Origin of the sequence: Shewanella frigidimarina, from assembly GCF_003797125.1 — a bacterium.
Lineage (GTDB): Bacteria > Pseudomonadota > Gammaproteobacteria > Enterobacterales > Shewanellaceae > Shewanella > Shewanella frigidimarina.
In genome coordinates, this window is record NZ_RKKE01000004.1 from 57,672 (window position 1) to 115,342 (window position 57,671).

Below are 57,671 nucleotides of genomic sequence, written 5' to 3' on the forward strand. Positions count from 1 at the left end.
TATTTGGATAAAAAGTTGTCTGTCTTGATATTCATAGGGACGATAAAATTGATGGCCACAGCTAAAATAATCAAATGGTGACGTCACGGCTAAGCAACCGATAGGCAATGATTGTAAAATCGTTATCTGCTGTTGCTGCCTTAACAACTCTTGCCATTGGTGCTGTTGTAATACAAGATCGCGTACAGCAAAAGCATCAAAAGGCGTTGATGACTGGCGCACCACAACGGTGCCAGCATGGCTCGTCGCACTCAATAACAAAGATCCCATTAATAAATTTATCAGTGCTGGTTTCATCATTACCTCGTCACAAATTTCATCTTATAGTGTATACCGTTAAGCTAGCACATCCTTCATTATTTACCTCAAGTAAGTCGATAATAATGTTATTAATCCATAAAAAAACAGAACCTAAAGGTTCTGTTTTCAATGTTAGCTAATTAACTCATTAACCCGCGGTTTTAACACTCACAAACTCAGGGTAAGCATCTACTCCACAGTCAGAAGCATCCATACCGTTGTACTCTTCTTCTTCGGTCACACGGATACCCATAGTCATTTTTAATACAAACCATACCAATAACGATGTGGTAAATACCCAAATGAAGATTACTGCTGCACCGTATAACTGACTACCAAAACTAGCATCAGCATTTGATAATGGCACTAACATTAGTCCAAGGAACCCTGCAACACCGTGCACTGAAATGGCACCTACTGGGTCATCAATTTTAATTCGGTCAAATGCAATCACAGAAAAAATAACAACTGCACCAGCAACCAAACCAATCACACCGGCCATTAACAACGAAGGTGATAAAGGATCAGCAGTAATCGCGACTAACCCCGCTAACGCACCGTTTAAAATCATGGTTAAATCCGCTTTACCCCAAACAACTTTACACACAATAAGCGCTGAGATTGCCCCAAATGCGGCGGCAGAGTTAGTGTTTACAAAGATTTTAGCGACAGCACTGGCGTTTTCAGCATCAGAAACCAACAGTTGTGAACCACCGTTGAAGCCAAACCAACCCATCCATAAAATGAACATACCTAAGGTAGCCATTGGTAAGTTAGAGCCAGGAATAGGATGAACTTGGCCATTTTCACCATATTTACCTTTACGAGCACCAAGAAGCAGCACACCAGATATTGCAGCAGCAGCACCAGCCATGTGTACAATGCCACTACCAGCAAAGTCAACAAAACCAGCTTCAGAGAGGAATCCGCCGCCCCAAGTCCAGTAGCCTTCAATAGGATAAATGACAGCTGTCATGACGACTGAAAAAGCTAAGAAAGACCATAACTTCATTCGCTCAGCCACAGCACCAGATACTATCGACATTGCCGTAGCAACAAACACGACTTGGAAGAAAAAGTCTGATTCCAAAGCATGGTCTGCACCATCAGCTTGCGAACCGATTAACGAACCAAAAGAAGGGATGAAACCACCTTCAACATTGTCGACATACATGATGTTGTAACCGACAAGCAAAAACATGACACATGCAATTGAGTATAAACACACGTTTTTGGTTAAAATTTCAGTGGTGTTTTTTGAGCGAACTAAGCCAGCTTCTAACATGGCAAAACCAGCAGCCATCCACATGACTAACGCACCTGAAATGAGGAAATAGAACGTATCTAATGCAAAACGTAGTTCAGTTACCGTCAGGCCTAATTGAGTTAATTCTTCCATGCCAGCCTCCTTATAATGCTTCGTTATCAAGTTCACCCGTACGGATACGGATAGCTTGTTCTAAATCAGTCACAAAAATTTTTCCATCACCTATTTTGCCGGTATGTGCCGCACTGGTAATCGCTTCAATAAGCATGTCCAAATTTTCATCTTTGGTGGCAATTTCTAATTTTACTTTAGGAAGAAAGTCCACTTGATACTCAGCCCCACGATAAAGTTCAGTGTGACCTTTCTGACGTCCAAAGCCTTTTACCTCAGTAACAGTCATACCTTCAATGCCCATGCCTGCAATGGCTTCACGGACATCATCCAATTTAAATGGCTTAATGATAGCGCTGACGAGTTTCATCCCGACCTCCAAAAGTGTGAAAAAATGTAGTTGTTATTAATTTGTTGAATGAGTTAATTCAATCATTAGGCCACTTTCTCAACACACTGTTATATATGGATTTTATTTTACCCACCCTTTTATTCATTAACATTAAGGCACCAATCGAGTGCACAAGAAACATGAGCGCATCGTTTTGGTGCAGTAAATCATCTACCTTTTATGTTACCTAGTAGCCAAAAGTTACGTCACTATTTCTGTATAACGCACATAAAAAAACAGCCCTCAAATGAGGGCTGTTTGTTAGATTTTTCAGGTTTGCACCTGAGGAGAGTTTTTATGCTACTAAGTACAACTTATTTGTAAGTCGCTTCACGCTTTTTAGCTTCTTCTTTCCACTTAGGTACAAGTGTTTTCTTAAACTCAGCTTTTTCAGCATTCATGGTTTTCATGTTCATGCCTAAAGCGGCTTGTGCTTTTGCTTTAGTTGAAGTGTCAGGATATGCAATTGGTTGCTTAACACCTTTAGCACCTAATAGCTGAGCCAATTTAACACGAGCATCAGCAGCTTTATCCAATGAAGTTCCTAGAATACGTAATACTTCAGCAGGAGCATGTGATGATGCACCATGAGATGCAGTCGCATAATCCCAACGCCATTGTGAGTGACGAATATCCATTAAGATTGGCTTCATTTCAACTTCAGTTGCGCCAGCATCCCACGCAGCTTTAGCTTCAAAGTGAGCTTTAACTAATTGAGTTTCAACACGTGCTTTTAAGTCTTGTGCTTTCTGCTTGCTTTCATCAACTAGATTAACCATAAACTCTTTGCTTTGGCTGTGACAAGTTGCACAGGTTTCTTCAAAGCGATCAAACGGGTTACCCACTTTATGGTCAGTAAATTTACGGCCTTTGTCGTTAGTCACTTTAGGCATATGACAATCAACACAGCTCACGTTATTTTGACCGTGAACACCCAACTTCCAAGTTTCATAACCAGGGTGTTGTGCTTTTAGCATAGGTGTTTTAGACACTGCGTGAGTCCAATCAGAGAACTCCATGCTGTCGTAATACACTTCCATTTGCTCAACAGTGGTACCCATATCCCAAGGGAATTTAACAAAACCAGGACGTTCTGCTGTTTTCTCGAAATAGTATTCAACGTGACATTGAGCACACACCATTGACTGCTTGTCTTTACGAGAAGCTTTATCAAATGGAGTATTCAATGTTGTCATGGCGCGTTCAGCAAACGGACGTGACATACGTAACTTAGATGAGCCTTTTTCATGACAATCGGCACAACCAAGAACATTAACGATTTCAGGTCCGCCTTTAGCCCACTTACCGCTAAAGTAACCATCTTCACCTTGCTCTTCAATCACGCGAGGTACGTCAGGGCTTTTACAGCTCCAACATGCCATAGGCATTGGACCGTCTTCAGCATTTTTTGGTGCACCAGTACGCAATGTATTCGTTACGTCAGTTACCGCATACATATGACCACGTGGAGCATTGTAATCTTTAGCAAAACCGTAACCAGCCCATAAAACAACTAGGCTAGGTACTTTTTCTAACATATCGACAACTTCTTTGCTTTCATCAGTAGCATGCCAGCTGTCGTACTGTTTAGAGAATTTATCCTTATAAACTTCATTACGAGGTTCGGTTTTCTCACTCGCCATTGCGCCAGCGGCTAAAAAACTGGTTGCAATCACTGCACTCAGTGCAATTGATTTTACATTCATCTTCATCACCCTTTATCTCCGTGTTACATTATATTTAATTTAATAATCACGACATCTCCATCGTCAAAGTTAGCGATTTAACACCGCTTTAAATATACCCCTTATGGGGTATAGCGATGAAAGTTTGCGCCAGATCAACATGTAAACAGGATGTATCTCACAGTTTTGTAAACTTGTTAATGTTATCAACACATACCTAATGTAGAACACACTATTGGACATCATATAAAACAGTAACTTTGACTTATTTTTAATCACTAATCGATATCAACTGCAGGATCTTATGTTTACTCGTGGCAGCCTTACTTCCACCATTTTAAGTTTAATGCTCATTCTAATTTTGTTGTCATCAAGCTTAGCGGTATTTTCTATCGTCAATTTAACCTTCAGCTTAGGCGATGCCAAAGGCATCAACGCCTCTGGTTCACTGCGGATGCAAAGTTATAGATTGTTGCTGTATACCAATGCCGGTAGTAACAATACCGATAAAAAAATTATTGAATTCGAAAATACGCTTAATTCAGAAGCGCTTAAACGTTCTCTTCAATGGTACAGCCCCAAAGAGTTGCGCGACCAATATTTATTGGTTATCGACAAATGGCAAGTGATGAGAGTGTATATTGGAGAAGGGAATACGCGACTGTACTCAGCCTCGTTAACTGATTTTGTCGACACCATTGATACCTTGGTATTAAAGATGGAATTGTTCGCGGCCTTTAAACTAAAACTATTGGTTATTGGACAGATTATCGGTTTATCAATTTTACTTGTTATCGCCTTCTTTGCCGTAGTATTCACACGTAAACGAGTTGTTAAACCATTACAATTATTGATGGATAGTGCAGCAACAATCTCCAAAGGTAACTTCAAAGTTGAAATGCCTAAAACGGGTTATATTGAACTGACCGCTCTGGGTAATGCATTGCAAAAAACGGCAGCAGAATTAGCCAATTTATATGAAGATTTAGAAAACCAAGTAAACGAAAAAACCTTGGCATTAACACGAGCAAACAACGAGCTAAAATTTTTATACGACAACCTAGTTATGTTACATGCTGATAAACTCGACTATAAAGCACTGCAATCTGCAATCAATCAGCTGAAATATTATGAAGACTTAACCTTTCTTCGATTAGTTGTTGAGCATGAGGATGGATCTAAAGACGTCATTAAAGCTGAAGGCGGTTGGCCTGACGATTTATCCACTGAATCGGTACAGTTTCCGTTATTGATAGAAATGACGCAAATGGGCTATTTAGAAGTAATATCTAATAAGCCATTGAATAATCAATTGTTTGAAAACTTTGCCATGATGTTAACCCGTTCTATTACCATCCATAATGCCTCGGAACAACGTCAACAGCTGGCGTTACTGGAAGAGCGTGCCGTCATCGCTAGAGAATTACATGATTCAATTGGGCAGTTATTATCCTTTCTAAAAATTCAAGTCAGTTTATTACGTAAAAGCCTTGATCACAGTTGCCGTAGTCCTGAAGTGGAAGGTCAATTGACCGAGATCAATGAAGGTGTGAGTACTGCTTATGTACAATTACGTGAACTGTTATCTACATTTAGATTAACCATAAAAGAACCTAATTTAAGTCAAGCTATCGAAGTCATGTTGGATCAATTACGTCATCAAAGCAATATCGATATCCAATTAAACTACAAACTTTCAGCACATTTACTGGAAGCTAAACAGCACATTCATATTTTACAATTAATTCGTGAAGCGACAATAAATGCAATTAAACACGCTAACCCTGCCCATATAGTGGTAAATTGTCAGTTAACTGGCAATGGCATGATTACTATTTCAATTTGTGATGATGGCATTGGTGTGACACATATAGCTGAACGAGACCAACATTTCGGCATTGGCATCATGCATGAGCGTGCCAACAAACTTAATGGTACCGTCTCGTTCAATAGTAATCACCTCGGCGGCACGACAGTAACGCTGAGTTTTCCACCTCAACAGGAGCCTTTAAATGGGTAAGCCGTATTCCGTACTTGTTGTCGATGATCATCCATTATTACGTCGTGGTATTTGCCAATTAATCACCTCCGACGGTGACTTTTCACTTTTTGGTGAAACGGGCACGGGACTAGAAGCTCTTACCGCGGTAGCCGAAGATGAACCCGATATTATTCTGCTCGATTTGAATATGAAAGGCATGTCTGGGCTTGATACTCTTAACGCTATGCGTCAAGAGGGAGTAACAGCAAGAATTGTGATTTTAACCGTTTCAGACGCTAAACAAGATGTCGTTAGACTACTGCGGGCTGGTGCTGACGGCTATTTACTCAAAGACACTGAGCCTGATTTATTGTTAGAGCAACTCAAAAAAGCCATGCTGGGTCACAGAGTGATTAGTGATGAAGTAGAAGCTTATCTTTATGAGTTGAAAAACACGATTGACGACAACAGCTGGATAGAGAATTTAACCCCGCGTGAATTGCAAATATTGCAAGAGCTAGCTGAAGGCAAAAGTAACCGAATGATCGCCGAAGATTTACACATCAGCGAAGGTACTGTTAAAGTTCATGTGAAGAATTTACTGCGTAAAGCAAATGCTAAATCTCGCACTGAAATGGCGGTACGCTACCTTAACAATTAGCCCGCGCCAAAGTTCAAACCACACTTAACAACAAGGCCACATAAACGTGGTTTTGTTGTTATTTAACTCCCGCTAGAAATAAGAAATGGCTATTTATCGTTAATAAATGCTAACCAGCTTTGCAGCACCGACTCAAAGTCTTCTAGTCCACAATAAGACTCAGATTCCGCATCATAGAGGCTCATAGAGTCTTCTAATAAATGTTCTTCCTCTGAGTCAATCACGCTGGCAAACACTCTCACTTGCTCAGAGTCGATATCGATGGTTAAATCTCCACCAACATCACGCAAATGGTTAAGCGCCCCAGATTTGATTAACACTATCTGGGTGAGAATATGATTCGCTTTGCTCTTGTCGTCACCAAGCTCTTCAGCAAACCATCTGCCTAATACTTCATGACCCATGCTAAATTCAGCAAAGACTGAGCCTTCGAGGCGGTTTCGACGAAATTGATATTCCATACTAGTACTCTTTTTTTAGCATTTTTTCTATTTTAACCGATGAATGGCCACTCTGCAGTTGGTTAGTTCATCAAATTTTGCGCTTGATGGTTAAATGCTCGATAAATAAAGAATTTCATTTTATAAGGTCGTTTTAAACTTGGGCAAGATTAAAAAGTAGCGTAAATTATTGCAATAGTGATCACATGGAATTTCTGATAATGAATAATGGTTTTATATACAGCTTGTTGCTTACTGGACCAAATGCAGGCCAGTCACTTTCCGCTGAACAAATAGCACTATGGCAGCCTACTGATGGGCTTTTATGGCTACATCTTCGCTATCGTGAACCTAAAGCACGTAAATGGATCCTCAACTCTGGTTTACAAAGGGTTGAGATGGATACACTGTTGGCCACCGATACTCGCCCACGAGTATTAAGTTCCGACAAAGGAATTTTACTGGCGTTACGAGGGGTTAATTTAAACCCCAATTCAGATCCAGAAGACATGGTAGCAGTGCGGATCTACGCTGAAGAGCACAAAATCATTTCAACTTGCGAGCGCCAACTACAATCGGTGATCGATGTTGCTGATGCGATAAAGCAAGGCAAAGGCCCAGTTGATAGTGCAGCCTTTATCATGGCCATTTGTGAGCGTCTTACACAACGTAAAGTGGAGTTTATTGGCAAGCTTGAAGAGCAGCTCGATGAGTTAGAAGAACGCGTAGTCACTCAAGTAAACAAAACCTTGCGTACCGACATTGCCGAACTGCGCAGACAAACCGTGGTATTACGCCGTTATCTCGCGCCACAACGAGAAGCATTTTCTCGTATGTTACAAGAAGCCAGCGAACTGTTTGACGATAACGATAAAGTCCGCTTACGTGAAATACATGAAACCCTTATTCGAGTGATAGAAGATCTTGATGCGATACGCGATCGTGCCAGCGTCACACAAGAAGAACTCCAATCACAACAGTCAGAACAAGTGAATCAACGATTGTATTTCTTATCGCTAATTTCAGCGGTATTTTTACCATTAGGTTTTTTAACAGGCTTATTGGGCGTCAATATTGGCGGGATACCGGGTGCTGAATCCAACTGGGCTTTTGCCGCATTCTGTGGCGGATTGTTTGCACTGATTGGCTTGCAGATGTACTTATTCTACCGTTTGAAATGGCTATAATCCGCCACTAGAATTAATACTATGCATGATGGTCATTGCTAGGCTATATAATACTTGTAGTCTAGAACTAGGCGATTATCTAAATGAATAAGGCTGTGAGTGACAATGACCTTTTCGCACGATCAACCAAGTGCAGAAATAACCTAGCATTAGGAAGGACAAAAGGACACTGAAGCATAATGCCGATAAGTTAGCCGTTAAAATTAAGAAACTCAACCGTTAACTTGACCGTTCTTTTTAACCTACAACAATCCGATAATCTTAGTTATCGGATTTTTATGCAGCCTTTAGAAGACCTTTATTGTACATACATCAATTGCGGCGCTGAGTTTTGTGTATCTGTAATGTTCTAATGAAACTGTAACTCTCTTAAGAGCCGATAATATACAATGATATCTTGAGCCTAACGATATCACTACACTAAGTTGATAAACTAAGGTGATAAAAAAATGCATCTTATAAATATCGAGTAGGTAAGTATTCCTGTAATTCGCATTGAACGTGTTTGCCAGCAAACCTATCAGTGAAATATATCAAATTCGATTGTAACATTGACTTAATATTAATAAATTACAGGCACAGATAATGATAAAGTTAACCTTGTAAATTACATCATCAGCATTGTAATTTAACAATACTGATATCAACATCCTTGCCTCAAGATGCAAAAATTACCTTTTACATTTCTAAGAATAAGCAATAACTAAATATCAAAAAACTAAATATCCTCTGTTATATTGAAAATACAAAAATCAGTATAACTTTTTATCATTAGGCAATTATGCAAATCTTCATATTAGCTAGTTTTATATTAAATAAGCTCATGGGTTAACTCACGAATTTGTTGTTTTAACCATGCAGTATCTCCATTATCAGCACTAGGATGAGTGACTAAGACCAACTTTAATGGCTCTACCACCTCAAAAAGACGATTACATTCGTATTCAGATAACTGGCAAGCATGTAAACCTGAGTCTTCATCTAACATGTCATACACCGCCTTGTAGGGCGTTATAGCTAGTGATTGACAGTCTGAAAGGTAATCAAATAAAGAAGACACGCTGGTAATGGTCATCTCAGTATTAAGAGTCAAATCCTTAGATTGGCAATACTCCTGAAATGGATTAAGTATCGGTGCTTGAATGCCAATAAGTGTATTGATATATGGGTATGTCGAAATGGTTTCTAAAGAGATGTCCTGCTTTAATATGGGATGTTTTCTGCAACTGAGTAAGTATTGTCGATTCATTGTCGCAAGCACTTCAACCTGTAGTTTTTGGTCAAAACAAAGAATTTCTTCAGGACCTTTACAACAACACATCACAATGCAGTGTGGATCGCTAGTGACACTCTCCAAAGAATGGCTACTCCAACTGCTCACATTAATATGAATATTTTTATTGTGCTCTTTAATCGCTTTCATCAATGCTCGCGGATAAGCATAAGCAATCATGCCAGGGATAACCAATTCAAAGTACCGATTATGCGACTGCTCAGCACTATTAAGTCGATTGAAATGCTTAGCGCACTCCACTATCTCCTTAGCAATGGGATAAATTTTCCCTGCATAATCATTTGGTACTAATCCGTATTTCCGTCTAATAAACAACTCATCGCCGAATATTAGTCTTGCAGTGTGCAAACAACGGCTAATCTTTGAAGCTGGCACGTCTAATATTCTAGAAACATGTGTCGCTGATTTATTTTCATAAAGACTCACTAATATAGATAATGTTAATAAATCTAATTTATCTAAGTCAATTGGCTTCATCTTAGATACTCCCTTTTAGGTATGCAGCCTAGTATTCTAACGCTTTTAAAACGAGTTCATAACGTTATTTTAAGTATTCAATGATTACTTATTCCAGATCATAAAAATGAATTTTTTAACACTGCATATTTCGCATAGAATGCTTGAAGCGATTGATGCTCAGCTTGGTAAAAGCTAATTTCATATATTGTAATATCAAATTAAACAACTAGAATTTTGATAAAGTAGATATTCACATATTGATTTATTAACTTTTAATAAATCAATATTAAAAATAACCAAATTACAACTTTACAATTGTCACTCTCACTTTATTCACTCTATATATACACCAATTAAAAATGCAAAAAAAAGCAATCAGACCTGAATCATAACTACGATCAAATAAATTAAAACCACCTCAACTAATTGATTACGATCAATTTAAAACCAAAATATAAGGATAATATTAATCGTACGTCAACGACGTATTTTTAATTCATAAAACAATAAATTAAAAATGATTCTTTGGAGGATAATATGATTACTTCAGTCTTTTTAAGTTATGCGTTTGTGTACTCTGTGTTGTTTATTGTTGTTCCTTTTATATTAGTTATTTTCATTATGACTTGTATAAAGTTCTTCAAAACCGATACTGAAGAGCACGCAATTAAGTTCAAAAAAATGCTTTTTGATACTCAGAGCTTTAACTTTTTAAAATCACTAAAAGCGATGGTGGGCGTCAAATATGACGTTTGTTGCAACGTTCCAATCGACACAGTGTTTGAAATGGATGCCCAAACTGCAGCAGAAAATCATACACGACTCGATTATGTTGTAATTGATCATGACTCGTCGGAAGTGAAATTGGTTATCTCTGATTTCAGTCAACAAGATGATGCTAACGCAAAAAGTTTGTTTGAAGAATTCAACATTAAATTAGTTGAAATTGTTCGAGGCAAACCTTACGACATGCAAATGTTAAAGCTATCCCTACCGGTATGAAGACCCTGTCGGGTGAAGGCAATCTGTTTTCACCCGCTATTTTTTGATAATCCATTATTGTAGAGAGGACTGATTATGTCCCGGAATAACTGGCTACTGATGTTAAGTGTAGGCGTATTGTCGTTTGCCCTTATGAGTCAGGGAGCAAATAGCGCTGACTCTACTGAGCAAATTAACAATGACTCATGTATGAAATGCCATAAACGCAATGGGGCAATGCAAGGTCACCATGCTCAAGAACAGTTAAAAATGAGTTGTAGTTCATGCCATGGTGAACAAGGCAATCACCCTAAGAAACCCAATGACCTGATGGTATTCTCTGTGGAAAACGACATGACAATCGATACTAAAAATGGCGTGTGTTTGAAATGCCATTCACCTAAAAAGATAGCTCAAGCGGAGTGGACTCACAACGTACACGCACAAAAAGTGAGTTGTACATCTTGCCATAAACTGCATCCTGAATCAGACCCAATAATGGGCTTAGGAGCAAAAGATAGCAGTAATGTGTGCCGAAATTGCCACACAGTGCAGAGGTAACTAATCATGGAAAACTCAAGAAGACATTTCCTTAAAAGCACCTGTGCATTGGTTGCCGGCGTGTCGGTATATCCACTCAGTCGCGATCAAGCCAATGCCGATACGGGCATAAGAATAAACAATTTAAAATACGCCATGCTACATGACGAAACCAAATGTATTGGTTGTAACGCTTGTGTTGAAGCGTGTCGAGAAGTGAATCATGTTCCCGAAGGTGTCACCAGGCTGAGCATTGAACAGTCGGGCCCTTATGGCAAGTATCCAAATCAGTATTACCACTTTAGCCGCCACTCCTGCCAACATTGTGAAGATGCGCCTTGCGTTAATGTATGCCCGACTGGAGCCGCCTTTATCGATAAAGAAAACGGCATTGTCTCGGTTAATGCAGATAAATGTGTTGGTTGCCAATACTGTATTTTAGCCTGCCCTTACGATGTACGTTTTATTAATCCTGTGACTAAGGCAGCCGACAAATGTGACTTTTGCAGGGAAACTAATCTCAAACAAGATAAACAACCTGCCTGTGTAGAAGCTTGTCCAACCAAAGCATTGGTGTTTGGTAATCTTAAAGATCCTGAGTCTGAACTGGTTATGCTGTTAAAAGCTAATCCAACACAACGGACCAAGTTAGATTTAGGTACCCGGCCCAAACTGTTTCGTATTACAGCCAAACAAGGGGAGATTATATTATGAACGCTTTGCATTTTGACTCTTTGGTCTGGCATTGGCCCATTGCCATATATCTATTCCTAGCAGGGGTTTCTGCCGGTGCGATGTTCTTTGCCGTATTGCTGAAACATGTATGCCTTAAAGAACAAGCATACCGTTCAGGCTTTGTTCAAGCAGCGTGTATTGTTGCAGCAGTTTCCGTTTTAGCAGGTTTGGGGATTTTGGTATTAGATTTAACCAAACCATGGGATTTTTGGAAAATACTTGTGTTCTACAATCCCACCTCAGTGATGTCGATGGGTGTATTGATCTTGTTGATTTATCAAGTATTCATGTACGCTTGGATTGCTGTTGTATTCCGTAAACCTATTGAAGAATGGTGCCAACCTCGCTTCCCGATAGTGTGTAAAATAACCACAATGCTCGCGAAGTATGAAGCTGGAATAACGGGGTTGTTGATCATCTTTTCTGTGTCGCTAGGTGCCTATACCGGATTTTTATTATCGGCTCAGCCACGCTTCCCTATGCTAAATAACCCTGTGTTACCTTTGTTGTTTTTAGCATCGGGTTTATCTTCAGGTGCCGCGGCGTCGTTATTAGGCGGGGTGTTACTCAAAGGCAGCCCTAATGGTCAGGAAGTGCGTTTTATCCATAGAGTAGAAATCCCATTGATTTTAGGAGAAATTTTCCTTATTTTTACCTTCTTTATGGGTTTAGTTCTCAGTGGTGGTCAAAGTAAAGTCGCGGCATTAAACGCGATTGGAGAAGGATTTTGGGGTTTAATATTTTGGTTCGGGATTATGGGATTAGGATTGTCTGCCCCATTAGCGATGAATTTATTTATGAACGCCACTTCAAAACGCAAGTTTTCCTATGTTGCCGGAACTGCGTGCCTGAGCTTATTGGGCGTTATCATGCTACGTAACTTTGTACTTTATACAGGCCAAATGGTGGTAAGTTAGCGCGATAAACGGTGATAGTATGTGTTAACAACCGCACTATCACCGTATATTCAACAGAGAATATTCCGTTTGCGTTCCCACCTTATTTAATCACATCCTCGCCTGGCTAATTATGCTAAATGCTCCCAACATGCGAGCAATTAAAAGCCAGTGATTGCGTTTACAGCTGGGTAAACTGTCTAATTAAATTGTGATACACATTATGTAGATTATCTAGCTCAGCGCGGTCAGTGTTGTTGGCTTTGATCAAGTTTTGAATACTTTGATCAAGCTGATACAAGGTTTGGCGTAAAGTCACATCGGCCACCATACTTTGCATCCACGTAATAGCTGCAATGCGTTGCCCTCGAGTTACTGCAGTCACTTTATGCAAACTACTCGACGGGTATACTACGGCGTATCCAGCAGGTAACTTAATTTGCTGCTGGCCAAATTCGGTGGCAATAACTAACTCACCACCGTCATACTCTTCGGGTTCACTCAAAAATACCGTCATTGATACATCACTACGGATCACCTCTGAGGTATTAGGGAGCCGCATGATGGCTGCATCAACATGGTAACCATACTCTTCAGTTTCGCTATAACGATTAAAGCACGGCGGAAATATTTTATGCGGTAACGCCGCTGATACAATTTTAGGCGTTTCGCCAATACGCGCCAATAGTTGATTAGCTAGTTGGCGCACATTAGCGTGTTGTGCATCTGCTTGATTGTTATTTTTAACCGACGCCGCCATTCCCATTGCGGTTTTACGACCATCGCCCCACGGACATTCAGCCAGTTGCTGACGATAAGCACCGACATCCTGTTTCGAGAGAATTTGTTCAATAACAATCATGCAAATACCTTTAATTAAAACTCATATGTCATCGACAATTTAGCATTACGGGCGTCACCTAAGTACATAAATGAGCCAGAACGATAAGCTGCAGTCCAATATTCTTCATTCAATATGTTACCTACGTTTATGCGGAAAGTTAAATCCTCAGTGGCATTGTAACTGGCAAATAAATCAACTACTTGATAGTTAGGCACCACAATGCTGTAACGGCTATTGTCGCTATCATAACCTGCTGCAGTGTCTGGTTGTCCGCCATACATTTCACTTTGATAAGTGTAGCTACCACCAAATACAAATGATTCGGTTAGCTCATAACGCAGTTGTAAATAAGCGCTTTCGTCAGCAAAGTTACTTAGTACTAAACCAATGTTAGCTGGATTGTAAGACTGTAAAATTTCTGAATCCATTTTGGCAGCCGAGAATTGTATGCTGAGCTTGTCAGTAATATTTCCGACCATGCCAAACTCAATGCCTTTAACGCGGTTTTTACCCGTGTTAAGTGTACCTAGCGTTGAGTAACTGTCGCCAACACTTTCCATTACATCACTTTTAGTGATTTGGAAAATCGATGCCGAAAACATCATTTTGTCATCAAACAACATCCACTTGGTACCGAGCTCTAGGTTTTCAACAATTTCGGCATCAGCTTCAGCAGCTTGCTCTTGCGTCCCACAAATACCACCGTAACCACAGTTAGCACCTAAATCAGACTCTCCGCCGTTGATGTTGGTTGCAGTACTGTAGTTGGCGTAGATATTGGCATCTTCAGACAAGTCATAAACTAAGCCAATATTACCGTTATACATGGTATCGGAATAGGCATAATCCACTTCACCATCGCGACCTGTTGTGTTGTTACTGTAATCAAAGCTGTCTTGTCTAAAACCAAAGAATAGTGCTAACTGATCGGTCAATTCAACCGTATCCATCATGTATGCCGACACGGTTTCGATGTCGTATATAGCATCAGATCCACCATCAACATAGCTGCGATTCATTAACTGGCCGATATTGTCGACAGTATTGCCGTTACCATCAATAATACAATAAGCCTCTGATACACCACGGCGACCCTCGGTCAAACAATTACCATCATTATTGTTGGTGATGCTATATACGCCGTTATCAACATTTTCATCTGTGTATTCAAGGCCAAACACTAACTTGTGATCAAAACCAAGTGCTTGGGTGTTCCAAAATAAATTGAATTGAGTGCTGACGTAATCAACATCTTGGTTACCTTGGTGAGTACTAAGCGTTAACGTGCTTGCTCCAGGCGCTGTTGGGTCGGTATCTGCGCGCGTTGTGCCGCCCATCCCTGTTGTAATATAGCCATTTTCGGTATGTCCAACGCGTGTGGCGTTGTACAACGTAATGCTGTCATTTAACTCATATTCGGTACGTAAAGTGAACGTGGTGACCTTAGAATTTAGAAAATCACCATCTTGAGCATAAACAGGAATATCTTCTAGCGGCTTACGAGTATCTCGATCAAAATAACTGCCTAAATCTGGCACATCTTTCGCGTCTAGGTAGTAACCATCGGCAGTAAACGACAATGCATCGGTGGCTTCATACACACCCGATAACTGAACACCTTGGCGTTCACTCGTAATACCTTCGCGGCCCGGTTTGTCTTCTTCAGCCGTTAATCCGTTAAGGCGTACTGCCACTTTGTCTGATATCGGTAAGTTATAGTCCACCGTTAGACGAGTGTGATCGTCAGTACCAATACCCAAATCGACGCGACCAAAATCGTAAGCTACTGAGGCTTTTTTAGTCACACTATTAATGGCACCACCTGATGAACCACGGCCAGCAAATGTTGAACTTGGACCTTTGGTAATTTCAACACGCTCGGTAGCAAAACTTTCGCGAGTGGTCATGCCAGGGTCGCGAAGTCCATCAACAAACACGTCACTACGTGCTTCGTGGCCACGGATAATATAACGATCACCGAATGCATTACCGTTTTCACCAGTACCAAGAGTAACACCCGCTTGAGCTGACAAAATGTCTTTTAAGTCCGTATTTCCTGACTCTTGAATTTGGTCTTGAGTTAACACGGTAATCACTTGCGGCGTATCGACAAGTGCAGCCATACGGCGTTTGTCGGCTGAGTTATTAAACATGTAAACCGAGTTTTGCACACCATGAACACGAATTCGCTCAATAGATTCGTCTGTTTGCGCTGGTTTACATTTCGCCAATATATCCTTATCACAAGTTTCATTTTTGGTGTCTGCGGCATATAGCGCTGGGCTACTGAATACTAATGCTGCAGCAACAGCTTGAGCACCTAATGATAACTTACTGTAATTACTAGACTTCATGCTTAACATCATCCTGTTATTAATAAGCGTTAACTAAATTTCATTTATGTGATGCACTTTACATAAATGAAACAAAGATCGCAAACGCAAATCATTATCATTTGTGTAAAGATTCATTAAATATGAAATTAAACTAACAAAAGGACGAAATAAGCTGATAGGTAGCCGTTATTAATAACAATCGTTATTGATAACCGTTTGAATACCGCTCAGAAACAGCGGCCTGGTCGACATAAATTAACTGACTTGATAAAGCTCTAACGGTAAACCGTCTGGATCGCTAAAAAAGGTATATTGTTTACCGGTATATTCGTCAATGCGAACGGGCTCGACAGAGATATTGCTCAGCTGCAAATGCGCCACGACCACCTCGATATCATCGACTTTGAACGCTAAGTGACGCAAACCCTGGGCTTCTGGATAACTGGGTCTTGGCGGTGCATCATTAAATGAAAATAACTCAATTTGGCTACCATCGGGCAAAGCTAAATCCAGTTTGTAAGAATCGCGTGCTTGACGGTAATGCTCGGCAACAATTTTTAGCCCTAATATTTGCGTATAAAATGCTTTTGAACGTGGGTAATCGGCACAGATAATCGCGACGTGATGAATTCCATTTAGCATGGCTGTCCTTGTAAATAGACTATTGATAATTAATCTAATTTAAACAAAAAAATAAAACCCTGATAGAACAAGTCTATCAGGGTTGATATACGCTTTTAAAGTCATAAACAAGACTAAAACAAGGTTAATAACTTCCAGAGAAAGTGGCTTAAATTAAACGCCGATTTCACCGCCGTCATCTTTAATAAACATCACTGTGGCTGCACGTGGACGAACCGTTGTGCCTGCGGGCGTTTCTTCATCTGCTCTATCAGAGTATGGCCAGTTGCCAGGATGCTGAATATTGGCAAACATTGCGGTGTAGTCTGGCGACATGGCAAAACCTGTCACTTCACAGCCGTTAGGGCCAACAAAGAAACGCTTAAGCTGAGTTTGGTTTTCAGCCGTTACCACTTGTTGGTTACCATCTGCATCTACCATCGTTGATGGCACAATCGCTAACATTTGATCGTTGGTTTCTTCGGTAACTTCAGAGGCACCGTTATCGGTTTGCACCCACAAAATACCACGTTGATCGAACGCCAAGCCGTCTGGACTAGCAAACTGGTTTAAGTCAGTTAAGCCAGATAAGTTTGTTTCAGCATCACCATCTGCAGGTGAACCAAATATAAAGATATCCCAACTAAATTCCGTTGCTGCATCACCTTCATCCCAACGGATAATATGACCAAAGTTGTTATTTAAACGTGGGTTAGCAGGGTTGGTGCTGTCGGTACGTTTACTGTTGTTGGTTAACGTTAGGTATACCGTACCTGTAAATGGATCAACGGTTGTCCATTCTGGGCGATCCATTGGTGTAGCACCCACTAAGTCAGCAGCGCCAGCAGTATTTAATATAATCGCGGCTTGTGAGTCAAAGCTGCTCGCAAGCGTGCTTCCGTCGGCAGTCACCCCATCTAACGTCAGCGGTAACCATTCACCGACACCGTCTTCGGTAAACTTAGCCGCATATAAGGTTCCGGCATTCATGTACTTATCGCCTACTGTTAAGCGGTTAGTGCTGTTAGCATCTGCTGGATCCCACGCTGCGTCAGAAACAAACTTATACAGATATTCAAAACGAGAATCGTGGCCTGAATAGAATGTGATTGGTTTGCCTTCTTCAAGTTTACCAAAGGCACAACCCTCGTGGCGGAAGCGACCTAATGCAGTACGCTTAATGGCGCGCGAGTTAGGATTGTATGGATCAATTTCAACAATATAACCGTGGCCATTGGCTTCGTTACGGTAATCGTTAGTCGCACTTGAGCCCGTTGGCGTCACATCAAAACGAGCAAATTCGTCTAAGCGCTCATCGTCATTACCGGCTAAGTGGCTCCAGCCATAACGAGTGTCAGAAGTCGAAATACCAATGCGCGTTTGCTCTTGCGTTAAGGTGCCTTTATTAACAAAATAACCCGGCCAGTTTTCTTCACATGTTAGATAAGTGCCCCAAGGCGTATAACCATTACCGCAGTTATTTAAAGTACCGCGCGCTTGGCTGCCATCTGGCGAATAACGCGTTTCAAGGTGTGAGCTGTACGCTAGTGGGCCAGCAATATCCATCACGGTTGCACCGGTAAAACGACGGTTATGGCTGTCGTTTTCGACCACTTGCCATCGTCCAGAAACTAATTTAATACGGACAACTGAAATACCATGGGCGTTGATTTCTTTGCGGATTTCATCAATTACAGTGCGCTTACCATCAGCATCAAACGTTGGGCCTGTTGGATGTAAAGCATCCTGGTCAATGTATTCGTGGTTAATACACAATAAACCGTCATCTGCCGAATCATTCAACGGGAAGAAATGCATACCATCATGATGCATACCGACGGAGTTTTCCTGATCGATAGCAGTATTACTGCCATCGGCTTTCCACGCTGCAGCTTTCGAATTTAAGGGCGTTCCCCAGGGTGCTAATACATAAGCTGAATAGCCAGCAGCTACCGCCACGGCATCGATTTTAGAACCGGCAATCGACTCAAAACCTAATACTGCAGAACTCTTCGTTGGTGCTGTTGGCGTGGTCGGCGTTGTTGGCGTTTCTGCAACGGTATCATTGTCAGAGCCACAAGCACTTAATCCGAAGCCACCAAACGCTGTCATCGCACTAAGGCCTAAACCACGCTTAACAAAATTACGACGTGATAGATGATTCTCCATCACTTCATTGAAGGGGGTATTTTTACTGTTGTTAAAACGAGTTGGATCAAATGTCGCCTTGCTCATAAATTGTCCTTAGATATGCTCTGAAAATAACGGATCAAATATAGGTATAATTATTTGTCCGTTAAGATAAGCGTCTAATGTGACAACTCGGTTCAAACTAGATGACATTAATGTGGCAGTAAAAAGACACTCACCACACTGTCACATGTAGTGGAATCGATATAAAACTCGTGTTAGCGTTTTTTACCGCGTGAAGATGCCGCTAATGCCTTTTTACGTGCTTGTTGTTTTAATGCCGATTTAGTTGTTTTACGGGTAACTGGAGCAATTAAATCCAAATCTGGCTCAAAACCTGCCAGCCATTGCTGTGGTAAACGTCGGTCTAAAAAGGCTTCTAGTTTAGTTAATAACGGCTCGTCATCGATGCTTAATAACGTGATCGCTTGCCCTGCTTTACCTGCTCGGCCTGTGCGGCCAATTCGATGCACGTAGTCTTCAACTTGAAACGGTAACTCCATATTAACGACATAATTTAACTCGTTAATATCTAAACCTCTTGCAGCCACATCAGTTGCGACTAACGCGGTCACCTCACCGGCTTTAAATGCTGCTAACACTTGTTCACGTACTGCTTGAGATAAGTCAGCATGAAATGCTTCAGCTGCCACGCCAGCTTGTTTCATTTGCTTTACCAGTGCATCAGCACCTTGTTTGGTGCGGCTAAATATCAAGCTTTGCAGCCAACTTTCTTGGGTAATTAAATGGCACAGCATGGCGCACTTTCGATTAGCGTCGACATTAAACACTCGCTCAACAATACTGCTGGCGGTGGTATTTCGCTGAGCCACTTCAATCACCTGTGGTGAGCGTAATAAGCGCCGACTAAAACTGAGCATTCGGTCATCTAAGGTGGCTGAAAATAATAACGTTTGCCGTGTACTTGGCAAGCGCTTAAGTACTTCGACAATTTCATCTTTAAAGCCCATGTCCAGCATGCGATCGGCTTCATCAAATACCAAATGAGTTAATTGTGATAATGACAACGCACGCTTACGCAGCAAGTCTAATAACCGCCCTGGAGTCGCTACCAAAATATGGGTGCCATTGGCTAACTGACGGATTTGTTCGCCAATGCTAACCCCGCCATAAACCATCACGCTAGTGACTGAACTGCCATAAGCATATTGCTCAATACTACTGTGCACTTGTTGGGCTAACTCTCGAGTTGGGACTAATACAAGCGCCGTTATCGGGGTCGAATTAATATGTTGAGTGTCTGGCTGAGCAGCTAGATTATCTTGATGAGTCAATAATTGATGCAGTAACGGTAATGCAAATGCAGCCGTTTTCCCGGTGCCCGTTTGCGCCCCCGCCATCACGTCTTTACCGCTTAAAATAACCGGAATTGCTTGTAATTGGATAGGCGTAGGTTGCTGATATTTTAATTCAGCTAGGCGATTAATCAATATGGGATGTAACGATAAATCTGCAAAAGACATAAAAACTCCAAACATGTGGATGCGCAGTTTATCACGCTCATTCAGATTAAAACAAAGGCTCTAGGTAATGCTTGCTTGAATTATCGTTCATTAAAATGGCTGGTAAATGTGATGCTCAACACATCTTAAGCAGGTCGTGCTTTTTGCAGCAGATAACACTTGACTAAAAAAGTAAGCCTTATACAATTTAAACATGCAAATAAAAAACATGTTTTATTTTAACCACTCGATTGCATCACAACATTACACAATCAGATCCCATAACGAGGTATCACCATGAGTTTTTCAATTAGCGGTATTTTCAAGCCAGCCAAGCAAGCTGAACAGATTAGCAATGTGGCACCTACAGCCCAAGACACTACTGCAACAGAAATGAAAGCTGTAACAGAAAATGAAGTATCTCAGGCTGAAAATACTGCCAAAAAACAAGCTAATGGCGGCAGTTGTTGCGGTGGATGTGGTGGCGGTAATCATTAGTCCACTAGAATACTAAACGTTACCACGTCTGAATAAACGTAAACTGTCTTTACTGATTAGTTGCGGATACTGCGCTGTAACGTCGAAAAATCCATTGGCATACGCTACTGCTACTGAGCCTTCGTTCTGTTTATTGATATAAGCAAAAACAGGGCTCGAAATAAATTGCTTTAAAAACATTTCCACAGCTTTGGTGGCAATGCCTTTGCCCCAATGTTCACGTCCAATCCAATAGCCAACTAAACGCATTTGCGGATCTGACTTTGCGGCTGCGTCGGTATTAATCCACGATAATACATTACCCACTAAAACATCATCTATCCAAATCCCTTGTGCTATCGCCTTTTCATTTGCTAATACTTTTTGCTGCCAATGCAGGTTAAAAGCTTTACGTTTACGCGGCACAAAGTCTGCCATTTTATTAGCAATAGGGTCGTTTTCAAATTCAAACAATATATCTAAATCTGCTTCAGTAATGGGATGAAGAGAAATATTCATTTCGGGTTCGCCTTTTCTATGTTGTGTCACCAAGATCATTTATATTATAGATAACCTCAGCTCTAATAAGAGATGGGATAAATCGTTAAAAACGGGTTTAATTCAAGTCTGCAATATCAAACTTGCCATGTGTTTTGCTAACAAGGCATATTGGACGTATCAATAGCTCGCCTATTGTAAGTCGATTAAACACTGATAGCGGAAATGCCTGTTTGATGACCGTTTATTATCCATAATTGAGGTTATATATTCTCATTCATCGACACGCTTGACGATGAGTAACCGTATCAACATGCATTAAAGGACTACAGGATGAAAAGCATTAAAACATGGCAATGGTTGGGCTTTGCTGGCCTTTTACCTTTTATTATTCTCAGTGTATTAGCCTTCAATCATAGCCTATTAGCACCCGAACATACTATGCTAGGGTTTGTTAGCTATAGCGCAGTGATTTTAAGTTTTGTTGCCGGTACGCTGTGGGGCAAAGCGGTTATATTAACCTTAGACGACAATATTGCTAAGTTACTCATCATCAGTAATATCATCGCACTCGCCTGTTGGATTGCACTGTTAACGCCGTTTGCATTATCCGCGCTAATCCTACTCGCCAGTGGTTATCTGTATTTATTGTATATTGAGTTTAAAGCCAAACAATTATCAACCACCACCAGCTACCTCACATTACGCACAATATTAACCAGTGCTGCTGTAGTATGCCACATTATTGTCATGCTCAGTCTTTTTAGCGTTTAACAACATGTTAACTCGAACAAAAAGCCCATGCTTTACAGCATGGGCTTTTTGTTTATTGCAGCAAGCTGACTGGCTTCACCATCTATAAACCGGTTTGACACTGTTCTTGCTGGTTTATCATCGGTGATAGAATCGGCATCATGCCTTTAAGTACTTGTAATGGCAGTGCTGAAGTAAAGCTAAAGTCGTCGGCTTTCTCCCCTGGTACAAATGCAGTTAGGGTACCAAAATGACGATCGCCTAAGTAAAACACAAATGTTGCAGTACGGTTTATAGCGGTTGAAGATACTTTACGGCCATTACGAATTTCAGTCGCAATACGATTATCGCCGGTACCGGTTTTTCCCCCCATAACAATCATTTGGCCATTGCTATCCACTAAGCTGCCTTTGAGCCTTCTTGCTGTGCCATTTTCGACTACATTTGCCAATGCTTTTTTCAACGCTCGTGCAACTTCTTGGTGCATTACCCGCATAACAGTTTGTTTATTATTGGCCAGTGTCACCTCATAAGGTGTGTCTTTGGCAAACTGCAGCTCATCAATTCTCACGGTAGGGAAACGATAGCCATCATTTTGAATTATACCCATTAACTCAGCCAATGCTGCAGGTCTGTCGCCCGAGCTGCCTAAAGCAGAGCCTAATGAAGGCACCATGTATTCAAACGGATAACCCATTCTCACCCAACGTTGATGAATACTTAAAAATGCTTCCACTTCTAACATCACCTGAATACGCACATCACGAGCATTTTGATGACGCGTTCTAAACAGCCAGCGATACACTTCTTGTAACTGCGGTTGTGCGTCTTCTAATACTTGAGTAAGGCCAGTTTCCGGATAGTCATTTAAATAGCGTAATACCCACAACTCTAACGGATGCACCCGTGCAATATAGCCTTGATCAGCTAAATTAAATTTTTCTTCGCCATATTTGTTGTACAGCACATTAATTTGTTTATCGGTAAAGGTTTTTGCTGGTAATCGCTGAGTTAAAAAAGCTGTTAACTCACGGGCGCCATCGTAAGGTTTTAAATAACGATAAACGGCCGTTAACTTGTGTTCTTGTTGTTGAATACCATCAAATAACACCTCAAGACGCTGCTCTGGTGCAAGCTGACGATACTTGCGATAAAAACGTTTTACAAACGAACTGCCCTCACGCTTAGCAAATGCTTTTAGGTATTCTTCACGGCGCGGATCTTTGTCGTTACGCAATAGCTGCGACACACTGCCTTCACTGTTATAACTACTACTGTAATTAACAATGTCTTGCATTAAGCGCACAAAAGGCAAGTTTATCGACTCTTGCAATGCTTGATATAATGTTGGTACGCGACTGTTTTCTTTTTTATTAAAATTGTTAAATACATGCAAACCACCACCGGTGAAGAAACGTTCTTCTGGTGAAGCCGAATATTCGCGCTGCAGTGCAGCATCCAACATTCGGGTTAAATTACGGTCACGGGTGGTAATCAAATAATCGACCACCCAGCGCGTAATATGGTCTTTACGTTCCACATCCACTTGGCGTAAATCAGCCACCGTCATTGCAGAAAAACGCTGTTGTAATTCGGCAATAATGTCTAAATATGTCGCTAATACACGTAACTTAGCCGTTGAACCTAACTCCAGCTTACTGCCTTCATTAATATCAAACGGCTGATCAATACTGTCGGTTTGAATCCGCACCCTATTGGCACTGTCGGTACTTTCATACAAGGTAAAGCTGTACAACACTTTATCTAACTGCTGCACCGACAGTAAACGCTCACCCAGTAGTCCGATACGTTCAGCCGAACTGGGCTGAGCTAAACTACGTAAGTAATCGCTAACTTGTTGTTGCAAGTCACCATGGAAGGTACTGTTAATCGATAAATCATAGCGATCAAGATCAAACAAACTTAATCCCAACATACCCGCAGTGCGAATACGTACCGCATTAACCCCTTTATTGTTAGCGAGGTTAGTCGTCGCTAACTTACTGGCGTTAAATTGTAATGTTTGCTCAAGTGCCGACACCATCAATTGCGTTTCAATTAACCCATCACCGCCCAGTAAACGTAAATAGCTGTCTACTAACGATTCTAAATCATCATGACCTTGGCGTAAGTAATACGATGGCCGACGCTGAGCAATCATTAAAGCTACGATTTGACGAAACACCTTGCCACGCTCAGCAGCATTTTGTTGAGTATGACGACTCAAAAGCAATTGGTTAGCTTGATTAAAATCTGTTTTAAACCAGGCCCATAAACCATCACCAATACCGTGGACTTCACCAAAACCCGGAGCCGATGATAATGGCACTGTGTTGAGATAATCTTGTACGATGCGTTGGCGAGCGCCAACGGTGCTTTCACCTTGCTGATACACTCGTACAATGGCCGAACCAATTTGTAATAACTTATCTTTAATACTCAAGGTTAAGCCGTGGTTAGAATGCCTGAATTTTTCAATTTGGGTGGCCAAAGTACTGCCACCCGCTTTAGACATATCAGCCCCAAAAATACCCGCTACCTGACTGGCGGCAGCCAGCACAAATCGAGGCCAGTCAACAACGGGGTTGTAGTTAGCTTCTGGACTCAACATTTCACGATTTTCGATAAATAATAAGGTATTGATGATTTGATCTGGGATTTTATCTTGGTCTTGATACACACGTTTAGGATAGGAGAAATCGAATACCGTCATGTCGCGGCAATCTTTAATTGCTAAACCAGATTGGGCTTTTTCATGATACGGCGGGAAAAAACCAATATTGGTATAATCCATCAACATTGGTGAAAATGCCACCTGCTGAGTGATTTGATAATTACGCTCAATAAGACGCGCTATTTTCTGCGGTAATTGGCTATAACCATGGCGGTCATCAAAGGGACCATACTTAGGATAAATCACCGCATCGCTGCGATAATCACGTACTTTATAGGTTAATTTAGTGGCATATTGATGTAAAAAATAAGATTGATAATACGATGTCCGCACCTCAAACTCGATCAGATAAGCTGTTGCTAACAATAATACGATCAATAACCAACCCGCTTTACTGCGACGAACCGGAGCCGGTTTGGCGGAAGATGCATTAGGTCGATAATTATCAAACTGACTGTCTGTATGTGGACTAGACACAAACTCTCCATCTAACGCATAAAATCACAATAACGCACCATTTAACTTTTGGTTGAGATGTTCAATACATCGCGTAACTAATTGTGATAATTTTATCAGATGGGTAAAGCCATTAGATATAGACAAAATAACTAAATGTTGTTTTTTAGCCTATTAAAGACCTTATTGCCACAATATCGATATTTTTATATGAAACACTTACCCAAGTTTAAGGATTGTTTTGGACAACAGCACTTCAACAGCGACTATTGATCCGCCATTAAGATTAGGTTTAGCCATGTGGTCACAAAACCAATGGCAACAAACCGTTTATGGCAATAGCCAGGCACATCGACTGGCACGTTATGCCGAAATATTTAATACCGTCGAGGGCAACACTACTTTCTATGCCACGCCGTCGTTACAGAATGTACAAAATTGGTACGCTGCAACGCATGACGAGTTTAAATTTACCTTTAAACTGCCCAAACACATCACCCATGAATTACAGCTCCAACATGCAGGCCCAGCGCTACAACAATTCTTTAGCATAATGGAGCCCCTTATTAACCGAACCGGAGTGTGGAAAATTCAACTTCCCGCCAGTTTTGGGCCACAATCTTTGCCACAATTAGCACAGTTTTTAACTCAAGTGCCACAAGGCCTAACCTATGGCGTCGAAGTACGTAACAGTGCCTTTTTTGCTAAAGGTGAAGCAGAACAAGCATTAAACCGCTTATTAATCGACAATAACTGCAATCGTATCATTATGGACACGAGGCCTGTTTTTACAGCAGCGCCAACAACCGCAGCAGTGATAGATGCCCACCAGAAAAAGCCAAAAGTGCCAGTACACGCCATTGCAACCGCACACAATCCTGTGGTGCGCTTTATTGGTCATCCGCAAGCGGAAGCCAATATACATTTTTTCCAAAACTGGCTAAAACAACTGCCTTTATGGATCGCGCAAAATAAACAACCCTATTTATTTATCCACACTCCAGACAATCACAATGCACCGCAATTAGCGGTCGATTTGTATCGTTTACTGCAACAGCAGTTGGCACAAAGTACATCTGCATTGGCCGACATTAATCTATTACCTCAACAACAGCACACCACAACTCAAATGGGTTTTGATTTGTGATACCCACCTATATGCATAGGTAACCTCAAGGACTGATAATAAACGTTTATCAAACCGCTCTCGGTCCTACAATTTTATGATATTATTTGCGCCGATCCAGCCTGCCTTCGCAGCGCGTTTATGTTGATAAAGGAACCACCATGAGTGAATCTGCAACCCGTCTAAATAAGTACATTAGTGAGAGTGGTATTTGCTCACGTCGTGAAGCAGATCGCTATATTGAGCAAGGTAATGTTTTTATCAATGGTAAACGCGCCAAAATTGGTGATAGCGTCGAATTTGGCGATAAAGTCAAAGTGAATGGTCATGATATAGCCCCCCGAGACGAAGCCGATCTGGTTTTTATTGCCCTTAATAAACCGGTAGGTATTGTTAGTACCACCGAAAATACCGAACGCGATAATATTGTCGATTTTGTTAATCACAGCGAACGAGTATTCCCAATTGGTCGTTTAGACAAAGATTCACAAGGGTTAATCTTTCTTACCAGCAATGGTGACTTAGTCAATAAAATCCTCCGCGCAGGCAACAATCACGACAAAGAATATGTGGTTACGGTTAACAAGCCGATCACTGAAGCATTTTTACAAGGTATGCGCGCCGGCGTGCCGATGTTAGGTGTCATCACTAAAAAATGTAAAGTGGAACAAGTTTCAACGTTCGTATTTAAAATAATTCTAGTTCAAGGGCTTAATCGTCAAATTCGTCGAATGTGTGAACATTTCAACTTTGAAGTGACCAAGCTGGAACGTCAATCAATTATGAATGTGTCGCTTAAAGGACTGCCTGTAGGAGAGTGGCGAGATTTGGATGAACAAGAACTCAGCACGCTAATGAAGTTAATTGAACATTCATCTTCAGAGGTTAAAAACGCGCCCAAAAAAGCTAAGAAAAAGCCAACCCAAAGCTTACGAGATAAAATTGAAGGCCCAGAACACTTTATGCAAGGTCGAGGTGCTAAACCTAAAAAGCCGGCGGCGAATAAAGGTAAGCCAAGTCATTCAAGAAAACCTAAACGCTGATCCGAAAAACAGCATAAGTGATATACCGCTAAGGATAAGAATGAGTATTAAAAATAATCATTTTACCGTATGCAATAATCTTTTTATGTTGTAGGATACTGCACTGAGTGCTATTCAAACAGCCAATATTACACAAATGTAAATAAAACATCGGTTTACATTAAACATTGTATAATCACTCATGCTAAAAGATTACACATAATGCATTTTTATTGATCAAATGCATGCTAAAGTTGTTGTAATCTTTCAATAAATAGTACAAAAAAAACATCGTAAAAGTATAAAACAACAGCAATCGGACGCTGGTTTTTTAAACAAGGAATGTGACATGTTCAGCAATAACCTTTTAATCGTAGATTTCCCTGTTCATCTTCATGGGCAATTTCAAAACCTCGCTAATTTGATTGAATTTAACTTAATTCCAACCAATGCGAGCTGCGCGTTATCAGAATTATCAGCCGCATCAAATTCCGAAAATGGCAGCGCCATTATGGTTCATTATCTTGAAAATCCATTACAAGAAATTGGTTACTTATCTGCAGAGTTATTTAAAAGCGACCTGCACATTGCATTTTGTCCTGCACTGAATGTAGAACTAGAGGTTATTCTTATTTCATCTGGATTTCATGGCGCCATCAGTGTCGATGACTCTATCGCTCATCAAATACAAAGCATTAAACAAGTGCAAGATGGCGACATTAGCTTTAACCCTAAAGCCGTTTCTAAATACATCCTCCAAAGAAAGCGTATTCCATCATCAGGTAATCGCGCCAAAATACTTGCCGTCACCACAAAAAAAGAACAACAAGTCTTGTCACTCATACTGCATGGATTAACCAACGAAGAAATGGCCAAAGAGCTCAACATTTCTGTTAATACCGTCAAAATGCACGTACAAAATATTTATAAAAAAACCAAAATTAAAAATCGCGGCCAATTATTTGCTTTTGCTGCCGGTTAACTTTTTATAAATACTCCAGTTAACACTTAAAAGTGAACTTAGTTATGTATCCATTAAACGATACATTTTTAGGCTCGTTTAATATTTCACACTCGATATTTTTATTGTTTTAAAAGCACTTCACCCCATAATGTAAGGACACATTAATGCACCATAAAAGCATATTAGCCATATTAATCTCTGGCGCACTCTTAGTCGGTTGCGGTTCATCTGACGACGATTCTAATACCGAAATCACGCAACCTGATTCTGGCACACCGCCCCCGATTACAACGCCTCCAGTAGCATCAGAATATACTCACCAGGTAACCGGTTTAGCGGTATATCAAGGGGCATTGTCAGGAGCGACGGTTTGCACTGATTTAAATAAAAACTTAGCCTGTGATAGCGATGAACCTTTTACTATTACAGATGTTGACGGTAACTACCAAATAGACTGGAAAAGTGAAGTCGAAACACCAGATTATTATTTAGTGGCTAATTGGGAAGCGGCTAAGGCAGTCCAAGCACTTCAAGCACGCTCTTTGGCACTTAAGATTAAAAACCCGACTAACAGAGCTGCACCAAAATCTATCGTTAGTGACGCAGGAAAAGGCACATTAATCGCTAGCCCACAGTACAATGGCGCGATTAATAACCTGACCCATATTAAACTGTCTCGAGTGATGGAGATGAAGAGTCAAAGTCTGTCTAACAGACATATTAGTCAGTTATCGGCTGAGTTAGACACTCTATTGGCTATTTTGTATCAATTAGATGCAGACACCTTGTATTCTATTTCAGCGGAAACATCAGCCTCAGCTAACTTTATGCGCATAGACTATGCCATTGCTTATTTACAGCAAGTCATCGCGACTCAAATCCCAAACTTAATCGCAGCAGAAAAAATTCTTGCAGCTACTTATGCTCAACTTTGGCAAATATTAATTGATAGCGGCCTTTCTATCGAAGAGTTCTTCTCAGACGACATATTTACTTTAGCCGCAAATATACTCTTTAGTGATTCAGCTATCGCATTAGGATTTACAGAATTACCAATCGATTCTCGTATTTTGTCACAAAACGATTGGGATGTTGTGCTAGGTAATATCATTAATGATAGCGGCTTTGCTAATACCTTATCGCTAGCGTTGCTGTCACAGTTCAGCACATTCTCACTAGACAATGATGAGACAGGAAAGACAGTTATAGGGTCAGCCTCTATTGACGGAATTGGGTATGTTACCGAATTCCCTAAAGATATAGATGAGCAAGAAATAGAAATAGAATGCTGGAACACAACCCATAACGGTTGGTATACCATTGCACCATTGCCGACGACTGAACCGTTTATAGAAGGTAATAGTTACAAAACAGTGTATGAATCAACAGATGTTAATGTCACTATTAATGTAGAAAAAATACTCACACCAAGTGATAGCTGGAGCTCAATACTTAACATTATTCCTGATAGTCTTAAATTCAACACGCTAAATTGGCCACAAACATTATATTCTATAAACGTATCTCAAGAAGCTGATGTCATGTGTCGTGAAGTCAATAATTATGAAATCTACGACCTTCCTGATTACGAGACGGCTGATATGATCACAGTTGATGATATCGCTAGAGCACAATTTGATAGTTTATATCCAGAGTTTATCATCGTCGATGAGCAACAAAGTAAGATCACTCTGCTTGATATTAACCTGCAACCAGAAACGACATTTACAGTAGAACGCAGCATTAGCCCAAGTAATCAGCCATTAATTATTACAACTGAGGACGCTATAAATGACAAAGTTGCTGAGCACATTCTTCCGACATATTATTTAGTTGCAGATCAACAGTTAATTGAAGTCAATTTAAATAAAGCTTTCAATACGAAAGACGCAAACAATCAACTAATGATGACTTATGACAATTCAGAACGCTTTACCCAAATATTATACAATCATTTATTGTCACTAAAAACAACACCATAAGAGGCTTATTGCTTACTCGCAATGTAAAAAACCATTAGCAAAAGCTAATGGTTTTTTATCATCAAGCCACAAATATTAGCCTGCTTTAATCATATCGTTTTCTTTATCAATAAAACGACCAACAATCGCTAAGACTAAATCAAACACACCATAGACAAAGGACCGTTCTGCTGCCATAAAAATGATGAATTCCTAATGCACTAGATATGCTAGATAGAATGACTGCTATAGCATACACCCCATCCAACTCAATAACCTGTTACTTATTAACAATCAACAAAGTAAACACTGCCAATATGTAAAGTGACATATTAGATACTGGCGTTACAGCTCATCACCACCCTCTTCAGCTTCCATACGCTCAACATCTTGCTTGGTGTAACCCATGGCTTCGGTTATATAGCACATCTTCACCAGCTGAAACATTTGCACAAAAGAGCTAACCCGCCCCGCGTGCATTTGTACATTTAATAACGCCATAGTGACACCAGCTTCATCGCCGGGCGATACTGTAGCGCTCAATTCAGATAACGACTGGTTATTAGCTGATACCTCATCAATGAGATTGTTATATTCTGTGACGTTTTCAGGCATATAACAGGTAGATGTTTCAGGTAATTGTGACAAAAACTGCTCATATTTTTTTACAAACAACCTAGCTTGCACCAACGTCTGCTCACCGAGTGCTTGTAATTCTTGCACCTTGCCACTTTGGAATACAGCCGACGCATTGCCAGAATCCATGAGCTGATTAAACTCTTGCATCAAGACTAGCTGCTTATCGGATAGCACTTTTGCATCTTGTGCTATGAGTTTCGTTTTAGCTTCAAATGCATCAATAGCAGCTTGGTTGCTAGCCAATACTGCAAAACTCATTGTGGTAATGGCAGTAGTCATGGCCACCAGCAAGCTGGCTTTTTTAAAAATATTCATCGATAACATCCTGTTAGTTGAGCACTTGAAAACAATCAAGCCATATATGGCCATGTTAATTCTTAAACCAAATAACGAATATACAGCGAGTACAAGCCAAAGCCTGTCATACCTAGTAGCGCTATAGCCATCGGTATGAGTATGTAAAAACGCCATACCGCTGCTATTTTTGGGATTTGCGTCAACGTTGCACTGTAGCCGAGTTGAGACAGTGCAATAACAAATTTATTACTATCAAATGTTTGCCCGGCTAACGTAATGCTTTCACCGTTACTCACATCAATGTTTACTCTAAATACAAAAGGTCGCCTGTATTGCCTCAGGGCACTGTCACCATCGCCAGCTTTATACCAATTCCACTCAATATTAATTGATTTAATCGCAGACTTTTCTATCTGTCTAACTTGCTTATCCTCAAAATACACTCTTGGAATAACAAGTGAATTCTCGCTGATAACAATCTCATTAGGAGTCGATATACCCTGTGTATAATGCTTATCGCAAATGAGCTTTCGCCTTACAGCAGACACAGCTACCCCAAATAGTGCAACCACGGTGGCCGCTACGATATTTTGGCTAGAATAAAGGATAAACAAGGCAGCCATAAAACTGATATAACTTGAAGCCCAGACTTGATGAAAGTATTGCCGAGGTAAAGGCAGCATAAACAGTGTGACGGGGTATTGTAATTTTATCGGGTCGTTAAATAGCTTAATCCCAATAAAGGCTTTTACGGTATCTTGGTCGAGCGGAACTGAAGTAAAGGTTGGCCAATCTTTACGGCTAACGCTATCAAATTGACCGACAACATTAATCCCCTGCGACATTAACTCTTTTCGACATTGTTGCACCAATGCGGGCAACTTATGTTGCTTCACTTTTAACGATATTGATATCGGTTCAGGTAATTGAGCTTGTTCACTCTCTTTAACATGCAAAATCACTTTATAAGTATTATGTACTTCTTTTAACTCAATATTTTTTATTACTGAGTAATCTACATTTTGTTGTTGAAGGGAATAAATGGATTTCCCCCCTAACTTGAAACCATGGAACTGTGTTAACACCTTACGTGAGGTATCAAAATACCATCGACATTGATAACTAAACGCTATCAAGATCAACAATATACTGAGCATTAAACGCCCAACAGATTCAGCCGAAAAAGAAAAGACACTTACCGCCAACACCACATAAACCAGATTAAAGCATATAAAAATCCACTTTATTTTTTCAACGGCTGACACGATTGTAAATGATGACGCTGTAATCAATAACGTCCCTGTTAACTTGTTAAACATCCTGTTCCTTAATCGACTTACACTTTTAAGATTGTTGTCAGTGTCTACCAACTATATAAAGAGCCTCGTTATCGACTATTTTTAGCCATATAATTCTATTACGTCATTAACATGCCGATAATGAACAAAAAGGATAAGCAGGTACCATATAATGGCCTACAATAACGTAACAACCTTCCACTGGTTTTCTAAATAGGCCAGCTTGCAAGTCCCATAGCCTTGAATCGCTTCATTAGTCTTTGGTGATATCGTGTCGAAACGGTATGGAACCCACAACTCTAAGTCATGCCCACGCTGCTTAGCGTTGTCACTAACTAAACTGCTGCTAGAATTTTTAGCATCTTCAAACGCTAACGCCTCATTTTCATCTATTTGATAATTATCGATACCTAAATATGATGTTTTAAAATATTTATCATGTAGCTCAGATAAATATACTTTTACTTGCTCATCCGTTGCTGGTATTGCAGCAAACACCTTTCTGAATAAGTTCACATCTTGATGTCTAACGACATCGACTGACGCTTTACACAGTGCATTCGGCTCTGATCGATCAATTTTTTTAGCAGCTGCCAACCTCTGAGTTAGATTTTCTTCATCAGAAGACCCCATTGAAGGCGTCGATATAAATAGTAATAAAATAATAGCGATCAATTTGTACATAAAAACATCCTTTTAATTTACGTTTTTGCTTTACTAACGCTTAAAAACTCACAATCAATCATGTATGCAATCAATTGAATATACACTACAAAAAATAGTGTTTCACTAGCATGCCTGTGACAACCACATTGACTAAAACAGGGAATATTACGGCTATAATATTAGGCAAAAAAGCCCATGACCAATTGCCGTGCAGCGTTGTTAATGGGTAGTCGAAAAAACACAGCATGTAAACAATGTGTTTAAGCGGGAAATACATCGCATTAAGGATAATGACTTCACCGCTTTTTAGCTTAATATCACACGCGGTAATATGATTGCGCACATGTAAACGATGCATTTGTGATTTATATTTTACCGTGACGCGCTCAATGTCATCACGTTGTAACTCCAACTGCCCCACAGGCTTATTAATTATTGCATTCGCAGGAATGGCAATACGCTGCTGGCTCACATAGCAACGTAATGTCCCGCTAATACCGTAACGTCGCCTAACCAGCCAATACCGCCCTATTAAATAGACAGGTAATAATCCCACGTTGATTAATACTAATGCACGAGCAAGCTCAGTATTAGGAACACTAAGAGGTAGCACAGCCAAACCGACCATCAAAATAAGCAGTAACAACGAAACACCTAAAGACAGAGGGTAACCTATATTAGCCACATATAAACCCACGTCACTCTGTGCGTTAAAGTTACGCATCCCTTTAATATGCAGATTAAAAAATAACGATTTATCATCTAACTCAATTTTCTTAGCCAAAACAATAATGCCACCCAATTTAATAATGAAATAACTTACTGCCTTATCACTTGAATTACGATAGCCTTTTGTGACTATAAAAAACCTAAAACACATTATTTTAAACGATTAATTATTTTATAAGTTTGATATCCAACTGCGATGAGTGGCGATGTTAATTTTATATGAAGCGCAAATTTAGTGGCTGCTAATGGATATTGTCTGACTGACATTGGTAGTCAAACTTGGGCATTGACCAATGGTAGCGAATTGCGAGCATTCTAAAGCTAAAACCAAAGGTCAGCGCAACAGAAAGGTTTATCCATTCAACAACACCATTTAGCTTCATCACCACATATAAAGCTGACGTTAGCAAAGCAACTAACGCATATAGCTCTTTCTTAAAAATAAGTGGCACTTGATTGCATAAAACATCACGAATAACGCCGCCAAAAACACCAGTCACGACCCCCATGGCAATCGCTATCTCAATGCTGTAACCCAGCATTAAGGTTTTCTGTGCTCCAACAATAGAAAATACCGCCAGACCAAGAGCGTCAATAGCCAGAAATAATCGTGATAAGTAACGCATTAACGGTGCAATCATCACTGTTAGTAGTGAGGCCGCCGCAACAGCTAACAAATAATGTGCATTTTCAACCCATATTAGGGGATAGTTACCCAGAAGCATGTCACGCAGAGTGCCACCACCAATAGCGGTCACACAACCAATAATCACCACACCAAAAAGGTCCATCTTTTTTCTACCAGCGGCCAGGGCGCCCGTCATCGCTTCAGCTAATACACCGATGAACCACAAAATACTGATTACTTTTACTTCTAACATAAGATAATTCTAGCTAACCAAAAGGAAGCTGATTCTGCCCGTATCTCAACATAAAATACAGCGATAAATATTATTTTTCACATTACTTAATCTAATGTATATATTATTATTTTTTGACTGTAACTCATTTTATTTAGGAGCTTTTGAAAATTAATGAATAGTTTTAATAATTTATAAAATCAATAACACATCTTTATAGCGGCTTGACTAGAAAATAACTAATGATGAGATGGACAATCTCGAATACGGTGTCAATGCACCAAACTGATGTTGAACCATACCGTTACTTAAGGAGCGTTCACCATGAAAATTATCACTATTGCGATTGATTTGATAAAAATGTATTTCAAATCCTTGGAATGAATTGCCATGTAAAGCTAGCCTTCAATAAGCGTTGAAATCGCACTCAACAGACCGAGTTTATGCTGTAACAATCCCATTATGATGTCATCTTAGAGGCCTGTTATTCATCTTATTGCTGGGAATGTAAGTTTATCGCTATGAGATACAACGTTAAGCCCATTCCTGCCTAGCATGTCGATCTGTTCGTGCGAGGCAGTAAAATAACAGTGAAAGACTTAAAGATAGGAGGACCTAAATTCGCGGCATATAAACCCATGTCATTTTGTGCGTTAAAATCACGCACTATTTTTATGTACTGATTAAAAAACAAAATTTATTATCTAATTCAATTTTCTTAACCCTATTCATCACTAATTAACGATTGTTATTACCTAAACAAGTATTTGATCACGTCGTTATCATTCATAATGTATTTCCCGCTGCCACCCAAATATTCATACAGATCTATTGCCTACCAACAACCACATACCTTTAGGTGTATCGCGAGGACAAAAAACATCAAAAGCAATAATCACTCTGTAATTCTAATAGCAATACATTTACACCTTAGTGATGTTTGAATATCTTATGGGGACTTAATGTTTTTTCTCAATATTACTGGATACTTTATTTCAACAGGGAGTTGATATGTTAAAACCCGCGCTTATGTCATTGGCAGTCATCATGGCGGCAATGCCAGCAATGAATGCTTATTCAGCAACATCACAAGAATTGTTTTCTGAGCCTAAAGAGGTAAAAGAAACAAAAAATGAACTTAGACACTTTACGCCGGTGCAATTGATCACCTCAATTGACGATAAAAATATTCAGTCAAAAGAAATAAAAGGTAAACTGACTAGAACCAACTATGAGCTACCGCCGTCTTATACGCCGGCTCATTTAATTAATAACTATAAAAACCAGCTCAAGACATTAAATGCCAGCATCCTCTTTGAATGTGAGCAAACAAGTTGTGGTAACGAGGATAGATTACATCGCTTTTTGAAGCCGCTCAATACGACTTCAAAAAAGTCGCCAGCGTTAATAACTGCCTATATCACCCTTCCTAAAAAACAAATTTACGTATCGATATATGCGGCTAGTTGGGCTCGTTACACCAACTTAGAGATCGATATTATAGAAGTCCTCGATGAACCATTAGATTTGGTGACCACTAACCAGAGCTATTTATCACAAGAAGTGAGTGAAATAGCAGTAACTGACAATAGTAAAAAAGATGAAAAAAACTCTGCTGATCATCCAATGTTGACTCGTATACCTGGAGCTTATATTGATGAATATACCAGCCATAGTTTTGGACAAACCGCCGTATTAATAGGCAAAAATGGCAAAAAATTTGAGACTAAGATGTTAGACGGAAAAATAACTGATATTGGCTACGTGTTACCTCGCACTTATTCTGAATACGAGATAAATGCAAATTATCAAAACGCGTTAACTAAGCTTGGCTTTAACGAAGTTTATGCTTGTACCGCTGAGCTATGTGGCCGAAAAACAGAAATGTATGATGCCTTAAAATTACTCATGTCCAACGGTATGGACGACAGCCAGTTTTATCGTCTGTATAAGTTAGATCGGCCCGAGGGAAATGTATATGTCATGGTGTATGTTATTGGCTATTCAGGGCGATTATCCGCTGAAATCAGGATCATTGAAGAAACCACATTAAACAATAACCGTGTGGGAATTGATTTGCAGGGCTTAACCGACGAGATAGCCAAAACCGGCCATGTGGCGCTAGATGGTTTGCTGTTTAAATATGATAGCGATGAATTACTGCCAGAAGCTTATCCGATTGTTGAAGTGGTAGCTCAATACCTACAAACACACCCTAAACAGCTGTTTTATGTTGTAGGACACTCAGACGACCAGGGCTCGCAAGCTTATAACCAAACCTTGTCAGAAAAACGCGCGACTGCAATTAAAACCCGTTTGATCAAACAGTTCTCTATTGCTGCACAACAAGTTGAAGCCAAAGGGGTTGGTGAGTACTCGCCTATTGCCAATAATCTTGATGAAGCGGGCCAGAAACAAAACCGCCGCGTTGAGTTAGTGATACGTTCAGATAATAAATAACCTCTGCTACGGATAATAAATAATTATCTCACTGGAGAAGTAATAATAGAAAGGTAGCCTAGGCTACCTTTCTATTAACTAAAAATATTTTACTTACCAGACTCAAGGTTAATACGTAGTCTGTATTTAGTCCTGAATTTAGTTCTTAACTCAATCCTTAACTCAACTCTTAACTCAGCCCTTAACTTATTATTGTGATTAACGCTGAAGCGTTAAATAACCACAATAATATCCATCAGATTGACAATAAAACTCCGGTAATAAACCAGCAATATCCCAGTCGTACCAATGACAATATTTCGTCATTGGTACGACTGAGTCCAAGCCTGAATTAACAGGTAACTACGCCATAAGTTAGCCAGTGTTACTCGGCTCGGCAGGTGGTTATTTGCAATATTTTACGTTGGCCGCTTTTGGCGTGCTCAAGCAAGCATGTATCGCCATGAATAAGCAGCTGTACACTCTCTGGCATCACGATTGAGCGCCCCATTAATAAACGACCATTAGTGTCTTTGTGCATTGCAGGTTCAATAGACAAGACACTGGTGTCTGTAAACGCGCTTTGAGCAATCATCACATGGTCTGTATTCAACAAACTGGCAATAGCCGCTTGTAGTTCGTCCACACTGGCACTATTTGGGGACGTGATTAGCGCAGGAACCGCTCTATCGTTTACGGCCGTTGAAGTGCCACACCCCATAAAAGCCGTGGAAAACATGACTACAGCGATAAGTAAACCAGAAGGTAAACGGGACATTACATGGCTCCTGTCGACATTATCCGATTATTTTTAAGCAATGTTGAGTTACGGTCATCTTTCAACATAAAGCCTTTATCCATCATTGTTGGGGCCGCTGACACTTTAGCCGCTGATGAAGTCAGCGCTGGACACTGGTTATTATCACGGTAAAACAATGCGGCGCTTAAGAGTCGCTCATTGGTATCACCAAGCGCATGGTTTAAATCATCGCTTAGCGCACAACCTTTAATTTCACTGTCGAGTGTTGGACTTGTAGTGGGCACAAAACCATCTGAATAATCACCAAAACCTTTATCGTTCACACCTTTAAATTGAATGCTAAAGTAAGTGGTGCCGCAGTTTGGTGTTGGGTAAAACCCATAAGGTTTTCCGCACGTTGTGCCACCAATTTGAATCACTTCAATATCAATACCACGCAGGCTATTCATCAATGCTTCACTGGCCGAGCAAGTATCTGCTGTTGTTAATACATAAAGCCGCTTAAGGTTTAGTGAAGGCAGTGTAATCCCTGCACGCAGCAACCCAGTATTAAAGCCTATTGTTTCCGGAATAAACGGCGTTGGCTCGAGTATTGCTCTAGTTACTGGGTCAATAGTTCGATATTTATCATTAAAACTGGTGCGTTCAAATATGCGATTATTGGTCGCGGTATCACCTGCTATCATGTAACCCAGCTGACTCGCTAAGGCGAGTAAACCGCCACCGTTGTAGCGTAAATCTAGGACTAAATCTTCTACATCCGCTTCGCTTAACGTGGTGATAGCATCAAACAACCCTCGCTCAGCAGTCGCTATATGAGAGTTAAATTGTAAGTATCCAATCTTGCCGCTTGCGGTTTGGATCACTTGGGTATTTTGCACCGGGGTAGAGATAACGGTGGTGGCCGACAATATGACATTGCGATCGACACTGGCATTGAGATCTCGCACGGTAAATGTCGTTTGTTTGCCACTTTGAGTTGGGAACAACCCTGCATTTAATGTATCTATACTTGCACTATCGTCAGCATTCGCCACATTGACGCCATCTACAGCAACAATAATAGCGCCGCGATTTATTCCCGCGGCCACTGCTGGTGAATTAGGTTCGCTATAAGTAATGGTGACCTGACGTTTTACCCCTGCAGATGCATTGCGAAGTGACAGGTTAAATCCGTAACCGAATGATGCGCCAGATTGATTTAATTGCTCCCATTCATCAGTCGGCATTGAGAAATGAAACTTATCTTTTACATTACCGGTTTCAGACAGTTCATCTGTGATTAATAAATCAAAGTATTGCGCTACGGTATAAGGAGCTGGATCGCGATCGAAAATTTCATCGTACCAAAGGTAAGTGTCGTTACTCCATGAGCGAAGCCAAAGCTTTTCGGTGAGTTCAGATCCAGTTTGATCGGCCTTGCACTGTAATGCGATCTCAGCGTATGGAGTAAATTGGCCCTTGGTCCAAGTAATGCTACTGGTGTCTGTCACCGGAGGTGTGACATTATTACTGGCTGACTCGCTTCCCCCACCACTGCAACCTGCAACGGTTAAACTGGCGGCAACCAATAACGGAGTGATAGCTTTCCTAAAAAGTAACTGCATTAATATTCCTTTATTTTACTTTATGTTAGTCATTTTCATTACAAATAACTGCATTAGAATGCAACAGTATATTAACGCAAATGATTTACTAAAATACAGAGAATGATCAATAAATGAATTGATTATCGCGCTGCGAGTTCATCTTGCGAGAACCATGTCTTTGTCTACCCACGATATTGTTAAAGGACTGTTTCCGTAAGTAGTGTTCATCCTAGGATAAACACAAAAAATCAATTCCACCTTCGCAAAATCATCAATAGACATTACTTACCAATTACTTATCAATTGCTTATGACAATACCCATTGATAAGAAATCGTTCAGGCTGTAGCGATTACATACATCACACACTGTTTAACAATAAACGTTGGGCAGCGGTAGCTTACACCTCGATAGCCCCCCCAAAATTGGGACAAGTGATCTATAAAACAGTATAAGAACTTGTTTACGTGTTGAAAAATTGGGATGGAGGAAACTAAATACACATTTAAAATTAAACTAAATTTACTATTTTTTAAAATCTTTAAAAACACTACACAAACTATAAATCAACTTATGGATATCATTAACAAAATAATCAAAATAACATTAATCGACAATATTAAACCAACAATATCAACTTAATAATATTACTGAGCTGAAGTTATAACAAAAATACAATTTAACAAATAAAAATATTACTTAAATTAAGATTTACTCAATATATCATTATGTAGCTGGCGTTATAGAAGCCGTATTATAGAATCCATATTAAATAAATGTTTCTCTTAAAAAAATTCATTAGCAAGCCGTTTGTATTATTAGACTTGCTAAATACTATGAGCTTACCTTAACACTAAGTGAGTTAATAACTGCGACTGAGTCAATAATGCGACATTTTTTTGTTGCTGGCCATTAACACTCAACGTGACTTGTGGATTATCTAAAAATTCACGGGCATCTTCTGCACTATAAATTTCAGGTGTAGCAAGCTCATAACGTTGATTTTCAGCGACGTCTAATGTGAGGTACAAGGATTCTGAACGAACCCAATGGCCTGAATCATCTGCATTATCTTGGAATAAATCACGATAATTAATTTCAACCAATTGTTGCCCATGGCTAAGTCCAATCGTATTTTTTATACTGACGTTCTGACCATTAACGGTTTCAACTATCATTGAGTCTGGTACTGTAATACTCGATGCTTGAGCTGGCATGCAAAATAATAGCGTTAAGCCTACGGTAGTTGAGGTGAGTAACATCTTTACAGAAAATGAAGTCGTCATAATAATATCCATCCATATTTCATACTTAACGATTAAGTATGTTGGTATTAATGTAAAGGACCTCTGCATATAACAATAAATTTCAATTTTTTATATTTAAAAAAATTATCACCCATTAACATCACTAATCTCTCTTTATCTTATTGTATTAATGATGGTTAACATTTTAAATATGTAAACTGCTATAAAACTCATAGACCAAATTTCAACCAGCACTCACTAATGCCGAGTAAGTAACGCACTTGACCAACAAAAAAATTTGAAGAGTCATTCAACATACTCCAGTTCATCCTCAGTAAGTACAACTATGCGCAGTTACAACTAAGTCGTGTCTTTGAGCCACTGTGACAGTGGATAAAAATGAAGTTGATATATTGCACTTCACATCACATCACATCACTTGATGAAGATTAAGTCACACAGAAACACCGTTTAACGACTAAACTTTGTCATGCCGTTTATAAAAACAGTTTGCTCAGATTCCAAATACTGCAGGAGTTTGACATCAATGGCAAAAACCTTATTAACACAATGATAAAAATAGATTTATTTTTTATTATTATCAGATTTGAACTACAGTAAAAGAAGGCAATGCCCTTTTATGTGGGGAAGAAATGGATAGTTTTTTCAGTTTGATGAGCAACACCGTATTGTTACTGGCTCTTGTCGTCATTTATGATGCCATAAAATTACAAAAAATAGCTCACAAGAAATATGGAAATATTTTGAGTGGTATTTTTATTGGAATGATCGCAATTTGTGTCATGAACAATCCTTGGGAGCTAAGGCCGGGGATTTTTTTTGATACTCGCTGGGTACTGTTAAGTTTAAGCGGGCTATTTTTTGGTTTTATTCCAACATTGATAGCTGCGATACTCGCCGCTAGTTTCCGTATTTATCAAGGCGGCGCCGGTTTATACGTTGGTACTTTAATTATTTTCATCAGCTCTGCCATTGGGTTAGGCTGGCGATACTGGATGAAGTCTTCAAACAAACAGCCCAATTGGCAAAACCTACTGGCCATGGGCTTTGTCGTAGAAATTGGCGTTTTACTCTGTTTATTACTCATGCCAGTGGCAGATAAATACGACATCATTATCACCATTAGTCCGACATTATTAACGGTGTATACATGTGGCACCATGTTAGTAGGGCTATTGCTAAAACAACATCAACAAAGACAACAAATATCTCAAGAGTTACTTAATCACAAAAGCCTCCTCGAAACCGAGAAAAACCTGTTACAAAGCATTATTGATGGCATTCCCGATATCATTTTTTACAAATCAGCCGATGGGGTTTATTTAGGCTGTAACAAGGCATTCTCTGAAGCTTTAAAGCTCAAACCCGAAGATATTAAGCATAAGACAGACTATGACTTATTTGACCGTCAACAGGCAGACAGCTTTATCAAAGCCGATCTTTTTGTATTACAACAAAACCAGCCGTGGATGAATGAAGAATGGGTCACGACCCCCGATGGTATCGCACATATTTTTAAAACCCATAAAACGCCCTTTGTTAATTCATCAGGGGAAATTAAGGGAATTGTGGGCGTAAGTAGAGATATGGCCGACAGAAAACTCATTGAAGAACAGTTACGCCGCAGTGAAAGTACTTATCGGAATATTATCAGTACTGCGCAGGATGGCTTTGCTATTGTATCGGTAGACGGCAAGATAATTGAGTCGAATCAGAGTTTCGCTAATATGACCGGTTATACACTCGACGAGCTATTCAATAAACCTATTGGAGAGATCGAAACCAGTAAAAAACACCAGTTTTCAACTCAAAATATCATTACAGCCAAGCAAGTAAAGGCGATTCATTATACTTCTCAGCACAAACATAAATTGGGCCATTTATTTCATGTTGAGGTGAACATCAGCTTTTGGGATGGTGATGATGGAATGTTCTTCTGCTTTATTAAAGACATTTCGCAGCGTATTAATGCCGAACAAAAACTGCTTCTGAGTGAGTCTAAATTCAGACATATTTTCGAAAAAGTACCCTCAATTTCAGTCCAAGGCTATGATAAAAACCGTTCGGTTATTTTTTGGAACCAGGCCAGTGAAAAGCTTTATGGATATACAAAAGAGCAAGCATTAGGGAAAAAATTAGAAGATCTCATTATTCCCCCTCCATACAGAGAACATGTGATCAATAACGTCAATGCATGGATTAATGAAGGGATTCCTATTCTCGCTGAAGAATTACTCCTGCAACGTGCAGATGGTAGCAATGTAGCGGTTTACTCGTCTCATACGTTAATCAACAACACCGATAATGAAGCAGAAATGTACTGCATTGATATCGATTTAAGCGCCCAGAAAAAGGCTGAAGAACAAGCACTTACACTGTCGCAAGCAATAGAACAAAGCCCTATATCAATGATATTAACCAATATCGATAGCAAAATTGAATATGTGAATAGTGCCTTTGAAAAAATTTCTGGCTACGCCGCAAGTGAAGTTATTGGCCAGTCAGCCAGCATGCTTAAATCTGGTTTAACCCCAAAATCACTTTATAAACAATTATGGGATGCGATTTCTACTGGGCATGCATGGCAGGGCGAGTTGCAGAATAGAAAGAAAAACGGTGATATTTTTTGGGAACATGCCCATATCGCACCCATTTTTGACAATGCAGGCGTCACTAAGCACTATTTAGCATTGAAACAAGATGTCACCCAATACAAACAACAAGAAGAAAAAATACTTCACCAAGCACATTACGATAGCTTAACAGGCTTGCCAAATAGACTGCTGTCACTTGATAGATTATCGCAAATGCTCAAAGACGCCCATCGAGCAAAAAATAACGTGGCGGTACTGTTTTTAGATTTAGACGATTTTAAAAAGGTTAATGACACCATGGGTCACTCTGTTGGTGATGAACTGTTGATCCAAGCTGCGGTTCGGTTAAAGAATACCATTAGAGAAAGTGATGTTGTGGGGAGATTGGGAGGTGATGAATTTATCATTATACTGAGCAATATTAATGAACCCATTGAAGTTGAAATTATTGCCAGTAAGCTACTTGAGCAATTTTACCAACCTTTTAGGCTCGAAAACCGTGAGTTAGTGTCAACCATCAGTATTGGTATTGCCCTTTACCCGCTTGACAGTGAAGACCCCAAAGAATTGCTAAGACAAGCAGATTCAGCCATGTACCATTCAAAAGATCGCGGCAGAAATACCTATAACTTCTATACACATCAAATGAACCACGATATGGATAGGCGCTTGAAAATTGAAGAGCAATTACGCAGTGCATTGAAGCAAAAAGAATTCGAGGTTTACTTTCAACCCTTTGTGGACATCAAGAGTCGTAAAATCATCGGCGCGGAAGCTCTTTTACGTTGGAATAATGCTTTGCTCGGTCAAGTGACTCCTGATGAGTTTATCCCTATTGCAGAACAAACAGGACTCATTGTCTCAATTGGCCAATATGTTATCGAGGTTGCATTTGCTACAGCCAAAAAGTGGCAACAAACTTATAATCCTAACTTTAAAATTGCCATTAATGTTTCCCCGAAACAATTCAGGGAAAATACCTTTGTTGATATGCTTAACATTCAGCTAGATAAACACCAAATTCATGCCAGCACTATAGAGCTTGAAATTACCGAAGGGGTATTACTCAGTAGCGATGCTGTCATCGACAGCAACTTAATATCCATTAACGATATTGGTGTCAGTATTTCAATGGACGATTTCGGTACCGGATATTCGTCGCTCAGTTATCTGCGCAGTTACCCATTCAATACCCTAAAAGTAGATAAAAGTTTTATTAACGATATAACAGTCGATCCTGGGGATCTAGAACTTGTTGGTGCGGCGATCGCTATGGGGCATGGGCTTAATTTAACGGTCGTGGCAGAAGGCGTTGAAACAGAGGAGCAGTATCATCTGCTTAATGCATTGAAATGTGATTACGGCCAAGGTTACTTATTTAGTAAACCATTACCCCAAGCGGCATTTGAAGCGCTTTTACTGAAACAAGCAAAAAATGAAAAAACCAATAAGAGATCCTCAATAAGACGCTGATAAAAAATGCCTATCAGCAAGCTGACAGGCATTAATAAATCTATTAGTCATTAAGCGATTTCAACTTAACAACACTCGAGAAAAATTAGCTTGTTGAGTTAATGACTTAGTTAATGACTTAGTTAATTACATAGCTAATTACATAGCTAATTACATAGTTAAACATATAGTTAGCTTAGTGATTGAATTAAGCCGTTTTCACTTTCCAATTCACTTTTTGTCCTGCAAAAAATGGCACGATAGGATTGCCGTTTGGCAGAATAATCTCTTCTGGTACCGTCCATTCTTGTTTCACTAGCGTCACAGTGCCGCTGTTGCGTGGTAAGCCATAAAAGTCTGCGCCATGTAAGCTGGCAAAGCCTTCTAACTTATCTAATGCCCCTAAGTTATCAAAAACTTGCGCATAGAGTTCTAATGCACTCCAGGCACTGTAACAACCTGCGCAGCCACAGGCTGACTCTTTGCGGTGTTTTTCATGCGGGGCAGAATCAGTACCTAAAAAGAATTTACTTGAGCCTGTCGCCACAGCAGCTTGTAATGCATGCTGGTGAATATTGCGTTTTAATACGGGTAAGCAAAAGTTATGTGGACGAACACCACCGACGAGTAAATCATTACGATTTAACAATAAATGCTGTGGGGTAATAGTTGCAGCAACATTAGCTGAAGCCTCTGCCACAAACTCAGCCGCTTCTTTAGTGGTGATATGTTCAAACACCACTTTAAGGCTAGGAATGGCTTCGACAATGCGCGATAAATAGCGATCGATAAACATTTTTTCGCGATCAAAAATATCAATATGCGATTCTGTCACTTCGCCATGCACTAATAGCAACATGCCTTGTTGTGCCATAACCTCAAATATAGGAAACAACTCATCCAAAGCTTTAACTGCTGCATCTGAATTTGTGGTCGCACCTGCTGGGTATAACTTTCCTGCCACAACCCCTGCCGCTTTAGCATCGATAATATCTTGGGCGCTGGTGTTGTTTGTTAAAAACAAGGTCATTAATGGTTCAAAATTGCTACCTTGTGGGCGAGCAGCCAAAATACGATCTCGATAAGCTAAAGCCATTGCCGCTGTCGTTACTGGTGGAACTAAATTAGGCATGACAATCGCGCGTTGAAACAATCGAGCCGTTGCAGGAACCGTTTCACCTAGCATATCCCCATCTCGAAAATGAAGATGCCAATCATCGGGAGTGGTTAAGGTAATTTGCGTCATGTGGGTTCCTTGGCTTAAATAACAGATTGTTAACCGTTATTGTGCCTGAATTCGCTTTTTCTTAATAGATGCATAATTTGAACGCAGACTTTGCTATATCAAAAAATCATGCCGTTTTTAATAAAAAATCGCGCTATTCATGTAGCTATAAACCATTAAAACTAGCGGTAACGCTCTATGTTATTATGTTGAAAGCATCTTTTTTATAGGGGAATTAAATTGTTAGCTAATGCCGGTTCTAGATTACTAATCAATGTGCACTTTATTACCGTAATCACGATAATGATGGCTGTCTCTGGCTGCAATCAAGCGGAGGTGATGAAAACCCCCGATAATATTCAACCACTTGTTCAAGAAACGCTAATTGATGGCGTACTGTCTAACGATGCCAGTATGGCTGTCACATTAGGCAGAAGCCGTACATTATCAATTTGGGATGTAGCAACAAGCCAACTAATACATCAATGGTCTGACGATGACTTTGATGAAACCAATTATCTGCTGGCGTTATCAGGTAATAAACAATTCCTTGCGACTGCTGGCAAACAAAAAATATCCGTTTTTAACCTTGAGACAGGCAAATTAGACATACGTTGGCCCGCCCAGGGATTTAATCCCGATGCCAGTATTTCGAGCCTTTTTCTGAGCCAAACAGGCAGCACTATTTTGGTGGGAATGAATGATGGTTCAATTACAGTGATACAACGAAGTAGCATGACAATGTCATTGTTTAAACAACACAGCGCCGCCGTTAATCATGTTGAGCTATCGGGCTTTGAGCAGCAGGTATTATCGACTGGACTTGATGGTGATGTACATATTTGGGCTGCTTATAGCGGTGAGTTGATCAGCAGTTTCTCACGTCCTCAACAAATCACCAGCGTGAGTTTTGATGACGCTAATCGGCGCTTATTTATTGCCGATGCACTCGATAACAATGTCATTATCGATACCCAAACAACGCAGCCAGTAAGTCATCTCGATTACCTTGAACGCTATCGCTATTTTCGGCAGGCGTTATTCGTCAATCACGGCAAAAACTTAATTACCGCAACATCAAAACAAAGTGTTATCTATTGGGATGCCTCATCTGGAAAAGAGCTTTCTCATTGGGATATCACCGCCTATAACGCTGGCACCACGGTATTTTCAATGATAATGAAACCTAATGGTAAGCTATTAACCTTAAGCTCAGATGGCGCACTTGAGACGTGGAGCTTATAAGTTTATCTCCACCAGATATAATAAAAATCATTACCGCGTTATTTGATTTGTATTGTTAATGTGGTTGACTGGTAATTGGCGCCTCATAGATGCTTGCAATGTTTGGCGTATCACGGATTATAAAATAATCTCTCGGATAGTATCCATATGAATCAATAGCATCACTAAACAGTCACTAACAATCCCAAAGCCAGCTTGATTTAGCACAGTGATAAAATCAGTATCGTAGAGTTGTCAGTTTTATGGGCTAGATCAAAGATCTGTTTGTATCTGAAACTCAATAAAGAATAGAGCTTGCATGTGCGAACTACATTCAGTATATATGGCATATGCTAAAAATGAGGTGTTACATGGCAAGACCTAAAATCCCCCGAACCATATGCGGCCAAGCTGCCAACATCTGTTTTAAGCCCAATGGTATCCCAATAACCCAGTTAGAGCAGGTACCACTTGCAGAGGATGAAATTGAGGCTTTACGCTTAGTTGATTTGCTGGGTATGCAGCAACAAGAAGCGGCTAAATCAATGAATATCTCTCGTCAAACGTTGGCTAATTTGGTTAAAGGAGCTAGGCATAAGGTGGTTGATAGTCTTATTAATGGCAAAGCGTTGATGACAAATAATATCAGCTGAAGATTAAACACAGTTAACACGTGTCGACGTGTTTAGGTCAATCTAATGCAAGCAGTATTGAAAGACTCTGGCCTCAAAATAACAGCTCAAGGCTGTAAGCTACTTGAGTTTTTAACTCAAGTTGATGAGCAGCATTTAACAATAGAAAATATTTATCTGGGGTTAAATGCTCAGGGAGAGACCATTGGTCTTCATACTGTACACCGAATTATGGCGAATTTTGAACAAGCAGGCCTCGTTGTAGGTCGATTATTTGAATCTAAAAATACTGTTTATGAGCTCAGTAATAAACCACGGCATGATCATTTAATTTGTTTAACCTGTGGCAAGTTAATAGATTTTATCGACCCCTTGATTGAGCTTCGCTTAGGATTAGCGGCAGAACATCACGGCATGAGTATTCACCACCACAGCCTCAATATGTACGGTCACTGCTTTGCTTGCCAAAAAGCACTTAATAGCAAATCAGGCAAACAAAAAGTCTGATTGATAGTCGCTAGGTTAATCGTTAATTTTATTGGAGAATAGCATGACCAAAATAGTCATTATTGGTGGTGTTGCTGGCGGTGCATCGGCAGCAGCAAGAGCAAGACGTGTATCTGAAACCGCTGAAATAATCATCCTTGAAAGGGGCGAATTTGTTTCATTTGCCAACTGTGGTTTGCCTTACCATATTAGTGGTGAAATTGAATCCCGAGACGCACTATTACTGCAAACACCCGAAAGCTTTAAGTCACGTTTTAATGTCGATGTACGGGTACATAATGAAGTCGTCTCGATTGACAGGCAAGCCAAGCAATTAACCGTACGTAACCTTATGACCTATGAAATGTATCAAGAGTCATATGAAAAGCTATTACTCAGCCCCGGTGCATCACCAATCAAACCACCCATTAGCGGCATCAATAACCATTTCGTCCATAGCCTACGTAATATTCCTGATATGGATAAAATCCTGTCGAATCTTCTACTGCATAAACCTAAACATGCCACTGTAGTAGGCGGTGGGTTTATTGGTTTAGAAATGGTAGAAGCGTTGCGCCACCTTGGATTAGACGTCACCTTACTCGAACTAGCAGACCAAGTGATGGGACCTGTTGATCTGGAAATGGCCAACATGCTGCATCAAAAGCTCGTCGATAATGGCGTTGATTTACGCTTAAAAACCGGCTTAACCGCTGTTGATGAATACCCGATACAACTGGCTGAAGCCGATAATACCGGTGATTATGATAAGCCAATATTACCTCACTACCATCTGCAACTAGCATTGAGTGATAACAACACCTTAGCAACCGATTTAGTCATCATCGCCATTGGTGTTAAACCTGAGACCAGCTTGGCGTCTGAGTGCGGTTTAGTATTAGGCCCACTCGGTGGTATTCGGGTTGACGAAGGCATGCGTACCTCCGATGCAGATATTTATGCTGTGGGCGATGCCATCGAAACTGCAGATTTTGTCACCGGTAATCCGACACTCATCCCCCTTGCTGGCCCTGCCAACCGCCAAGGTCGATTAGCCGCCGATAACATGCTCGGTGGTGATAAAAAATATCGTGCCACTCAAGGCACAGCTATTTGTAAGTTATTTGATATGGCTATTGCTTCAACAGGATTAAATGAGAAAAGCTTACTCAAGCAAAATATCCCATTTGAAAAAATCTATGTCCACACAGCAAGCCACGCCAGCTATTATCCTGGGGCTCACCCTATTAGCTTAAAGCTGTTGTTCTGCCCTGATTCAGGCCGTATTTTAGGCGCGCAGGCAGCAGGGATTGACGGCGTTGATAAGCGTATGGACGTATTAGCCGTGGCGCAACGCGCTGGTATGACGGTGCATGACTTAGCCGATCTTGAACTCACATACGCGCCTCCGTTTGGTTCTGCACGCGATGTAGTCAATCAAGCAGGTATGGTCGCAGCCAATGTATTATTAGGTGATGAAGCCATTTGTCACAGTCAAGATTTACACGCTTTGACCGCAAAACAAATCATTGTCGATATTCGAAACCCTGGGGAACTCACGGCCGTGGGTTCAATTGCAGGCGCAATGAACATTCCATTGCCAGAGCTTAGAGACCGGCTAAACGAACTCCCTAAAGACAAAGAGTTACTGGTATTTTGCCAGGTGGGTTTACGCGGACATGTCGCTTATCGCATGTTAATACAGCATGGTTTTAAAGTGCGTAATCTCACTGGTGGTTATAAAACCTACCAAATGGTTAATGCGCGCTTTTAGTCTATAACAGGCTTTAGGGGAACCTTAAAGCCATCTATAACAATGAACAAACAAGGTCTTGTGTGAACCGTTATCAAGATAGCAAACAAAGCCACAGTCAATGTGTTGTCTGTGGCGACGCTAAACAAAATCCATTGTCGTTACAGTGTAAATTTTTTGCTGACGGTGATAATCAAGTTGTCGGTTATCATAAAGTGAGTCCGCAGCTTCAAGGCTACAACAGCTTCTTGCATGGCGGCGTTGCCAGTGCCTTAGTCGATGCGGCTATGACTCATTGCTTGCTGATGCAAGGTATTAAGGCCTTAACAGCCGAAATGACCATCCGCTTTGTTGCCCCTATAAAGGTTGGTGATGCCATCAAAATTGTCGGTCGATTGGTGAGCCAACGCTTAGGGATGTACCAATTAGAAGCAGCGCTCTATGTTGACGATAAAGCTTGCGTGACAGCATCGGCAAAGTTTATTCAACCTAAAAGTGGCGTCATTGGCTAGCGTTTAGCGAGTCATAAATTAACAAGTATTAGACGGACGTTCCGTTTTTTGACTAAAAAAAACCAGCCCGAAGGCTGGTTTTCTTATTCCTCAACGTTAGCTTTGCCAACAATTACGATTACGCTTGTGGGCGCATCGCTGGGAATAAAATCACGTCGCGAATGGTATGCGTGTTAGTGAATAGCATCACTAAACGGTCGATACCAATACCTTGACCTGCTGTTGGTGGTAAACCGTGCTCTAGTGCTGTGATGTAGTCAGCGTCATAGAACATTGCTTCGTCATCGCCTGCATCTTTAGCATCAACTTGCGCTTTAAAGCGGTTGTCTTGATCTTCAGCATCGTTAAGCTCACTAAAGCCGTTAGCCACTTCGCGGCCACCGATAAAGAACTCAAAACGATCGGTAATGAAGTCATTGTTATCATTACGACGCGCCAAAGGTGAAATATCCGCTGGGTAGCCAGTAATGAACGTAGGTTGCATTAACTTAGTTTCAGCAGTTTCACCGAATATTTCTTCAAGTAACTGGCCACAAGTCCAGAATTTCTCTAACTTGATGCCTAGGCTCGATGCTAAGTCGCGCATAAACTCTACGTCTTTAACTTGCTCGTAGGTCATAGCTTGAATAGTCGCATTGTCAGGATTGTATTTCTGAATCGCTTCTAACATGCTCAAACGAGCATAAGCGCCACCAAACTCAACAGTTTCTTCACCATACGGCATGCTAGTACTGCCTAATAATTCTTGAGCAATTGACCCCAGCATTTCTTCGGTTAAGTCCATTAGGTCTTTGTAATCAGCATACGCCATATAGAATTCCATCATGGTGAATTCTGGGTTATGACGTGGTGACAAACCTTCGTTACGGAAGTTACGGTTAATTTCGAATACACGTTCAAAACCACCAACCACTAGACGCTTAAGGTACAGCTCTGGCGCGATACGTAAGTACATAGCCATGTCTAATGCATTGTGATGCGTTACAAATGGACGCGCAGAAGCACCACCAGGAATAACGTGCATCATTGGGGTTTCAACTTCCATGAACTCTTTTTTGACCATAAAGTTACGGATTGCGGCAACCACTTTAGAGCGCATAATAAAGGCATTGCGCGAATCTTCGTTAACGATCAAATCAACGTAACGCTGACGGTAGCGAGTTTCTTGGTCTGTTAAACCATGGAATTTTTCAGGTAACGGACGCAATGCTTTGGTCAGTAACTGATATTCTTCCATATTAACGTATAAGTCGCCCTTGCCAGATAAATGCAGCTGACCTTTAACACCAATGATGTCACCGATGTCTAAACCTTGATAACGCTCTTTTAAATCGCCTTGTACTGGCTTACCAGCATAAGCTTGAATACGACCAGACACGTCTTGAATCACTAAAAATGGACCACGCTTTGCCATAACACGGCCAGCAATACTGGTTTGAAAAGCTAACTCTTCTAGCGCTTCTTTAGTTTGCTCGCCATATTGTGCCTGTAATTCAGCCGCTTTATGACTACGCTGCCATGTATTTGGATGAGCATTCGCAGGACAGTTGGTGCGGATATGTTCTAATTTAGCGCGACGTTCAGCAATCAGTTTGTTTTCATCTTGTACGTGTTCAGTCATATTATATTCTCGCGTTTACTCGCCACACTTACATGGCGGAAAAGTTAATTTAATTAAAGTCCTGATTTTAGGCTGGCTTCAATAAACTTATCTAAATCACCATCCAGCACAGTTTGAGTGTTGCGGTTCTCAACCCCTGTACGTAAATCTTTGATACGGGCGTCATCTAATACGTATGAACGAATTTGACTGCCCCAGCCGATATCTGATTTTGCATCTTCAGCAGCTTGTTTATCGGCATTTTGTTTATGCATTTCTAACTCGTACAACTTCGCCTTTAATTGCTTAAAAGCAGAGTCACGGTTTTTATGTTGTGAGCGATCGTTTTGACATTGCACCACAGTGTTTGTTGGTAAATGTGTAATACGTATCGCAGAATCGGTTTTGTTTACGTGCTGACCACCCGCACCCGAAGCACGATAAGTGTCGATACGTAAATCTGATGGATTGATATCGATTTCAATATCATCATCAATTTCAGGGTAAACGAAAACAGAACAGAAAGAAGTATGACGTTTACCTGATGAATCAAATGGCGATTTACGTACTAAACGGTGCACACCGGTTTCAGTTCGCATCCAACCAAAAGCATACTCACCAGTGAACTTAATCGTAGCACCTTTAATACCAGCCACATCGCCGTCGGTGACTTCCATTAACTCTGGGCTATAACCATGCGCGTCACCCCAACGTAAATACATGCGCAGAACCATGTTGGCCCAGTCTTGTGCTTCGGTGCCGCCTGAACCAGATTGAATATCAAGATAACAGTTTGAAGCATCACTCTTGCCAGAAAACATGCGACGGAATTCGAGATCTGCCAGACGGGTGTCTAACTCCTCAAGTTCTGCGGCAGCATCATTAAAGGTTTCTTCGTCATCTTCTTCAATGGCAAGCTCAAGTAACCCTTGGATGTCTTCTAGACCCGTGTCCATATCATCAATGGTTTTAACCACAACCACTAACGCAGCACGCTCTTTACCTAATGCTTGAGCACGTTCAGGCTCATTCCAAACTTCAGGGCTTTCAAGCTCGCGACTGACTTCTTCTAAACGCTCACTTTTAGCAGCGTAGTCAAAGATACCCCCGAAGTAACTCAGTACGTTCGGCTAGCTCTTTAATTTTGAATTTTACTGGATTAACTTCAAACATGAATATTCAACTTAAATTTAGCGGTTAACAAAAGGTGCAACGGCGCATTTTACCCCATGATAGGCACTAAACCTAGACCAGAAGGGCGATTATTAATAAACAAATGACGAATATATTTCATCAAATCAACATCGAGAAAAACGCTTAACCGCGAATGGATAAATGAAATGAACAGCTTATTACTATTTAACCAGAACTCGGGATAGCAAATGCCTCTCAAACAGCCCTTTGCCTTGCTCACTGCGTTATTCTTTACACAAGAAGACTTACAATAGGCCTGCTATTGACACGCCCATTCGCTTTGTTAGCAAAACATATGACAGGCTTGATAGCGGTTGATAACTAAAGCCTTGATATTTATGGTTATATTAACACCCCACTCCAAGTTAAGAATATTTAAATTCAAGATCTGACTCTGGGTTAGATTAAAAAAGCGACTAAAAAAAATGAACCACTTCGGGTTCATTTTTAATTGCCTACCAAGTCAACATTATATTTTAAATTGACCCACTAACTCCGCTAACGTCTGACCATCATCCGCAACGGTTTTACTCATACCGGACGCATCTTGACTGGCCACCAATAACGTATTAACAATCTCTTGCACTGAATTGATATTACGATTAATTTCTTCGGTCACAGAACTTTGTTCCGTTGCAGCGGTGGCTATTTGAGTACTCATGTCATTAATGCTGGTCACTGACGATGTTACTGCGCCTAAACTTTCAGAAATCGCTCTAGAAGACTCCACCGAACTCAAACAACTCACTTGGCTTTCTTCCATAGTTTGTACCGTTTGGGTCACTAGCTTATGCAGTTCAGACAGCATTTCATTAATTTCAACCGTGCTGGCTTGGGTTCGACTGGCCAAGTTTCTCACTTCATCAGCAACAACCGCAAAACCTCGACCTTGCTCGCCGGCTCGCGCGGCTTCAATTGCCGCATTTAATGCCAGTAAATTGGTTTGATCAGCAATCCCACCAATCACACTTAGCACCGAGTTAATTTTCTTAGATTGTTCACTTAATGACTTCACATTGGCCGCAGCATTGTCAATTTGACTCATTAAATTAGACACTTCCGTTAATGAGGTATCGACACAATCTTGCGCTTTCGTAACATTATCAGAGGCAGCATGTGTGGCTTCCGCTACCATATTAGTATTATGGGCCACGTCATGTGCTGTCGCCGACATTTCTGTGATTGCGGTGACAATTTGGTCAATTTCATTATTGTGATTATAGAGTTGTTCTGTCATTGACACTGTTTGACCATTAATACTCTGAGCTGCTTGCTTAACCCTGTCGGTCGCACCAGCAACATCACCCATAATATGCTGTAATTTGTCGATGAACAGATTAAATGCGCTGCCTAACTGCCCAATTTCATCGATGCTAGTGATATCTAAACGTTTGGTTAAATCACCTTCACCTTTAGCGATGTCATTAAGCGATGTAGCCATATTTTGAATTGGCACCACCATTTTATGGGCCATCAGCACCACGCCAAAAGCAGTAATACCAGTAAGACCTAAAGCAATTAATAGGAACATGAATGCTTTTTGATGCATCTCTTCTGTTTTATAAGTTTCATAACCAACAATAGACTCTTCAATATCATCAATATAAGCGCCCGAGCCTAACATCCAATTGGTATTGGGGATCATTACTGCGAAGCCGAGTTTTTCAACAAGCTGCTCGCTACCCGGTTTTTTATAATAATAAGAAAAATTACCAGTACCCGATTTAGCCGCATCTAATAGCCCAACAATAATTTTGGTTCCATTAGGGTCGGCCATATCAATTTTGTTTTGGCCTTCAAGTTCAGGCATAGTCGGATGAAAAATATTGACGCCGGCATCATCATACATAAAGAAATAGCCTGCACTGCCAAAGCGTAAATCTCGTAAGGCTCCATTGACATTACCATTGCTCCCCAAAGCAAGTTGATACTCAACGACTCCTTGTGCAATCTGAACAGCTTCTTTTAGTTGGTTTTTACGCTCTGAAATTAATTCACTGCGAAAGTTATCAATATCCTTGGTTAAAGACGATTCTTCATTAACATAAAAAATACTCAGTAGTACAATGAGGATCAACGATAGTGGAATTAACGATAACCCCAGTAGTTTATTGCGTAGGGAAGATCTCAGCATAGTGGCAAGCCTTTTTAGGGTAATGGTCTATTTAATATAATAGTCTATTTATTATAGATGTTTACACTAACTAACGAACAATTACAGCCCAATAAAGTGAAACATGTCGCAAAAATATACAATACAACAGCTTTTTACAACATCGACAATCCACTGCCCATTGCAGCAAATCCTATTACCAACCATACAAGACCAGGCTTAAAGACCTTTAATAGACTAAAACCAATAATCACTAACGCCATGTCCAGTGGCATGATTACCGCACTAGTAAACACCGGCTGATAAAGTGCTGAAAGCAATAAACCAACAACGGCAGCATTTACCCCAGCGAGAGCGCCAGCAATGGCTGGGTGTTGGCTTATAGAATGCCAACTTTTTAAGCCCACCAGCATCAATAAAAAACCAGGAAGGAAAATAGCTAACGTTGCGACCAACGCGCCCAGAATAGGAGACTCTAACCATAAATCTGCCCCTAAAAAGGTCGCTAAAGTAAACATAGGGCCAGGAATGGCTTGCGCAAGTGCATAGCCAGTTAAAAATCGATCTGGGGTAATGTATTCACCGACGCTGGTTTCAAGCAAAGGCAATACCACATGTCCACCGCCAAACACTAAACTGCCCACTTGGAAGAATTGCGCAAAAATCTGTCCAAGACTATCAGGTTGATTGATCAAATATATAGAAGCAGCTATACCAATAATAAATAATGCTAACCAAGCATAATTAAGCTCGATTGCAGGTGTATCTGGCGTAATACTGTCACCTCGAGTCATTAACATGACGCCAATAATAGCAGCCACAACTAGTACGCCAATTTGCATTAATAATGAAGGCATTAATATGATAGCAACTGCGGTGGCAGCCATTACTATTTTAGCGGTTTTTCGTTGACAGAATTGATTAAACATTGACAAGGTGGCATCAGCTACAACCACTACTGCTAGTAATTTTAGGCCATGAATAGCACCCTCTACGGCCGTTATCTCCAGCCATTGTGCACTGGTCACAGCAAATAAAAACATCAGTAAAAAAGACGGTAAAGTAAAACCTAAAAAGGCGGCTAATCCGCCCAGTAAACCACCTCGATGATAACCAATTGCAAACCCTATCTGGCTTGAGCCTGGCCCTGGCATAAACTGACTCAGAGCAACAAAACTTGAATATTGTTTACCATCTAGCCATTGTAAGTCGTCAACAAATGCTTTTCTAAAATAGCCGATGTGAGCCGCAGGGCCACCGAAACTGATTAACCCTAACGCTAAAAAGCGACTGAAAATTTGCCACATCGTCCTAGTACCTTTTTTATGTGAATAAACAATGTTATGACATTAAGATGACATTTTTATGATGACAACATACACCACTATCTAACTGCTACCTTTGCTCGATATAGCCCATAACTTAGCGACACCAAACGAGTACTTAATTACGATTTTTAAAATACCTTAATTGATAGCAAAGACTATTACAGCTGTTCTAGCATAACCAATACTTCAAAATGATCAGTATGAGGAAACATATCAAACATTTGAACTTTGGTGATTTGATAACCCGTAATGTACTCTAAATCGCTCATTAAGGTGTGTGGATTACAACTAGAATACACGATTGCTTTAGGTGCAAACTCACTCAGTGAGTCGCATAATGATTTTCCTAATCCGCGCCGAGGTGGATTTACAATAATAAGATCTGGTTTATCTTGAGCAGATTGTCCTTTGGCAAAATGAGTTGAATCAAGTGCACTAAAATCCACTTGGGTAAACCCTAGTTTAGTTGCTGACAAGATGGCACATTCTATTGCTTCAGATTCAATCTCAATCCCAGTTAAACGGATATTGCTGTCAGCACAATGCAGCCCAAACCCGCCGACGCCACAAAATAGATCCCAAATATAGTTCGGTTTGAACTCAGTAACCCACTCCCTCGCTATTTGATACAACTGGGCGGCGACTTCAGGATTCGTTTGAAAAAAGCTTTTTGGCCGTATGAACAACGGTACATTATTAAG

47 protein-coding genes and 1 pseudogene (2 of these 48 cut by a window edge) are annotated in these 57,671 nt (G+C 40.4%); 21 read left to right on the forward strand and 27 right to left on the reverse strand.

What is annotated here, in order from left to right; translation table 11 throughout:
• The 4 genes from EGC86_RS13955 to nrfA form a co-directional block, all read right to left on the reverse strand.
• Nucleotides 1-297, reverse strand: partial view of a hypothetical protein gene (locus EGC86_RS13955; protein WP_086019736.1) — the 5' portion only. The gene continues 33 nt to the left of window position 1, outside the view; 297 of the gene's 330 nt are visible here — the first part of the coding sequence; it begins with the start codon at nt 295-297; the stop codon falls past the left edge of the window.
• A gap of 151 nt (nt 298-448) precedes the next feature.
• Entirely contained in the window at nt 449-1,699 is a 1,251-nt protein-coding gene (locus EGC86_RS13960) for an ammonium transporter (protein WP_102036325.1), read from the reverse strand.
• Between the two features lie 10 nt (nt 1,700-1,709).
• Entirely contained in the window at nt 1,710-2,048 is a 339-nt protein-coding gene (gene glnK, locus EGC86_RS13965) for a P-II family nitrogen regulator (RefSeq protein ID WP_011636110.1), read from the reverse strand.
• A gap of 335 nt (nt 2,049-2,383) precedes the next feature.
• Entirely contained in the window at nt 2,384-3,775 is a 1,392-nt protein-coding gene (nrfA, locus tag EGC86_RS13970; protein WP_207893046.1) for an ammonia-forming nitrite reductase cytochrome c552 subunit, read from the reverse strand.
• A 283-nt stretch (nt 3,776-4,058) separates the two neighbouring features.
• Between nrfA and narQ the strand changes: the two genes are divergently transcribed.
• Both narQ and EGC86_RS13980 read left to right on the forward strand, forming a co-directional pair.
• On the forward strand, nt 4,059-5,774 hold the full coding sequence (narQ, locus tag EGC86_RS13975; RefSeq protein WP_123777963.1) for a nitrate/nitrite two-component system sensor histidine kinase NarQ: 1,716 nt from the start codon (nt 4,059-4,061) through the stop codon (nt 5,772-5,774).
• A complete protein-coding gene (locus tag EGC86_RS13980) occupies nt 5,767-6,396 on the forward strand; it encodes a response regulator (RefSeq protein ID WP_011636107.1) in 630 nt (209 codons plus the stop codon). Before narQ ends, EGC86_RS13980 begins: the two co-directional genes overlap by 8 nt.
• An 89-nt stretch (nt 6,397-6,485) precedes the next feature.
• Here the strand turns inward: EGC86_RS13980 and EGC86_RS13985 are convergent, their stop codons facing one another.
• Nucleotides 6,486-6,857 (reverse strand): YacL family protein, encoded by a 372-nt coding sequence (locus EGC86_RS13985; protein ID WP_011636106.1) that lies wholly within the window; start codon nt 6,855-6,857, stop codon nt 6,486-6,488.
• A 200-nt stretch (nt 6,858-7,057) separates the two neighbouring features.
• Between EGC86_RS13985 and EGC86_RS13990 the strand changes: the two genes are divergently transcribed.
• Nucleotides 7,058-8,023 (forward strand): zinc transporter ZntB, encoded by a 966-nt coding sequence (locus EGC86_RS13990; protein ID WP_165872429.1) that lies wholly within the window; start codon nt 7,058-7,060, stop codon nt 8,021-8,023.
• A gap of 811 nt (nt 8,024-8,834) precedes the next feature.
• On the opposite strand, the gene EGC86_RS13995 is transcribed toward EGC86_RS13990, so the two are convergent.
• Nucleotides 8,835-9,794, reverse strand: a complete 960-nt coding sequence (locus EGC86_RS13995; RefSeq protein ID WP_123777965.1) for a LysR family transcriptional regulator — start codon at nt 9,792-9,794, stop codon at nt 8,835-8,837.
• Nucleotides 9,795-10,313: 519 nt separating this feature from the next.
• On the opposite strand from EGC86_RS13995, the gene EGC86_RS14000 reads away from it, so the two are divergent.
• The 4 genes from EGC86_RS14000 to nrfD all read left to right on the forward strand — a co-directional run bounded on the left by EGC86_RS14000 (nt 10,314) and on the right by nrfD (nt 12,949).
• Nucleotides 10,314-10,778, forward strand: a complete 465-nt coding sequence (locus EGC86_RS14000; RefSeq protein WP_123777966.1) for a hypothetical protein — start codon at nt 10,314-10,316, stop codon at nt 10,776-10,778.
• 75 nt (nt 10,779-10,853) lie between these two features.
• Nucleotides 10,854-11,318 carry a cytochrome c3 family protein gene (locus tag EGC86_RS14005; RefSeq protein WP_123777967.1) on the forward strand — a complete coding sequence of 155 codons (465 nt, stop codon included), beginning with the start codon at nt 10,854-10,856 and terminating at the stop codon, nt 11,316-11,318.
• Between the two features lie 6 nt (nt 11,319-11,324).
• Nucleotides 11,325-12,011 (forward strand): 4Fe-4S dicluster domain-containing protein, encoded by a 687-nt coding sequence (locus EGC86_RS14010; protein ID WP_123777968.1) that lies wholly within the window; start codon nt 11,325-11,327, stop codon nt 12,009-12,011.
• Nucleotides 12,008-12,949, forward strand: coding sequence for a cytochrome c nitrite reductase subunit NrfD (gene nrfD / locus EGC86_RS14015; protein ID WP_011636100.1), 942 nt, complete (start codon nt 12,008-12,010; stop codon nt 12,947-12,949). Before EGC86_RS14010 ends, nrfD begins: the two co-directional genes overlap by 4 nt.
• 160 nt (nt 12,950-13,109) lie before the next feature.
• Here the strand turns inward: nrfD and EGC86_RS14020 are convergent, their stop codons facing one another.
• The 5 genes from EGC86_RS14020 to EGC86_RS14040 all read right to left on the reverse strand — a co-directional run bounded on the left by EGC86_RS14020 (nt 13,110) and on the right by EGC86_RS14040 (nt 20,403).
• The gene (locus EGC86_RS14020; RefSeq protein WP_123777969.1) at nt 13,110-13,790 is read right to left on the reverse strand and encodes a Fe2+-dependent dioxygenase; all 681 of its coding nucleotides are present in this window, start codon (nt 13,788-13,790) and stop codon (nt 13,110-13,112) included.
• 14 nt (nt 13,791-13,804) lie between these two features.
• Nucleotides 13,805-16,135 (reverse strand): TonB-dependent receptor, encoded by a 2,331-nt coding sequence (locus EGC86_RS14025; RefSeq protein ID WP_425376043.1) that lies wholly within the window; start codon nt 16,133-16,135, stop codon nt 13,805-13,807.
• Nucleotides 16,136-16,363: 228 nt separating this feature from the next.
• Nucleotides 16,364-16,750, reverse strand: coding sequence for an SMU1112c/YaeR family gloxylase I-like metalloprotein (gene gloA2 / locus EGC86_RS14030; RefSeq protein WP_011636097.1), 387 nt, complete (start codon nt 16,748-16,750; stop codon nt 16,364-16,366).
• Nucleotides 16,751-16,903: 153 nt separating this feature from the next.
• A complete protein-coding gene (locus EGC86_RS14035; protein ID WP_123777971.1) occupies nt 16,904-18,964 on the reverse strand; it encodes a PhoX family protein in 2,061 nt (686 codons plus the stop codon).
• Nucleotides 18,965-19,137: 173 nt separating this feature from the next.
• Nucleotides 19,138-20,403 carry a DEAD/DEAH box helicase gene (locus tag EGC86_RS14040; protein ID WP_011636095.1) on the reverse strand — a complete coding sequence of 422 codons (1,266 nt, stop codon included), beginning with the start codon at nt 20,401-20,403 and terminating at the stop codon, nt 19,138-19,140.
• 276 nt (nt 20,404-20,679) lie between these two features.
• Between EGC86_RS14040 and EGC86_RS14045 the strand changes: the two genes are divergently transcribed.
• Entirely contained in the window at nt 20,680-20,880 is a 201-nt protein-coding gene (locus tag EGC86_RS14045) for a hypothetical protein (RefSeq protein ID WP_041412753.1), read from the forward strand.
• 12 nt (nt 20,881-20,892) lie between these two features.
• On the opposite strand, the gene EGC86_RS14050 is transcribed toward EGC86_RS14045, so the two are convergent.
• Nucleotides 20,893-21,378, reverse strand: coding sequence for a GNAT family N-acetyltransferase (locus tag EGC86_RS14050; RefSeq protein WP_049763510.1), 486 nt, complete (start codon nt 21,376-21,378; stop codon nt 20,893-20,895).
• Between the two features lie 312 nt (nt 21,379-21,690).
• Between EGC86_RS14050 and EGC86_RS14055 the strand changes: the two genes are divergently transcribed.
• Nucleotides 21,691-22,131: a DUF3429 domain-containing protein gene (locus tag EGC86_RS14055; protein WP_101086135.1), complete on the forward strand. Its 441-nt coding sequence runs from the start codon at nt 21,691-21,693 to the stop codon at nt 22,129-22,131.
• 82 nt (nt 22,132-22,213) lie between these two features.
• Here the strand turns inward: EGC86_RS14055 and EGC86_RS14060 are convergent, their stop codons facing one another.
• Nucleotides 22,214-25,261: a transglycosylase domain-containing protein gene (locus EGC86_RS14060; RefSeq protein WP_011636092.1), complete on the reverse strand. Its 3,048-nt coding sequence runs from the start codon at nt 25,259-25,261 to the stop codon at nt 22,214-22,216.
• A 220-nt stretch (nt 25,262-25,481) separates the two neighbouring features.
• Between EGC86_RS14060 and EGC86_RS14065 the strand changes: the two genes are divergently transcribed.
• The 4 genes from EGC86_RS14065 to EGC86_RS14080 all read left to right on the forward strand — a co-directional run bounded on the left by EGC86_RS14065 (nt 25,482) and on the right by EGC86_RS14080 (nt 30,334).
• On the forward strand, nt 25,482-26,387 hold the full coding sequence (locus EGC86_RS14065; RefSeq protein WP_425376041.1) for a DUF72 domain-containing protein: 906 nt from the start codon (nt 25,482-25,484) through the stop codon (nt 26,385-26,387).
• Between the two features lie 140 nt (nt 26,388-26,527).
• On the forward strand, nt 26,528-27,409 hold the full coding sequence (rluF, locus tag EGC86_RS14070; RefSeq protein WP_011636090.1) for a 23S rRNA pseudouridine(2604) synthase RluF: 882 nt from the start codon (nt 26,528-26,530) through the stop codon (nt 27,407-27,409).
• Nucleotides 27,410-27,737: 328 nt separating this feature from the next.
• Nucleotides 27,738-28,370, forward strand: a complete 633-nt coding sequence (locus EGC86_RS14075) for a response regulator transcription factor (protein ID WP_011636089.1) — start codon at nt 27,738-27,740, stop codon at nt 28,368-28,370.
• Nucleotides 28,371-28,516: 146 nt separating this feature from the next.
• Complete coding sequence (locus EGC86_RS14080) at nt 28,517-30,334, forward strand: hypothetical protein (RefSeq protein WP_123777972.1); 1,818 nt, start codon at nt 28,517-28,519, stop codon at nt 30,332-30,334.
• A gap of 324 nt (nt 30,335-30,658) precedes the next feature.
• Here EGC86_RS14080 and EGC86_RS14085 read toward each other — a convergent pair whose 3' ends face one another.
• The 5 genes from EGC86_RS14085 to EGC86_RS14105 all read right to left on the reverse strand — a co-directional run bounded on the left by EGC86_RS14085 (nt 30,659) and on the right by EGC86_RS14105 (nt 34,823).
• Nucleotides 30,659-31,267, reverse strand: coding sequence for a hypothetical protein (locus tag EGC86_RS14085; protein WP_123777973.1), 609 nt, complete (start codon nt 31,265-31,267; stop codon nt 30,659-30,661).
• 62 nt (nt 31,268-31,329) lie between these two features.
• Nucleotides 31,330-32,568 (reverse strand): hypothetical protein, encoded by a 1,239-nt coding sequence (locus EGC86_RS14090; RefSeq protein WP_123777974.1) that lies wholly within the window; start codon nt 32,566-32,568, stop codon nt 31,330-31,332.
• A gap of 156 nt (nt 32,569-32,724) precedes the next feature.
• Nucleotides 32,725-33,231, reverse strand: coding sequence for a hypothetical protein (locus EGC86_RS14095; RefSeq protein WP_123777975.1), 507 nt, complete (start codon nt 33,229-33,231; stop codon nt 32,725-32,727).
• A gap of 85 nt (nt 33,232-33,316) precedes the next feature.
• Nucleotides 33,317-33,997: a hypothetical protein gene (locus EGC86_RS14100; protein WP_123777976.1), complete on the reverse strand. Its 681-nt coding sequence runs from the start codon at nt 33,995-33,997 to the stop codon at nt 33,317-33,319.
• A 187-nt stretch (nt 33,998-34,184) separates the two neighbouring features.
• On the reverse strand, nt 34,185-34,823 hold the full coding sequence (locus EGC86_RS14105) for a trimeric intracellular cation channel family protein (protein ID WP_123777977.1): 639 nt from the start codon (nt 34,821-34,823) through the stop codon (nt 34,185-34,187).
• 303 nt (nt 34,824-35,126) lie between these two features.
• On the opposite strand from EGC86_RS14105, the pseudogene EGC86_RS21085 reads away from it, so the two are divergent.
• Together EGC86_RS21085 and EGC86_RS14110 are read left to right on the forward strand one after the other, a co-directional pair.
• Nucleotides 35,127-35,353, forward strand: a pseudogene (locus EGC86_RS21085) (IS110 family transposase); the annotation flags it as partial.
• A gap of 460 nt (nt 35,354-35,813) precedes the next feature.
• Nucleotides 35,814-37,262 carry an OmpA family protein gene (locus EGC86_RS14110; protein ID WP_123777978.1) on the forward strand — a complete coding sequence of 483 codons (1,449 nt, stop codon included), beginning with the start codon at nt 35,814-35,816 and terminating at the stop codon, nt 37,260-37,262.
• Between the two features lie 364 nt (nt 37,263-37,626).
• On the opposite strand, the gene EGC86_RS14115 is transcribed toward EGC86_RS14110, so the two are convergent.
• From EGC86_RS14115 to EGC86_RS14125, 3 genes are all read right to left on the reverse strand, one after another.
• Entirely contained in the window at nt 37,627-38,019 is a 393-nt protein-coding gene (locus EGC86_RS14115; RefSeq protein ID WP_123777979.1) for a hypothetical protein, read from the reverse strand.
• Nucleotides 38,019-39,608: a S41 family peptidase gene (locus EGC86_RS14120; protein ID WP_123777980.1), complete on the reverse strand. Its 1,590-nt coding sequence runs from the start codon at nt 39,606-39,608 to the stop codon at nt 38,019-38,021. The genes EGC86_RS14115 and EGC86_RS14120 overlap by 1 nt, the downstream gene beginning before the upstream one ends.
• An 823-nt stretch (nt 39,609-40,431) precedes the next feature.
• Nucleotides 40,432-40,875 carry a DUF2057 family protein gene (locus EGC86_RS14125; protein WP_165872424.1) on the reverse strand — a complete coding sequence of 148 codons (444 nt, stop codon included), beginning with the start codon at nt 40,873-40,875 and terminating at the stop codon, nt 40,432-40,434.
• Nucleotides 40,876-41,489: 614 nt separating this feature from the next.
• Between EGC86_RS14125 and EGC86_RS14130 the strand changes: the two genes are divergently transcribed.
• Nucleotides 41,490-44,924 (forward strand): EAL domain-containing protein, encoded by a 3,435-nt coding sequence (locus tag EGC86_RS14130; RefSeq protein ID WP_123777982.1) that lies wholly within the window; start codon nt 41,490-41,492, stop codon nt 44,922-44,924.
• 187 nt (nt 44,925-45,111) lie between these two features.
• On the opposite strand, the gene pyrC is transcribed toward EGC86_RS14130, so the two are convergent.
• Nucleotides 45,112-46,149, reverse strand: a complete 1,038-nt coding sequence (gene pyrC / locus EGC86_RS14135; protein WP_011636077.1) for a dihydroorotase — start codon at nt 46,147-46,149, stop codon at nt 45,112-45,114.
• 318 nt (nt 46,150-46,467) lie between these two features.
• On the opposite strand from pyrC, the gene EGC86_RS14140 reads away from it, so the two are divergent.
• The 5 genes from EGC86_RS14140 to EGC86_RS14160 all read left to right on the forward strand — a co-directional run bounded on the left by EGC86_RS14140 (nt 46,468) and on the right by EGC86_RS14160 (nt 50,735).
• The gene (locus tag EGC86_RS14140; RefSeq protein WP_244262854.1) at nt 46,468-47,373 is read left to right on the forward strand and encodes a WD40 repeat domain-containing protein; all 906 of its coding nucleotides are present in this window, start codon (nt 46,468-46,470) and stop codon (nt 47,371-47,373) included.
• A gap of 350 nt (nt 47,374-47,723) precedes the next feature.
• Nucleotides 47,724-48,005: a DUF134 domain-containing protein gene (locus tag EGC86_RS14145; protein ID WP_011636075.1), complete on the forward strand. Its 282-nt coding sequence runs from the start codon at nt 47,724-47,726 to the stop codon at nt 48,003-48,005.
• 45 nt (nt 48,006-48,050) lie between these two features.
• Entirely contained in the window at nt 48,051-48,491 is a 441-nt protein-coding gene (locus EGC86_RS14150) for a transcriptional repressor (RefSeq protein WP_123777983.1), read from the forward strand.
• A 43-nt stretch (nt 48,492-48,534) separates the two neighbouring features.
• Nucleotides 48,535-50,244 carry an FAD-dependent oxidoreductase gene (locus EGC86_RS14155; protein WP_123777984.1) on the forward strand — a complete coding sequence of 570 codons (1,710 nt, stop codon included), beginning with the start codon at nt 48,535-48,537 and terminating at the stop codon, nt 50,242-50,244.
• Nucleotides 50,245-50,306: 62 nt separating this feature from the next.
• Nucleotides 50,307-50,735: a PaaI family thioesterase gene (locus EGC86_RS14160; protein WP_123777985.1), complete on the forward strand. Its 429-nt coding sequence runs from the start codon at nt 50,307-50,309 to the stop codon at nt 50,733-50,735.
• 118 nt (nt 50,736-50,853) lie between these two features.
• On the opposite strand, the gene lysS is transcribed toward EGC86_RS14160, so the two are convergent.
• From lysS to rlmC, 5 genes are all read right to left on the reverse strand, one after another.
• Complete coding sequence (gene lysS, locus EGC86_RS14165; protein ID WP_011636071.1) at nt 50,854-52,356, reverse strand: lysine--tRNA ligase; 1,503 nt, start codon at nt 52,354-52,356, stop codon at nt 50,854-50,856.
• A 53-nt stretch (nt 52,357-52,409) separates the two neighbouring features.
• A protein-coding gene (prfB, locus tag EGC86_RS14170) for a peptide chain release factor 2 (RefSeq protein ID WP_162022282.1) occupies nt 52,410-53,508 on the reverse strand; the annotation gives its coding sequence in 2 pieces (ribosomal slippage) (nt 52,410-53,432 and nt 53,434-53,508; 1,098 coding nt in all).
• A 490-nt stretch (nt 53,509-53,998) separates the two neighbouring features.
• Complete coding sequence (locus EGC86_RS14175) at nt 53,999-55,663, reverse strand: methyl-accepting chemotaxis protein (RefSeq protein WP_011636069.1); 1,665 nt, start codon at nt 55,661-55,663, stop codon at nt 53,999-54,001.
• 134 nt (nt 55,664-55,797) lie between these two features.
• Entirely contained in the window at nt 55,798-56,949 is a 1,152-nt protein-coding gene (gene chrA, locus EGC86_RS14180; protein ID WP_123777986.1) for a chromate efflux transporter, read from the reverse strand.
• A 179-nt stretch (nt 56,950-57,128) separates the two neighbouring features.
• On the reverse strand, nt 57,129-57,671 hold the 3' end of the coding sequence (gene rlmC, locus EGC86_RS14185) for a 23S rRNA (uracil(747)-C(5))-methyltransferase RlmC (protein ID WP_123777987.1). The gene runs 591 nt beyond the window's last position; only the last 543 of its 1,134 coding nucleotides appear in the window; its start codon lies beyond the right edge, outside the window; the stop codon is at nt 57,129-57,131.

What these genes read in the sequence shown, in the direction of transcription:
- EGC86_RS13995 (WP_123777965.1), bottom strand. Translation starts at nt 9,794, where the DNA reads ATGAAGCCAATTGACTTAGATAAATTAGATTTATTAACATTATCTATA.
- EGC86_RS14080 (WP_123777972.1), top strand. Translation starts at nt 28,517, where the DNA reads ATGCACCATAAAAGCATATTAGCCATATTAATCTCTGGCGCACTCTTA.
- EGC86_RS14130 (WP_123777982.1), top strand. Translation starts at nt 41,490, where the DNA reads ATGGATAGTTTTTTCAGTTTGATGAGCAACACCGTATTGTTACTGGCT.
- lysS (WP_011636071.1), bottom strand. Translation starts at nt 52,356, where the DNA reads ATGACTGAACACGTACAAGATGAAAACAAACTGATTGCTGAACGTCGC.
- EGC86_RS14140 (WP_244262854.1), top strand. Translation starts at nt 46,468, where the DNA reads ATGAAAACCCCCGATAATATTCAACCACTTGTTCAAGAAACGCTAATT.
- EGC86_RS14035 (WP_123777971.1), bottom strand. Translation starts at nt 18,964, where the DNA reads ATGAGCAAGGCGACATTTGATCCAACTCGTTTTAACAACAGTAAAAAT.
- EGC86_RS14005 (WP_123777967.1), top strand. Translation starts at nt 10,854, where the DNA reads ATGTCCCGGAATAACTGGCTACTGATGTTAAGTGTAGGCGTATTGTCG.
- EGC86_RS14095 (WP_123777975.1), bottom strand. Translation starts at nt 33,231, where the DNA reads ATGTACAAATTGATCGCTATTATTTTATTACTATTTATATCGACGCCT.
- EGC86_RS14025 (WP_425376043.1), bottom strand. Translation starts at nt 16,135, where the DNA reads ATGTTAAGCATGAAGTCTAGTAATTACAGTAAGTTATCATTAGGTGCT.
- narQ (WP_123777963.1), top strand. Translation starts at nt 4,059, where the DNA reads ATGTTTACTCGTGGCAGCCTTACTTCCACCATTTTAAGTTTAATGCTC.
- EGC86_RS14150 (WP_123777983.1), top strand. Translation starts at nt 48,051, where the DNA reads ATGCAAGCAGTATTGAAAGACTCTGGCCTCAAAATAACAGCTCAAGGC.
- EGC86_RS14000 (WP_123777966.1), top strand. Translation starts at nt 10,314, where the DNA reads ATGATTACTTCAGTCTTTTTAAGTTATGCGTTTGTGTACTCTGTGTTG.
- EGC86_RS14145 (WP_011636075.1), top strand. Translation starts at nt 47,724, where the DNA reads ATGGCAAGACCTAAAATCCCCCGAACCATATGCGGCCAAGCTGCCAAC.
- glnK (WP_011636110.1), bottom strand. Translation starts at nt 2,048, where the DNA reads ATGAAACTCGTCAGCGCTATCATTAAGCCATTTAAATTGGATGATGTC.
- EGC86_RS13960 (WP_102036325.1), bottom strand. Translation starts at nt 1,699, where the DNA reads ATGGAAGAATTAACTCAATTAGGCCTGACGGTAACTGAACTACGTTTT.
- EGC86_RS14055 (WP_101086135.1), top strand. Translation starts at nt 21,691, where the DNA reads ATGAAAAGCATTAAAACATGGCAATGGTTGGGCTTTGCTGGCCTTTTA.
- rluF (WP_011636090.1), top strand. Translation starts at nt 26,528, where the DNA reads ATGAGTGAATCTGCAACCCGTCTAAATAAGTACATTAGTGAGAGTGGT.
- chrA (WP_123777986.1), bottom strand. Translation starts at nt 56,949, where the DNA reads ATGTGGCAAATTTTCAGTCGCTTTTTAGCGTTAGGGTTAATCAGTTTC.
- EGC86_RS14020 (WP_123777969.1), bottom strand. Translation starts at nt 13,790, where the DNA reads ATGATTGTTATTGAACAAATTCTCTCGAAACAGGATGTCGGTGCTTAT.
- EGC86_RS14105 (WP_123777977.1), bottom strand. Translation starts at nt 34,823, where the DNA reads ATGTTAGAAGTAAAAGTAATCAGTATTTTGTGGTTCATCGGTGTATTA.
- EGC86_RS14075 (WP_011636089.1), top strand. Translation starts at nt 27,738, where the DNA reads ATGTTCAGCAATAACCTTTTAATCGTAGATTTCCCTGTTCATCTTCAT.
- pyrC (WP_011636077.1), bottom strand. Translation starts at nt 46,149, where the DNA reads ATGACGCAAATTACCTTAACCACTCCCGATGATTGGCATCTTCATTTT.
- EGC86_RS14110 (WP_123777978.1), top strand. Translation starts at nt 35,814, where the DNA reads ATGTTAAAACCCGCGCTTATGTCATTGGCAGTCATCATGGCGGCAATG.
- nrfA (WP_207893046.1), bottom strand. Translation starts at nt 3,775, where the DNA reads ATGAATGTAAAATCAATTGCACTGAGTGCAGTGATTGCAACCAGTTTT.
- EGC86_RS14175 (WP_011636069.1), bottom strand. Translation starts at nt 55,663, where the DNA reads ATGCTGAGATCTTCCCTACGCAATAAACTACTGGGGTTATCGTTAATT.
- EGC86_RS14085 (WP_123777973.1), bottom strand. Translation starts at nt 31,267, where the DNA reads ATGAATATTTTTAAAAAAGCCAGCTTGCTGGTGGCCATGACTACTGCC.
- nrfD (WP_011636100.1), top strand. Translation starts at nt 12,008, where the DNA reads ATGAACGCTTTGCATTTTGACTCTTTGGTCTGGCATTGGCCCATTGCC.
- EGC86_RS14045 (WP_041412753.1), top strand. Translation starts at nt 20,680, where the DNA reads ATGAGTTTTTCAATTAGCGGTATTTTCAAGCCAGCCAAGCAAGCTGAA.
- EGC86_RS14120 (WP_123777980.1), bottom strand. Translation starts at nt 39,608, where the DNA reads ATGCAGTTACTTTTTAGGAAAGCTATCACTCCGTTATTGGTTGCCGCC.
- EGC86_RS14040 (WP_011636095.1), bottom strand. Translation starts at nt 20,403, where the DNA reads ATGTCTTTTGCAGATTTATCGTTACATCCCATATTGATTAATCGCCTA.
- EGC86_RS13990 (WP_165872429.1), top strand. Translation starts at nt 7,058, where the DNA reads ATGAATAATGGTTTTATATACAGCTTGTTGCTTACTGGACCAAATGCA.
- EGC86_RS14155 (WP_123777984.1), top strand. Translation starts at nt 48,535, where the DNA reads ATGACCAAAATAGTCATTATTGGTGGTGTTGCTGGCGGTGCATCGGCA.
- EGC86_RS13985 (WP_011636106.1), bottom strand. Translation starts at nt 6,857, where the DNA reads ATGGAATATCAATTTCGTCGAAACCGCCTCGAAGGCTCAGTCTTTGCT.
- EGC86_RS13980 (WP_011636107.1), top strand. Translation starts at nt 5,767, where the DNA reads ATGGGTAAGCCGTATTCCGTACTTGTTGTCGATGATCATCCATTATTA.
- EGC86_RS14125 (WP_165872424.1), bottom strand. Translation starts at nt 40,875, where the DNA reads ATGACGACTTCATTTTCTGTAAAGATGTTACTCACCTCAACTACCGTA.
- EGC86_RS14050 (WP_049763510.1), bottom strand. Translation starts at nt 21,378, where the DNA reads ATGAATATTTCTCTTCATCCCATTACTGAAGCAGATTTAGATATATTG.
- EGC86_RS14115 (WP_123777979.1), bottom strand. Translation starts at nt 38,019, where the DNA reads ATGTCCCGTTTACCTTCTGGTTTACTTATCGCTGTAGTCATGTTTTCC.
- EGC86_RS14090 (WP_123777974.1), bottom strand. Translation starts at nt 32,568, where the DNA reads ATGTTTAACAAGTTAACAGGGACGTTATTGATTACAGCGTCATCATTT.
- EGC86_RS14010 (WP_123777968.1), top strand. Translation starts at nt 11,325, where the DNA reads ATGGAAAACTCAAGAAGACATTTCCTTAAAAGCACCTGTGCATTGGTT.
- gloA2 (WP_011636097.1), bottom strand. Translation starts at nt 16,750, where the DNA reads ATGCTAAATGGAATTCATCACGTCGCGATTATCTGTGCCGATTACCCA.